Origin of the sequence: Myxococcus sp. AB025B, from assembly GCF_006518215.1 — a bacterium.
Classification (GTDB): domain Bacteria; phylum Myxococcota; class Myxococcia; order Myxococcales; family Myxococcaceae; genus Myxococcus; species Myxococcus fulvus.
Window position 1 is genome coordinate 1 of sequence record NZ_SRLW01000012.1, and the last position, 57671, is coordinate 57671.

A 57671-nucleotide genomic window follows, 5' to 3' on the forward strand; every position below is an offset into this window, starting at 1 on the left:
TGCCAGGGGCACCCACCGCACCGAAGGTCTGCGTCGAACCCTGAGCCCCCACGCCGGAGGCCTGCGTCATTCCGGGAGCGCCGACTGCGCCGAAGGTCTGCGTCGTCCCCTGCACGCCCGAGGCACCCGCGACCTGCGCACCGCCAGCGCCTTCCGACGCCTTGCCGGAGCCGAAGATCTGCGTGCGCATCAAGCTGGGATTGCCACCGGGCGCCGTACCCCACGAGCCACTCGGCGTCTTGGGGCCAGCGCCCTCCGCGGCGACGGGGCGCGGAGTCTGCGCCTGCGGCGAGGCCAGGAAGACATGGCCGCAGCGCGTACACTGGACCGACGCCCCTCCCGGCGGAAGCAGGCGGGGATCCAAGGCATACTGCATCGAGCACTGAGGGCAGGCGATCTGCACGCCGCGTGCTTACCACACGGGCCCGGCATCCGGAGGCGAGCCCAACACCGTGGCCGCCTGGAGGGTCTTCAACCGGGCTTCTCCCACCCCGGGGACCTCGTCCACCGCCTCCCAGCTCCGGAACCCGCCCGCCGCGTCCCGAGCCTCCACCAGCGCCCGCGCCAGCGAAGCCCCCACACCCGGCAACAACGCCAGCTCCTCCGCCGTGGCGACGTTCAGGTCCAGCCTGCGCCCCAACGCCAGCGCCGCCGCCCCCGTGGGCTCCTCACCCTCACCACACGTCGCCACCCCGTCCGCCCGGATCCGCACCGCCTCCGGAGGACAATCCAACGCTGACCGGGAATCCGGCCAGCGCCAGCGGGCCACCGCCCCGACGCCCATCACCGCCAACGCGACGACGGCGAGCGCGGCCGTCCGGCCCGCCACCGGCTCAGACCTTCTCGCCCTTGAGCGCCGCCGTCTCCGACACCGTCGTCGCGCCCTCGGGCGGCAGCGGCTGATCCAACCCGAACGCCGTATGCAGCGCCCGCACCGCCAGCTCCGTGTACTTGGAGTGGACCACGCACGACACCTTGATCTCCGAGGTGGAGATCATCTGGATGTTGATGCCCTCGGCCGACAGCGCCGTGAACATCCGCGCCGCCACGCCCGAGTGGTTGCGCATGCCCACGCCGACGATGGACACCTTGGCCACGTTGTCGTCCGTCTCGATGCCGGAGACCGGAATGTCCTTCACCGCCTCGCGCACCACCTCCTGCGCCTTGAGGAAGTCCGACTTGCCCACCGTGAAGGTCAGGTCCGTGCGCCCCTCGCGGGACTGGTTCTGGACGATGAGGTCCACCACGATGTGCTTCTCGTCGAGCGGGCCGAAGATCTTCGCCGCCACGCCCGGCACGTCCGGCACGCCGCAGATGGTGATCTTCGCCTCGTTGCGGTCATACGCCACGCCGCGGACCAGCACGTCCTCCATGGACTTGTCCTCCTCACACACGAGTGTGCCCGGATCCTGGGTGAACGACGACTTCACCCAGAGCGGCACCTTGTACTTCATGGCGAATTCGACGGAGCGGATCTGCAACACCTTCGCGCCCACGCTCGCCAGCTCCAGCATCTCCTCGTAGGCGATGCGCTCCAGCTTGCGCGCGGCGGGGACCATGTTCGGGTCCGTGGTGTAGACGCCGTCGACGTCCGTATAGATTTCACACGCATCCGCGCTCAGCGCCGCGGCCACCGCCACCGCCGTGGTGTCCGAGCCTCCGCGCCCCAGCGTCGTGACGCTCCCCTCCTCGTCCACGCCCTGGAAGCCCGCCACCACCACGATGTGCCCCTTGGACAGGGCCTGTCGGATGGGCTGCGCGTCGATGCTCTTGATGCGCGCTTTCGAGAAGGTGCTGTCGGTGACGATGCGCACCTGGTGCCCCAGGAAGCTCGTCGCCTTGCCCCCCTGGGCCTGGATGGCCATCGCCACCAATCCGATGGAGACCTGCTCCCCGGTGGCCACGACGACGTCCTGCTCACGCTCGTCCGGCCGGTCGGTGATCTGCGCCACCAGCTTGAGCAGCCGGTTCGTCTCACCCGACATCGCCGAGACCACCACCACCACGTCATGGCCCGCCTGTTGGGCGGCCAGACAGCGGCGGGCGACGTTCTTCATCCGCTCGGTGTCACCAACGGAGGTACCGCCGTACTTCTGGACGATCAGCGCCACGGGGACCGTGACCTCCCTCTTCAGTCGCGCGGACCTATACGAGCCCCACTCCCCGGTGTAAAGCCCCGCTGCCGGCTGTCTCGCATCCCACCACCCCTTGGAGCCCCCAATGTCGCGCCCCCGTATCCTCATCGACGGTGACACCCTGACGCTGGAGCAGATCCTCCAGGTCGCCCGCAACGAGGTGACCGTGGAGCTGGCCCCCGAGGCCGCCGCCCGGGTCCGCGCCTCGCGAGCCCTGGTGGACCGGGTCGCCGCGGGAGACGCCCCCTCCTACGGCATCAACACCGGCTTCGGCACCCTGGCCGAGGTCCGCATCGACAAGAAGGACCTGCGCGACCTGCAGCGCAACCTCATCCTCTCCCACGCCTGTGGTGTCGGCACGCCCCTGCCCCACGGTGAAGCGCGCGCGCTGCTGCTCTTGCGTTGCAACGTGCTCGCCAAGGGCTACTCGGGCATCCGCCCGGAGACGCTGACGCTGGCGCTGGACATGCTCAACCGCGACGTCGTCCCCGTCGTCCCCGAGCGCGGCAGCGTGGGCGCCTCCGGCGACCTGGCCCCCCTGGCGCACCTGGCGCTGGTCTTCATCGGCGAGGGCGAGGCGTTCCACCAGGGCCAGCGGCTGCCGGCGCGCAAGGCGCTGGAGATGGCGGGCCTGCAGCCGGTCATCCTCGAGGCCAAGGAGGGCCTGGCGCTGGTCAACGGCACCCAGGCGATGTGCGCGGTGGGCACCCTGCTCCAGCTTCGCGCCGAGTCCCTGGCGGAGCTGGCCGACGTCGCCGGCGCCATGACGCTGGAAGGTCTGCTGGGCAGCCACAAGCCCTTCATCCCGGAGATCCACGACGTCCGAGCCCATCCGGGCCAGAAGGCGTGCGCGGCGCACCTGCGGCGCATTCTGGTGAACAGCGAGCTGGTGGAGACCCACATCAACTGCAGCAAGGTGCAGGACCCCTACTCGCTGCGCTGCATGCCGCAGGTGCACGGCGCGGCGCGCGAGGGCCTGTCCTTCGCGCGGCGCATCCTGGAGGTGGAGGTCAACAGCGCCACGGACAACCCGCTGGTCTTCACGGAGACCGAGCGCATCGTCTCGGGCGGCAACTTCCACGGCCAGCCCATCTCGCTGGCGATGGACGTGGTGGCGATGGCGCTCACGCAGCTGTCCTCCATCAGCGAGCGGCGGGTGGAGCAGCTGGTGAACCCGGCGCTGTCCGGGCTGCCGGCGTTCCTGGCGAAGAACTCCGGGCTCAACTCGGGCTTCATGATCGCGCAGGTGACGAGCGCGGCGCTGGTGGCCGAGTCGCGCGTGCTCAGCCACCCCGCGTCGGTGGACTCGATTCCGTCGTCCGCGGGCCGTGAGGACCACGTGTCCATGGGCATGACGGCGGCGCTCAAGGGCCGTCAGGTGGGAGACTTCGCCCGCTCGTGTCTGGCCATCGAGATGCTGGTGGCGGCGCAGGCGCTGGACTTCCGACTGCCCGTCAAGCCCGGCAAGGGCGCGCTGGCGGCCTACGAGCTCATCCGCTCCAAGGTGCCGCACATGGAGAAGGACCGCGAGCTGCACAAGGACATCCAGGCGGTGAGCAACCTGGTCGACTCCGGCGAGCTGCTCGCGGCGGTGCGCGCGGCCACGGCCTGAGCCTGTCATTCACAGACACCGCGGCCCGCTCCGGGAGCACTTCCGGGGCGGGCCGTCTTCGTTTCAGCGCGACGGGCTAACGACACGTCCCGTAGTAGGACTCGACGAACGCCGTGGTCCGACCGAAGCTCAACCAGAAGGCACAGTCGCACCCTCGGAAGCCCACGACATTCGTGTACGTGGCATCGCTGTAGTACGTGTGCTCGTAGAACACTCCATTGCAATTGGGGGCGGCATCCTCGCGCGACGTGAGGTCCTGCGCCTCGGCGTCCTCCACCACGGGACCACCGCAGCCCACCAGCATCAACCCCACCGCAAGCAACGCACCGCTGACGAACCTTCCAGCCTGCATTCGTGCCTCCAGGGAACTTCCACGGGTTGTACGACCCTCCCAGGCTACCAGCCTGAGAGGGATTTGCCCATGGACACCCCCTGAGAGGGAATGCCACCAGGCGTCAGGGGCGAGGCAATCCGCTGTCCTCCCGATATGACAGCGAAAAGACGGAGGCGCCCAGCTGGGCCAGGCCAGCGGGGGCATCCAGCGGCGCCAGCCGGACCTCCACGAACACCAGACGTCCCTCCTGCTGGGCACGCACGGCCTCCGCCAGCACCGGCGCCAGCTGCTCGGGCTTCTCGATGAGCAGGGTCAGCGCCTGCCCCGGCGGCCCCAGCGCATCGCAGATGGCCGGGTAGTTCCACTTCGGGATGTCATTGTAGACGGACCGAGGACCGACGATGAGGCGCTCCACGGTGTAGCCCGCGTTGTTGATGAGGAACACCAGCGGCTTGAGCTTCAGGTGCAGCAGCGTGGAGAGCTCCTGCGCCGTCATGAGGAACGAGCCGTCCCCGATGAAGAGCAACTGGCGCCGCTCCGGGGCCGCCAGGCTGGTGCCCAGCACCGCCGGCAGCGTGTAGCCGATGGAGCACCACAGCGGCTGGGCCACCCAGCTCACGCCCCGTGGCAGCTGCGCGGAGGCGAAGCCCACCATGGGGCTGCCCGCCTCGACCACGAGCACATCCTCCGGCTCCAGCAGCGCGGACAGCGCGGGCCACAGTTGCGCGTGCGTCAGGGGCCCCTCGCTCCTCGCCACCGGGGCCACTGGCCTGGAGGCCGCCTGGGACCGGAGTCGCAGCAAGCGAGGCACGAAGTCCTGCCGCTTCCGACTGCCCACCGCCTCGCGCAGGGCCTCCAGCACCTCGCCCAGCACCAGCCCGCTGTACAGCGAGGGCAGCCACGGAGACTCCGCCCGCCCCAACGCCGCCATGGTGGGCTGAAGGTCCACGAACCGCGAGGGCTCCAGCCGCTGGGTGAAGGAGTGCGTGTTGAGGTCCATGAAGCGCGTGGACAGGCCCACCACGCAGTCGGCCCCGTCCACCCACTCCCGCACGTACGGGTCCGACAGCCGCCCCCCGTAGAAGCCCAGGAAGGCCCCGTGGGATTCGTCGAGGAGGCCTCGCCCCGAACCCAGCGACGCGATGGGCATCCCCGCGGACTCCGCCAGCGCCACCACCTGGGGCCCCAGCCCGAAGCGCTGGGCGTCGCTGTCCACCAGCAGCACGCTGCGCCGTGCCCCTCGCAGCCGGGGCACCAGCTCCTCCAGCAGCGCGCGCAGGCTGGCCCTGTCACTGACAGCCGCCTCCGTTTCGAGCGGCGCCACTGGCGCGGGCACCTGCTGGAAGCACACGTCGGTGGGGAGCTGGAGGTACACGGGCCGCCGCTCACGCAGGCACGTGCGCAGCACCCGGTCGATCTCCATCGCCGCGTTGGCCTGTGTCAGCACCGCCCGCGCCGCGGTGAACGGCGCGATGCTGGCGAGCGTATTGCCATACTCACCGTCCCCCAGCGTGTGGTGTATCCAGCTGCGCCGCTGCATATGGGACAACGGGGGTGCCCCGGTGATGGCCACCACCGGCACCCGCTCCGCATATGCGCCCGCCAGCCCGTTGACGGCGCTCAGCTCGCCCACGCCATACGCAGTCGCGAGCGCGGCAATGCCTCTCAGTCGCGCATACCCATCCGCGGCATAGGCGGCGTTGAGCTCGTTGCAGCACCCCACCCAGCTCAACCCGGGCTGTTTCAACAGCTGCTCCAGCATCCCCAGGTTGAAGTCTCCGGGCACTCCGAAGACATGACGGACCCCCAGCTCCTGGAGACGGAGCCACAGATAATCCCCCACGGAAACCGTCTTCTCCTGGACCTTGGCACAAGTAAGGCTCACGGCGACTCCCCGCATGCGGACCTCTCCGGGCGGCGACAACCGCCCCGGGCCGGCACGCAAGCAATTACACCGAATGCCTCACGGCACAATCCAAACACAACCAGCCCCCTCGCCCGTCGGCTTCCCCTCAGTCCGAGCGGCGACTCACGGGAGGTTGTCATGTCTGTCCAAGGTTCGAACAACTCGCGGGCCGCCGGAATCCCCGCAGACGCGTGACGCCTGCGGGGCCCGAAGCCTCCGTCTTGCGGGGCACGTCAGGGATAGCGGGGCACGCTCGGCTCGGGCTCCGGCAGCGGAATGAACTCCGACTCACCGGGGACCTGACCGATGCGCTGGGCCGTCCAGTCCTCCTTCGCCTGCTCGATGCGCTCCTTCGAGCTGGAGACGAAGTTCCACCAGATGTGCCGGGGCCCATCCATCGGCTCGCCGCCGAAGAGCAGCAGCCTGGAGCGCGTGGTCCCGCCGCCCCGCGCCACCACCTCCTTGCCCGGACGCAGCACCAGGAGCTGACCGGGGCCGAAGCTCTCGCCGCCCACCTCCACCTGGCCCTCGGCGACGAAGAGGCCGCGCTCCTCGTGCACCGCGGGCACGGGAAGCCGCGCCCCCGCGTCCAGCTTCACGTCCGCGTAGAAGAGCGCCGACTGCGTCGTCACCGGCGAGCGCGCACCGGCCAGCTCCCCCGCGATGAGCTTGAGCTCAACGCCACCATCCTGCACGACGGGCAGCGCCTCCGATGGCGTGTGGACGAACGACGGCGCGTCCTCCTCGTGCTTGCCGGGCAGCGCCACCCAGAACTGGATGCCGAACATGCGGTTGGACGCGACCCGCAGCTCCGGAGGTGTACGCTCCGAGTGGACGATTCCGCGCCCGGCCACCATCCAGTTCACCGCGCCGGGGCGGATGCGCTGCACCACGCCCAGCGAGTCGCGGTGGAGCACCTCGCCCTCGAACAGATACGTCACCGTGGCCAGACCGATGTGCGGATGGGGCCGCACGTCCAGCCCCTTGCCGGCCTGGAGCACCGCGGGGCCCATCTGGTCCATGAAGATGAACGGACCCACCATCCGCCGCCGCGACGACGGCAGCGCCCGGCGCACCTCGAAGCCGTCTCCCAGATCCCGCGTGCGCGGGACGATGACGGTCTCCAGCAGGGAGTCAGGCTCCGCGTCGACAAAGGGTTCCTCGGGCATCTTCCAGGCCATCCGCTCACACTCCTGTCAAGGTCCAGCGCGTCCACACATGCCATGGGTCGGTCCGGACGCTCCAGTCCCAACCACCGTCCCCCCTTCGCGACTCAACGAATGGCGTCTGTCAAGCGCGGCCCGCCCGCGTGTCAAACCTTCACGCGTCGTGATGTCAGCATTTACGTCACGGTGCGGAACCACGGAAGATTGCCCATTCCCACCCTCCCGTCACTCCCCTGTCGGAGGGAAGGAATCGTCACCCATCCCCTGGAGCGCATCACCGTGAAAGCCTCGTGTGCGGCTGTTCGAGCTGGTGCCGTAAGAAGCGTCGTCGCGCTGTTGTTGGTGGCGGGAGTCGTTGCGGGCCCCCGAGCCCAGGCCTCGTCCTTCACGCTGTTCGAGAGCGGGCAGGTGCGGCCGCTCGCGCTGTCCCCCGATGGCAAGCTGCTCTTCGCCGTCAACACGCCGGACAACCGGCTGGAGATCTTCCGCGTCGCGAACAACGGCCTCACCCACCGGGGCTCGGTGCCCGTGGGCCTGGAGCCCGTGGCGGTGGCCGCGCGGACGAACGACGAGGTCTGGGTCGTCAACCACCTGTCGGACAGCGTGAGCGTGGTGCGCGTGGACGCGGACGGACAGGGGGGCGTGGTGACGCGCACGCTGCTCGTGGGCGACGAGCCCCGGGACCTGGTCTTCGCCGGTCCTGGACGTCGGCGCGCGTTCATCACCGCGGCGCACCGCGGCCAGAACGCGCCGTTCGACCCGAAGCTCACCACGCCGGGCATCGGCCGCGCGGACGTGTGGGTGTTCGACTCGGAGCAGCTGGGGTCCACGCTGGGCGGCACGCCGCTCACCATCGTCTCCCTGTTCGCGGACACGCCCCGGGCGCTGGCGGTGACTCCGGACGGCTCGCGGGTGTACGCGGCGGCCTTCCACTCCGGCAACCGCACCACGGTGATGCATGAGCTGGCGGTGCCGGACGGCGGCGAGGCCGTGGGCGGAGTCCCCGGCCCCAACACCAACTTCGCGGGCGTCCGCGCCCCGGAGGTCGGCGTCCTGCTCAAGCACAACGGTCAGGACTGGGTGGACGTGCTGAACCGCTCGTGGACGTCGTCGGTGCGCTTCTCGCTGCCGGACAAGGACGTCTTCACCCTCAACGCCAACGCCAACCCTCCCGCGCCCATCCACGGCCCCGGGAGCGTGTACTCGGGCGTGGGCACCATCCTGTTCAACATGGCCGTCAACCCGGTCAACGGGAAGGTGTACGTCAGCAACACCGAGGCGCGCAACGACCTGCGCTTCGAAGGGCCGGGCACCTTCGCGGGCAGCTCCCTGCGCGGCCACCTGCACGAGAGCCGCATCACCGTGCTCGGAAACTCGAGCGTGACGCCGCGCCACCTCAACAAGCACATCGACTACGACGTGTGCTGCGCGCCCACGCCCAACGCGGAGAGCGAGAAGAGCCTGGCGCAGCCGCTGGGCATGGCGGTGACGGCGGACGGCTCGACGCTGTTCGTGGCGGCGTTCGGCTCGTCGAAGCTGGGCGTCTACTCCACGGCCGCGCTGGAGAACGGGACGTTCGTGCCGAGCACGGCGAATCAAATCCTCCTCTCCGGCGGCGGGCCCACGGGCATGGTGCTGGACGAGGCCCGGCGGCGCATCTACGTGCTGACGCGCTTCGACAACGCCATCTCCGTCATCAACACGACGACGCGCCAGGAGATCGCCCACCTGCCCATGTACAACCCGGAGCCCGCGAGCGTCGTCGAGGGCCGCCCCTTCCTCTACGACGCGCGGCTGAGCTCCAGCCATGGTGACTCGTCGTGCGGCAGCTGCCACATCTTCGGCGACTTCGACAGCCTGGCGTGGGACCTGGGCAACCCGGACGGCGTGGTGAAGGCCAACCCGAGCCCCATCGTCCCCATCCTCCCGGAGTTCGGCGACGACCCGACGTTCGGCCAGTCCACCGCGTTCCATCCGCTCAAGGGCCCCATGGCGACGCAGAGCCTGCGCGGCATGGCGAACCAGGGCCCCATGCACTGGCGAGGCGACCGCAACGGCGGCTTCGACGCGGCCACCGCGCAACCCAACTCGGGCTCCCATGACGAGGCGGCGGCCTTCAAGCAGTTCAACCCGGCCTTCGTGGACCTGCTGGGCCGCGACACGACGCTCACGCCGGCGCAGATGCAGAAGTTCACCGACTTCGTGCTCCAGGTCGTCTATCCGCCCAACCCCATCCGCCACCTGGACAACTCGCTGACGCCCGCGCAGGCGGCGGGGCGGGACTTCTTCCTGAACACGACGACGTTCTTCCACGGTTCCTGCGGCGCGTGCCATGTCATCGACCCGGAGGCGAACCCGTCCGAGGGTGCGTTCAAGGGCTTCTTCGGCACGGCGGGCCAGTCCTCCTTCGACGTGGAGCCGCAGTTCCCGAAGGTGCCGCACCTGCGCAACGCGTACCAGAAGGTGGGCATGTTCGGCGCGCCGTTCGTCAGCGGCAACTCTCCCATCGACCCCTTCCTGGGAGACCAGGTCCGGGGCTTCGGCTTCCTGAGCGACGGCAGCGTCCCCACGCTGCTCACCTTCAACAGCGGCTTCGACTTCCACCCCATCTTCAACTCCGTGGGCATCCCGAACACGCCCGAGGGCCACACGGCGAAGCTGAACATGGAGCAGTTCATGCTCGCGTTCGACACGAACCTGGCGCCCATCGTCGGGCAGCAGGTGACGCTGACGGCCGCGCGCGCGGCCGTGGTGGGGCCGCGCATCGACCTGCTGCTGGCGCGCGCCAACGCAGGCGAGTGTGACCTGGTGGCCAAGGGCCGGGTGGGCTCGCACGAGGTGGGCCTGCTCTACGTGGGAGGTGGGAAGTTCACGTCGGACCGGCAGGCCCTGCCGGCGGTGACGGATGCGACGGTGCGGACGGCCACCACCGCGAGCGGCGGCGTGTTGACGTACACCTGCGTGCCGCTCGGCTCGGGCACACGCATCGGCATCGACCGGGACCTCGACGGCGTGCGGGACGGGGACGAGCGCGCGGCCGGGACGAATCCGGCGGACCCGACGAGTCACCCGTGAGAACAACGGCCTGAAACACAACTCAGTTTCAGATCCGCCTCACCAGGGCGGGGAGGGCCAGCCAATCTTGCGTCTGTCTGGCCAGGCCTCCTAGATATGTCTCACGCGTGACGCCCTGTCCCATCGGCTGCCGTGTCGCACGCGGCAGCCACCGTCTCTCATCTCCTGGGGGCGACGCGTTGACATGCTCGACGCCCCCTCCTTGTCGACCCTCCCGCAGGATTCCTCTCCAGCCAGCATCGCGGAGGCCTTCGAAGCCCAGGTCGCCCTGCGGCCCCGGGCCCTGGCGCTCACCAGTGACGGCGAGAGCCTGACGTACGCGGAGCTGGAGCGGCGGGCCAACCAGCTCGCGTGGCGGCTGCGCGCGGAGGGTGTCGGACGCGAGAACCCTCGGGTGGGCGTCTGCCTGCCGCGCTCGGCGGAGCTGCTCGTCACGCTCCTGGCCATCCTCAAGGCCGGTGGTGCCTACGTGCCGCTCGACCCGGACTATCCCTCCGAGCGCCTGGCGCTGATGGCCCAGGACGCGGACGTGCGGGTCATCATCACGCGCACGTCGCTGCTGCCACGACTGCCCTCGGAGGGCGTGCGCCTGTGTCTGGATGTCCTCGGCGACGCGCTGGCCGTGCTCCCCCACCATCCTCCCGCGCGAGACGTGTGCCCGGATGATCTGGCGTATGTCGTCTTCACCTCGGGCTCCACGGGCAGGCCCAAGGGCGTCTGCGTGCCGCATCGCGGGGTGCTGCGGTTGGTGTTGGGGACCAATTATGTCGACGTGACGCCCGAGGACGTGCTGCTGCAGCTCGCGCCCGTCGCCTTCGATGCGTCGACGTTCGAAATCTGGGGTTCGCTGCTCAACGGGGCGCGGCTGGCGGTGTTCACCCAGGGCGCCGCGGGCCTGGATGAGCTGGGGCCGTTCCTCGAAGCGCAGGGGGTGACGATGGTCTGGATGACCACGGGCTTGTTCCATCAGCTCGTGGAGCTGGGGTTGCCCGGCACGGCGAAGGTGCGCGAGCTGCTCACCGGAGGCGAGGTCCTCTCCGTGCCCCATGCGCGCAAGGCCCTGGCGCAGCTTCCCCACGTGCGACTGGTCAACTTCTACGGCCCCACGGAGAACACGACCTTCACCAGCTTCCACCCCATGCGGGGCGCGCTGGCGGAGGAGGACTCGACGGCCGTGGCCATTGGCCGGTCCATCTCGGGGACTCGGATGTACGTGCTGGACGAGTCGCTCCGCGCCGTCCCGGATGGAGAGGTGGGCGAGCTGTACACGGGAGGACTGGGGCTCGCGTGGGGCTACTGGCGGCGCGCGGACCTGACGGGTGAGCGATTCCTGCCGGACCCGTGGAGCGACACGCCTGGAGGTCGCATGTACCGCACGGGGGACCTCGCCCGCGTGCGACCCGATGGCGCGGTGGAGTTCATCGGACGGCGCGACCATCAGGTGAAGCTGCGAGGCTTCCGCATCGAGCTGGGTGAAGTGGAGAGCGCGCTGCGCCAGCACGCGCGTGTGACGGAGGCGCTCGCGTTCGTTCGAGAGGACTCGCCCGGAGACCGCCGACTGGTCGCGTATGTCGTCGCGAGGGCTTCGTCGTCGGAGCTGCGGGAGCACGTCCAGCGCCAGCTCCCCGGGCACATGGTCCCGTCCGCCATCGTGGTGATGGAGGCGCTGCCGCTCACCCCCAATGGCAAGGTGGACCGCGCGCGGCTGCCCGCGCCCCAGGCGGCCTCGGAGCTCGTCGCGCCGGAGACAGGGCTCGAGCAGACCGTCGCGCGCATCTGGGCGGAGGTGCTGGGGATGGACGCGGTGAGCGCCACCGCGAACTTCTTCGACCTGGGAGGCCACTCACTGCTCGCGACCCAGGCGGTCACCCGCATGCGCGAGGCGACGCGGCGGCACATCCCCCTGCGTGCCCTCTTCGACCAGCCCGTCCTGCGCGAGCTGTGCGCGGGCCTCGAGGAGGCTCCGTCGGACAACGAGGATGAAGGCCTCATCCCACGTGCCGTGGGTGCCGAGCGTCGAGTCCCTTCGTTCGCCCAGCAGCGACTGTGGTTCCTCGACCGATGGATGCCGGGCAGCGCGGTCTACTCGCTCCCGATGGCGTTCCAGGTGGACGGGCCACTCGAGGCCTCCCTGCTGGAGCAGAGCCTGCGGGCCCTGGTGGCCCGGCACGAATCCCTGCGCACGTGCTTCCCCGGCGAAGGAGCGCCCGAGCAAGCGGTCCTGGAGTCGTGGTCCATCCCACTGGAGCGGCGGTCCGCTGCGTCCCTGGAGGAGGCGCGAGGACGGGTGCAGGCGGAGGCGGAACGCCCCTTCGACCTGGCCCGGGGTCCGCTCTTTCGAGCGCTGCTCGTGACGTGGGCCGAGCAGCGACACCTGTTGTTGCTCAACCTGCACCACATCATCTCCGACGGTTGGTCCTTCGGAGTGCTCTTCCGGGAGCTGTCCACCGAGTACGCCGCGCGAGTCGAGGGCACGGCCCCGGTCCTGCCTCCGCTCTCCATCCAGTACGCCGACTACTCATCGTGGCAGCGGGTGCGGCTCGCGGGTGAGGCCCTCGCGACGCGGCAGACGTTCTGGAAGCGACTGCTGGACGGTGTTCCTCACGTCCTCGCGCTGCCCACCGATTTCCCTCGCCCGCCACGTCAACGCATCGAGGGCGCGCTCCACCGCTTCTCGCTTCCGCTGCCGCTGGTCGAGGCCCTCGAAGGACTCGCACAGAATGAAGGCGCCACGCTCTTCATGGCCTTGCTGGCCACCTTCCAGGTTCTCCTCTCCCGCTACTCCGGCCAGCTCGAGTTCCTCGTCGGCTCTCCCATCGCCAATCGCACGCGGCCCCAGCTCGAATCGCTCATCGGCTTCTTCGTCAACACCCTTCCCCTCCCCGCCCGTCTCTCCGGCAACCCGTCCTTCCGCGACGTCCTCCATCGCACCCGTGACGCGTGCCTCGGCGCCTACGCACATCAGGAGCATCCCTTCGAGCGGCTCGTCGACGAGCTCCAAGTCGAACGGGAGCCGGGACGCAGCCCGCTGGTCCAGGTGCTGTTCGCGCTCCAGAACGCACCGGGGGGACAGCTTCGCCTTCCAGGTGTCCAGGTCGCGCCGCTGGAGGTGGACACGGGCACGGCGCGCTTCGAGCTCTTCCTCTCGGTGGAGCCCTCGTCCAACGGATGGCGAGGCACCCTCGAGTACTCCACCGCGTTGTTCTCCGAGCCCACCGTCGCGCGGATGGCGGAGCACTTCGTCCGGCTCGCCGAGACCTTCGTCCGTGCGCCGGAACGTGCCTGCGCCCGGGCTTCGTTGCTCTCCGAGGATGAGCAGCAACGGTGGTTGGTCGAGTGGAACGACACGACGCGCGCGTACCCGTCGCAGACACCGCTCGGAGCGCTCTTCGACGCGCAGGTGGCGCGCAATCCCGACGCCGTGGCCGTGCGGCACGGAGTGTCCGAGCTGACATATGCCCAGCTCGATGCCCGCGCCAATGCGCTCGCCCGGGTGCTGCGCGCGCGAGGCGTCGACCGTCGGAGTCCGCAGGTCGGCGTGTGCCTGCCCCGGTCCGCGGACCTCATCGTCGCGTTCCTCGCGACCATCAAGGCGGGCGGGGCCTACGTCCCGCTCGACCCGGAGCACCCCACCGAACGGCTGGCCTTCATGGCCCACGACGCACGCCTCACGGCCCTCGTCTCCCAGGGCGCGTTGAGTGAGCGGCTGCCCGAGGGTCCGTGGCGCACGGTGAAGCTCGACACGTTGGAGCGCACCGACGCCACGCCGCTGCCGAGCGACAGCACCGTGGAGGACCTGGCCCACATCATCTACACCTCGGGCTCCACGGGGCGCCCCAAGGGCGTCTGCATTCCACATCGAGGCGTCGTGCGCATGGCGCTGGACCCGGACCAGGTCCGCCTGGGGCCCGACGACCGGGTGGCCCAGGTCACCACCGTGACGTTCGACCTCTCCACGTTGGAGATCTGGGGCGCGCTGCTCAACGGGGCCACGCTGGTCGTCTTCGACAAGGACGAGCTCCTCCAGCCCTCGGTCTTCGCTCGCCGGTTGAGGGAGGAGCGCATCTCCGCGCTCGTCGTGGCCACCGCCATCTTCCACCACACGGCGCGCGTGCACCCGGATGCGTTCTCCGGCCTGCGCTGGGTCATCTTCGGTGGCGAGGCCGCGGATGCCACGTGTCTCCAGAGCGTGCTGACGCATGGCGCTCCTGGCGCGCTCGTGAACGGGTATGGCCCCACCGAGAACAGCACCTACAGCACGTGGTATCGGGCGCGGCCGTCCTCGGAGCGCTCGGTGCCCATCGGCCGCCCTGTGTCCAACAGCACGGCCTATGTCCTGGACGCCCACGGGCAACCCGTCCCCGTCGGTGTCACCGGTGAGCTGCATGTCGGTGGTGACGGCCTCGCGTGGGGTTACTGGGATAGGCCCGACCTCACCGCGGAGCGCTTCGTTCCCCATCCGAGCTCCTCGGTGCCAGGGGCTCGGCTCTATCGCACGGGAGACCTCGTCCGACTCCGCCAGGATGGAGAGCTGGAGTTCATCGGCCGCGCCGACAACCAGGTGAAGCTGCGCGGCTTCCGCATCGAGCTGGGCGAGATTGAAGCCGCGCTGCGTGCGCATCCCGAGGTCCGTGACGCCGCCGTCCTCGTCCGGGAGGACACTCCGGGGGACAGACGCCTCGTGGCCTATGCCGTGACGCAGGTGGAGGGGACCCGGCTTCGCGAGGAGCTGGGACGCCGACTCCCCAGCTACATGGTCCCCTCGACGGTCGTCGTCCTCGACTCGCTTCCGCTGACGCCCAACGGGAAGGTGGACCGACGCGCGCTTCCGACTCCGAGCCTCGGCCTGCTCGACGCCGAGGACTTCGTCGCGCCTCGCACGGAGCTGGAGTCGCGACTCGTCGACATCTGGAGCACGGTGCTGTCCTTGGAGCGCGTCAGTGTCACCGCGAGCTTCTTCGACCTCGGTGGGCATTCACTGCTCGCGACCCAGGTCGTCTCCCGCCTCCAGGACACGCTCGGTGTCCACGTCCCCGTCCGAGCCCTCTTCGAGTCACCCACCATCGAGTCCCTGGCGCGCGTGCTGGAGCAGCTCCTCGGCGAACCCCAGCCCACCGGGTCCACGCACATTCCCACGGTGAGCCGGGACTCGGCGCTGCCCCTGTCGTTCGCTCAAGAGCGACTCTGGTTCTTCAGCCAGCTCCATGACCAGAAGGGCGTCTACAACATGCCCTTCGGGCTGAGACTCGAAGGTGAGCTCGATGTCCCCGCGCTTCGTGAGCGTCTTCGAGCCGTCGTCATTCGTCACGAGTCTCTGCGCACGCGCTTTCCTGGGGGCGGAACTCCCACGCAGGTCATCTCCGAGGACATGGACCTCGACTGGCGGGTCGTCGACCTGACCTCGTCTCCAGACGACCTCCAGGAGGTCCTCCAGCGCGAGGCCGCGGCGCCGTTCGACCTCGAGAAGGGTCCGCTCTTCCGCGCTCGCCTCTTCCGCCTGGCTCCCCACCGCCACGTCCTCCTCCTCAACCTCCACCACATCATCTCCGACGGCTGGTCCTTCGGCGTCCTCTACCGCGAGCTCTCCTCCCCCTCGCTGCCTCCCCTCTCCCTCCAGTACGCCGACTTCTCCTCCTGGCAGCGCTCCCACCTCTCCGGCGACCTCCTCTCTTCCCAGCTCTCCTTCTGGACTCGCCTCCTCGACGGCGTCCCCCACCTCCTCTCGCTGCCCACCGACTTCCCTCGCCCCTCCCTCCAGCGCTTCGACGGCGCCCTCCACCGCTTCTCCCTCCCCCTCTCCCTCCGCTCCTCTCTCGACTCCCTCGCTCGTCACCACGGCGCCTCCCTCTTCATGGCGCTCCTCTCCTCCTTCCAGCTCCTCCTCTCCCGCTACTCCGGCCAGCTCGACTTCCTCGTCGGCTCTCCCATCGCCAATCGCACTCGCCCCCAGCTCGAATCCCTCATCGGATTCTTCGTCAACACACTCCCCCTCCCCGCTCGCCTCTCCGGCAACCCCTCCTTCCTCGACGTCCTCCTCCGCACCCGCGACGTCTGCCTCTCCGCCTACTCACACCAGGAGCTTCCCTTCGAGAAGCTCGTCGATGAGCTCCGCGTCGAGCGCTCCCTCTCTCATGGCCCTCTCCTCCAGGTCATGTTCGCTCTCCAGAACGCGCCCGGTGTCCCGCCCACCTTGCCGGGCGTCACGGTCGAGCATCTCGATTTGCATCCCGGGACGTCGAAGTTCGACCTCACGCTCTTCATCGAGGAGACGCCGCACGGACTGAACGGCGTCTTCGAGTACGCCACGACCCTGTTCTCGCCGGACACCGTGGCGCGGATGGCCGAGCATCTCCGGAACCTGATGGAGCAGGTCGCGCGAAACCCTCACGCGCCCATCCACTCTCTCGACGTGCTCTCCGCGAAGGAGCGCACTCGGTGGCTCGTCGAGTGGAATGACACGGCCCGCGCCTTCCCGGCCGGTGCGTCCATCATCGACCTGTTCGCGGAGCAGGTGTCCCTGCGTCCCCACGCCATCGCCGTGCGGCACGGGTCGACGAGCCTCACCTATGGAGAACTCGACGCTCGCGCCAATCGTCTCGCGCGACGCCTGCGTGGACAGGGGGTGAGCCGTGCGCGTCCCCAGGTCGGCGTCTGCCTGCCTCGCACTCCTGAACTGGTCGTCACGCTGCTCGCCATCCTCAAGGCCGGTGGCGCCTACGTGCCGCTCGACCCGGACTATCCCTCCGAGCGACTCGACTTCATGGTCCGAGACGCTCGGGTCGTCGCCATCGTGAGCCTCGACGCGCTCCGCTCGACGTTCTCCTCGGACATCCCGGTGCTGAGTCTCGAGTCACCTGCCGAGGAACCGACGAGGTCCGATGCGAGCGCGCTTCCTCGTGAGAGCACGTCGGAGGACCTGGCGCACATCATCTACACCTCGGGCTCCACGGGCCTTCCCAAGGGTGTCTGCATTCCCCATCGCGGCGTGGTGCGCATGGTTCGCGAGGCCGACCACATCCGGCTCGGCCCTGACGACCGCGTTGGACAGGCCGCGACCATCGCCTTCGATGCCTCCACCTTCGAGCTGTGGGCTCCGCTGCTCAACGGCTCGACGCTCGTCATCCTGGACAAGGACGAGGTCCTCGACCCGGTGCTGCTCAACCGCCGCATCCAGGACGAGCGAATCACCACCCTCTTCCTCACCACCGCGCTGTTCAACCTCGTCGCGCGCTCCCAGCCGGAAGTCTTCAAGGGTCTGCGATGGCTGGGGTTCGGCGGAGAGGCCGCGGACCCGTCCTGTGTGAACGACGTGCTCACCCATGGCGCCCCCGGGCAGCTCGCGAACTTCTACGGCCCGACGGAGAACAGCACCTACAGCAGCTGGTATCCGGTGCGTCAGCGACAGGAGCACTCGGTTCCCATCGGTCGCCCCGTGTCCAACAGCACGGCCTACGTCCTGGATGCCCACGGGCAACCCGTTCCCCTCGGAGTCACCGGCGAGCTGCATGTCGGTGGCGAGGGCCTCGCGTGGGGCTATTGGAACAGACCCGACCTCACCGCCGAGCGCTTCGTTCCGCATCCGGACTCTTCGGTTCCAGGGGCTCGGCTCTATCGAACCGGGGACCTCGTCCGGCTCCGCCAGGACGGTGAGCTGGAGTTCATCGGTCGCGCCGACAACCAGGTGAAGCTGCGCGGCTTCCGCATCGAGCTGGGCGAGATTGAAGCCGCGCTGCGTGCACATCCCGAGGTCCGCGACGCCATCGCCCTCGTCCGCGAGGACTCTCCCGGAGACAGACGCCTGGTGGCCTACGCCGCGACCTCCACGACCGCGACGACACTTCGTGAGCACCTGCGGAGCCAGCTCCCGGCACACATGGTGCCGTCGGCATTCGTCGTGCTCGATGCGCTGCCCCTGACACCGAACGGCAAGGTCGACCGACGCGCACTCCCCGCCCCGGAGGGAGGCGCCGTCGAGGACTTCGTGGCGCCTCGCACCGGGCTGGAAGTGGCGTTGGCGGACATCTGGTCCTCGGTCCTCCAGCTCGAACAGCTCAGTGTCACGGCGAACTTCTTCGAGCTGGGCGGGCACTCGCTGCTCGCCACACAGGTCGTCTCCCGTGCGCGAGAATCGCTCGGTGTCACCGTTCCCGTGAAGCTGCTCTTCGAGGCGCCGACGCTCGAACGCTTCGCGCGTGCCGTGGAGAAGCTCCTCGGAACCTCGCCCTCGATACAAGACTCCGGGCTCATTCCCCGGAGGACTCGGGACACGGCGCCTCCGCTCTCCTTCGCGCAGGAGCGACTCTGGTTCCTTAACCAGCTCCACGAGCAACAGGGCGTCTACAACATGCCCTTCGCGCTCCGACTGGACGGCGAGCTCGATGCCGAGGCGCTCCGCGCGCGCCTCCAGCGCCTCGTGGACCGACACGAGTCTCTTCGCACGACCTTCCCAGGCCACGGTGCTCCCATCCAGCACATCCAGGACTCAGCACAGCTGTCCTGGGAGCGATTCGACCTCTCCGCCCTGGAGTCACCCGATGAGGAGGCCACGCGACGCGTGCAACTCGAAGCAGTGGCGCCGTTCGACCTCGAGAAGGGTCCGCTCTTCCGCGCTCGCCTCTTCCGCCTGGCTCCCCAGCGCCACGTCCTCCTCCTCAACCTCCACCACATCATCTCCGACGGCTGGTCCTTCGGCGTCCTCTACCGCGAGCTCTCCTCCCCCTCGCTGCCTCCCCTCTCCCTCCAGTACGCCGACTTCTCCTCCTGGCAGCGCTCCCACCTCTCCGGCGACCTCCTCTCTTCCCAGCTCTCCTTCTGGACTCGCCTCCTCGACGGCGTCCCCCACCTCCTCTCGCTGCCCACCGACTTCCCTCGCCCCTCCCTCCAGCGCTTCGACGGCGCCCTCCACCGCTTCTCCCTCCCCCTCTCCCTCCGCTCCTCTCTCGACTCCCTCGCTCGTCACCACGGCGCCTCCCTCTTCATGGCGCTCCTCTCCTCCTTCCAGCTCCTCCTCTCCCGCTACTCCGGCCAGCTCGACTTCCTCGTCGGCTCTCCCATCGCCAATCGCACTCGCCCCCAGCTCGAGTCCCTCATCGGCTTCTTCGTCAACACACTCCCCCTCCCCGCTCGCCTCTCCGGCAACCCCTCCTTCCTCGACGTCCTCCTCCGCACCCGCGACGTCTGCCTCTCCGCCTACTCACACCAGGAACTTCCCTTCGAGAAGCTCGTCGATGAGCTCCGCGTCGAGCGCTCCCTCTCTCATGGCCCTCTCCTCCAGGTCATGTTCGCTCTCCAGAACGCGCCCACCGGTCAGCTTCAACTCCCGGGTCTCACGGTGGACGCGGTGGAGCTGCATCCCGGGACGTCGAAGTTCGACCTCACGCTCTCCCTGGAGGAGTCCGCGGATGGACTCGTGGGCGTCTTCGAGTACGCCACGGCCCTGTTCTCACCCGCGACCATCGAGCGCATGGCGCGGCATCTCCGCGCGCTGATGGAGCATGTGGTCCGGCATCCCCATGCCTCCATCCACGCGTTCGACCTGCTTTCCGCACGAGAGAGACAGCAATGGCTCGTCGAGTGGAACGACACCGCTCGCGACTACCCGGCTGAGCGTTCCATCGTCGACCTGTTCGAGGCCCAGGCCACCCGACGGCCCGAGGCCATCGCCCTCCAGCATGGCACCACGGTGCTCACGTACGCGGCGCTGGAACGACAGGCCAACCAGCTCGCGCACCTGCTTCGTGCCCAGGGCGTGAGCCGTGCACTGCCTCGGGTCGGCGTGTGCCTGCCCCGCTCGCCTCGGCTGGTGGTCACGCTGCTCGCCATCCTCAAGGCCGGTGGTGCCTACGTGCCGCTCGACCCGGACTACCCCTCCGAACGGCTGGAGTTGATGGCCCGGGACGCGCAGGTCCAGTGCATCGTCACGCAGACCTCACTCGTGTCCCGCGTGCCGAAGGGCCTCGCAGCACCGCTGTGCATCGACGCCCTCGCCCTCACCGACGACGAAGCGACGGACCGACCCACACGCGACACCGGACCGGACGACCTGGCCTACGTCACGTACACCTCGGGCTCCACGGGCCGGCCCAAAGGAGTCTGCATCCCCCACCGCGCCGTCCTCCGGCTCGTCCTGGGCTCCGACTACGTCCAGCTCGGACCGGACGACCGCGTCGGCCAGGCCGCCACCATCGCCTTCGACGCCTCCACCTTCGAGCTCTGGGGCGCGCTGCTCAACGGCGCGACGCTCGTCATCCTGGACAAGGACGACGTCATCGACCCGGCCATGCTCTCTCGCCGGCTGCGCGAGGAGCGCATCACCGCGCTGTTCCTCACCACCGCGCTCTTCAACCTCGTCGCACGCACGGAGCCTTCGGCCTTCTCCGCGCTGCGCTTCCTCCTCTTCGGCGGGGAGAACGCCGACCTCGCGTGCGTCAACCGGGTCCTCTCCGCCGGCGCGCCTCAAAGGCTCCTCCACGTCTACGGTCCCACGGAGAACACCACATTCAGTTGCTGGCACCCCGTGAGCACGCCGCAGGAGCACTCCGTCCCCATCGGGCGGCCCATCGCCAACAGCACCGCCTACGTCCTCGATGCCCACCTGAGGCCCGTGCCCACGGGCGTCACGGGCGAGCTGTATGTCGGCGGCGACGGGCTCGCGTGGGGCTATTGGGACAGAGCCGACCTCACCGCCGAGCGCTTCGTCCCGCATCCGTTCTCGACGACGCCCGGCGCGCGGCTGTACCGCACCGGAGACCTCGTCCGGCTTCGCCATGACGGCGCGCTGGACTTCATCGGCCGGACCGACAACCAGGTGAAGCTGCGCGGCTTCCGCATCGAGCTGGGCGAAGTCGAGACCGCGCTGCGCGCCCATCCCGAAGTCCGTGACGCCATCGCCCTCGTCCGCGAGGACATCCCCGGCGACCGGCGCCTCGTCGGCTACGTCGCGAGTGAACCGGAGCTGGCGCCTCGCGCGCTCCGCGACTTCCTCCAGGGCTGCTTGCCACCGCACATGGTCCCCTCGGACTTCGTGGTGCTGCCCGCGCTGCCGCTCACCGCCAATGGCAAGGTCGACCATCGCGCCCTGCCTCGGCCCACCGCGTCCGCCGACGACTCGACGCGCGTGGCGCCGCGCACACCCCTCGAGGAAGAGCTCACTGCGCTGTGGGCTCAGGTGCTGGGCCGCGAGGTCCGCGACGTGACGGCGAGCTTCTTCGACCTGGGGGGGCACTCATTGCTCGCCGCACAGCTCGTCGCGAAGCTGTCCGAGCGCTTCGGCTTCAAGGTCCCGCTGCAGGTCCTCTTCCAGAGCCCCACGGTGGCGGCGCTCGCCGCGTGGCTCGAGGAGCAACGCGCGCCCGTGGCCTCCACCACGAAGGCGCCGTCCCTGCCCGACGGCGTCGTCCTGCTCCAACGAGGACGTGACGACCGCCTGCCGCCGCTGCTGTGCATGCACCCGATTGGCGGCACGGTGTTCTGCTATCAGGAGCTGGTCCGGGCCCTCGGTCCCGAGCGCTCCGTCTACGGCTTCCAGGCGCCCGGCGTGAACGGAGAATGCGAGCCCCTCCAGACCGTCGAGCAGCTGGCCTCCGTCCACCTGAATGCGCTGCTCCAGCTGCGCCCCGAGCCGCCCTACTACCTGGTGGGCCTCTCCATGGGCGGCACCATCGTCTACGAGATGGCGCAGCGGCTGCGGCAGCTCGGCGTCCCTCCCGAGCTGCTCGTCTTCCTCGACACGCCGGGCCCGGGTCAGCTCCCCACGCGCTTCGAGGATGACGCGGAGCTGCTCGCGGCCATCTTCGGGGACTCGTCACCCGAGCTCATCACCTTGCTGCGCGGACTGGAGCCGCGGGCACAGATGCTCGAGGTGCTGCGTCGCGCGCGCGATGGCGCCACGGTGCCGGAGTCGTTCTCCCTGGTGGACCTGCAGGTCTTCCTCTCCGTCTGGAAGGCGCACATGCGCGCGCTGTTCAGCTACGAGCCCGGCCCCACCGAGGGCCGCGCCATCTATCTGCGCGCCCAGGAGTACACCCCGCCCCATCCGCTCCATCCCGAGCGCCCCTGGCAGGAGCTGGTGCGCGGCGGGCTGGAGCTCATCGGCGTCCCCGGAAACCACCAGACGATGATCGAACCACCGCACGTCACGACGATGGCGCGACACCTGAATGACTTCATGCGCCGCCTCGAACAGCGCGAGGAGTCCAGACAAACAGGGAGCTGACTCCCGACGCATTGACGTCCTCCAGGCTCCGGGCGAGAACTCCTTCATGGCTGATCCTGATTGGAAGCGACTTCAGAAGCTCAATGGCGGTGACGCCATCTGGTACTCGGACCCGCAGCTCGATGTGAAGGATGAGATCTGGCTCTACTCGGAGGGCGGTGAGCTGCGCGTCTCGAGCGCCGGGAGGCTCTACAAGCGGGATCCGAAGGCGGAGAAGTTCTCCGCGCCCGTGACGGCGCGGCACGTGTTGTATCGGGGAGGCTGGCTCCTCTACGTCGATATCTCGGTGCGCGGGGACAAGGCCCAGGTTCGCCGTGGCACGTTGAACGGGCACCACCACGTCGCGCTCGTCGACGCCTCCGAGGTCGAGGACCTGCTGGCTCGCTACCGCAACCTGGGCTTCCGTGATGGCAACGCCTGGAACCCGAACTCGAAGAAGGTGCTCGAGCGCCAGTACCTCAAGGGTGGGAAGAAGTACTGGTCCATCCAGGTCGATGGGAACCACACCCTCGAGGATCGCCAGGAGAAGGCGCACGCGAGCTGGGAGGCGGCCGTCGCCTACGCGGAGAAGCGCGTCCGCGCGAAGGAGAAGGACGGCTTCGTGCAGTACAACCAGGAGCTCTGGAAAGCGAAGTATCCCAATCCGGAGCCCAAGCCCGTGAAGGGCGCGCCCAGGAAGCCCTCGCGGCCCAAGGGCACGAAGTTCCCGAAGCCCCAGGACGCCTTCGAGGCCGTGGACCTCGCCGTGGCGATGCTCAAGGACCTCCATGAGCGAATCCCCTCGGGGCACTTCATCGCGGAGCTGGTCGACGCGAAGAAGGACAAGAAGCGCATCGCGTCCGCCGAGGAACATGTGTCGTTCTTCGTGCGCTTCCACAAGCCGCGCATCGGGCAGTGGCTGAAGGCCCGGCCGCTCAAGCCCAGGAAGAAGGAGTCGAGCTGGGAGTACTTCCTGCGCGTCTACGGCTCCATCACGTGGATCATCTCCGCGAACGCCGACGAGGACCTGCCGTGCTTCCACGCCGGCAACGTCACCGGTGGTGGCTGGAGCTGCATGGAGATCGCCGACGACGTCTACGACATCAACGACCTGGTGGAGGCCTCGGGCAACGAGGCGCTGGAGGACCTCCAGCCCTTCCATGGCGGCTGGCATGTCGACCGGTCCTTCGCCTTCGACAACCGCTCCGTGAACGCCGCCGGGGAGCGGGCCATCGTCGCGTTCGACGAGAGCATCACCGACCTGCCGAAGAAGACGCCCGTTGGCCGCATCCAGCCGTTCGGGTCGTGGCTGCACAAGCGCGTCTCCCTGCTGACGAGCATCGCGGAGAGCAACCTGAGCGAGCTGCTGTAGGGACAGTCCGGTTCGGCGGAGCCTCGCTCCGCCCACCGCTCAGCCCGCGCGTTTCCGGGCCGCCACCTTCTTCGGCGCGCGCTTCTGGCTCGCCGGAGCTGGCGTCTTCGACGCGCTCGTCCTGCTCGCGGGTGCCGCCTTCTTCGCCGAGGGCTTCTCACGCGCCGGGGCGGGCTTCTTCTTCCCGGCCGCGGCCTCCATCTTCTTGCGCGCCTCGGTCTTCTCGCCCTTGCGCAGCGCGAGGACCGCGGCGATCCACTCCGGCGCGTAGCTGGACGTGCAGCCCTTCGGGATGGGCCTCGGGTCCCAGCGCCCCAACCGCTCACCGATGGCGATGGCCTCGGCGCGGTGCTCCGGCAGATGGATGCCGATCCACACGAGGCAATGGTTGAGGCCCTCCTTCACGCGGTACGGCGCCCCCGGCAGCTCGCTCTCGATGCGAGCGAGCGTCGCCCCGACATCGAGGTCCTTCGCGAGTCCCGCCGCAATCCGTCCGGCGAGGAGCTTCCAGCCGGCGCGGCGCGGCAGTTCCTGATCGCCGTCCCTCCAGCGCTTCTCCAGGGCCTCGGCGACCGGCGCCTTCACGAGCACCCGGCCCACCAGCTCGTCCACCAGGAGCGGCAGGGTGAGCGGCTCGACCAGCTCGCGGGCCGCCTTCTCCGTGAGGGCCTCCGGGTCCAGCAGCATGCAGGCGAGGAGGCGGGCCTCGTGGTTCCCCGTGGCCCAGAGCTCCAGGCCCAGCGCGTGGTCCTGTCCCACCTGGCCGGCGAGCGCGCGAACCTTCCCCATCAAGACGCCGAACACGTTCTCCCCGGCGCCGTCGCGCACATAGCGCTCTCGCACCCTCGGGTCGCCGGCCGCCTCGAGCGCCTTCATCACCTGGGACCGCGTCATCTGGCTCGGCACCTGTGTCTCTCCTTCGGGGGAACCCCTGCTCACCACGAACTCCACCACAACGCCGCGGCGGATCCATCGGGTGGCCGGTTCGTGGGCGTGTCCCCACCGCCGCCCCCCGGATTCCCGAGCAGGCGCACGGCTGCTCCCCGGGTATCCGGACACCCAAATCGCCTGGAAAGTCGGGAAGTTGAGGGACCGGGCAAGCGCGTGTTACGACCGCTCCCGGCCATTCTCCCCTCATCATCCCTGGCCCCCGGAGCCGGCCTTTCATGAGCGAGCGCAACGACATCCCGCGACCCCCTGTCACGGCCGCCCCTCCTCCGACCGCCGTCGTGTCTGGCAAGACGGGCCCCTCCGCCACGGAAGTGCTCACGCAGTCCGTCCAGGCCGCGCCCCAGGCGGCGCCCACGCCCAGCATGGAGGACGAGGCCCGCGAGCGCATCGCCTCGCTCGAGCGCGAGGCCCGGACGCTCAGCGCGACGGACGCCACCACCGCCGCGCAGCTCTTCCACGAGGTCGGCCTGCTCTGGGAGGAGCCGCTCAAGAATCCGCGCAACGCGGCCGTCGCGTTCCAGAACGCGTACAAGCTCGCGCCGCGCTACCTGGTCAACATCCGCGCCGCGCGCCGGCTCTTCGCGGACGTGGGCAACTGGCAGATGGTCATCCAGCTGCTCGACGCGGAGCTGGCCGCCACCGACGACGCGCGCCACCAGGCCGCGCTCCTGTTCGAGAAGGGCATCGTCCTGCAGGAGCGGCTGTCCCGCGACGAGGAGTCCGCCGCGTGCCTGCGCCAGTGCCTGGAGCGCCGCCCCACCGACGTGGTGGTCCTCACGCAGCTCGAGTCCGTCTACGCCGCGCGCAATGACGCCGCGGCGCTGGTGGAGGTCTACCGGCTGCTGGCCGCCACCATGCAGCAGCCGTCGCTGCGCGCGCACTATCTGACGTCCGCGGGCCTGCTGCTCGAGGAGCGCCTCAAGCAGCGCGAGCCCGCCGCGTCGCTGCTGCGCGAGGCCTTCGCCCTGGACCGCGCGGACCCGCTGCTGCTCGCCGCGCTCAAGCGGGCCGCCGAGCGAGAGGGACACACCGAGGAGCTGCTGGAGGCGCTCACGGCGGAGGCCACGCTGCTGGGGGCCCAGGCCGCGCCGGCCTATCTGCAGATCGCCAAGGTCCACGAGCGCATGGGTCAGAAGGGCGAGGCCCTGGCGGCGCTCCTGGACGGACGCCACGCGGCGCCCAATGACCCGCTCATCCTCAGCGAGCTGGCCGGCATCTACGAGACGCAGGGCCGCTTCGAGGAGCTGGCGGACGTGCTGCTCGCGCGCGTGGGCTCGCTCAACGACGAGAGCGAGCTGGTCGCCACCAACCTGCGGCTGGCCGCGCTGTACGAGGAGGTCCTCAAGCGCGAGGCCGACGCGGCGGCGCGCTATCAGGCCATCGTCGCGCGCATCCCCGGCCACGCCGCGGCGCTCGCGGGCCTGGGCAAGCTCTACTACCGGATGCAGAACTGGGAGGGGCTGGTCTCCGTCTTCGACGCGGAGGTCGCCGCCGCCGAGGACGCCAAGCAGAAGGCCGCGCGCATGTACAAGGCCGCGGAGATTCTCGAGGAGCGGCTGGGACGGCAGGAGGACGCCATCTCCCGCTACAACTCCTGCCTGCAGCTTCAACCCGGCTACCTGCCCGCGCAGAAGGCCCTCACCCGCCTCTACGAGCGCCAGGGCCGCTTCGCGGAGCTGGTGGCGATGTTCGAGCAGGACCTGCTCCAGACGTCGGACCGGGATCAGCTCATCACCACGCTCAACAAGATGGCCGGGGTGTACGAGGACCGGCTGGGAGACCTGGACCACGCCATCGAGTGCATGAAGCGCATCCTCGACCTGGCGTCGGACCACCTGCCCACCATCCGAAACCTGGCGCGGCTGTACGAGCGCGCGCAGCGCTTCCGGGAGCTGCTGGAGACGCACGACCTGGAGGCGTCGCTCGCGGGCGACACCAAGCAGGTGCTGTCGCTGCTGCACCGCAACGCCGAGATCCTCGACGAGAACCTGAAGGACCGCGCGGGCGCCATCACCGCGTACGAGCGCGTGCTGGCGCTGTCCCCGTCGTACCTCCCCGCGCTCAAGGCCCTGGGCCGGCTGTACGCGCAGGACGGCCGCTGGGAGAAGCTGGTGGACATGTACCGGGCGGAGTCGGAGAGCTCCCAGTCCACCGAGCAGGCCGCCGCGCTCATCTACAAGATTGGTGAGCTGTACGAGCAGCGCCTGTCCCGCGAGGACGATGCCATCGCCTCGTACCAGGAGGCGCTGATGCTGGCGCCCAGCTACTTCCCCGCGCTGCGCGCGCTGGCCCGCATCTACCGCGCCCAGGGCGCGTGGGAGAGCCTGGTCGCGATGCTGCGAGAGGAGGCCGCCAACCGCACGGACCCGCTGGAGCGCGCCAACGCGCTGTTCCAGGCCGCGGTCATCTGGGAGGACGCGCTGCGCCGCCCGGACCTGGCCATCGAGACCTACCAGGAGGTGCTGCGGCTGACGCCGGGACACGCCGCCACGCTGCGCGCGCTGGAGCGGCTGTTCCTGGCGCAGGACAACGTGAAGGAGCTGGTCGCCATCCTGGACCGCGAGACGCAGGTGGGGAACACGCCCGCGGCCAAGGTGACGGCGTACCTGAAGCTGGCGCGGCTGTACCTGGACCGCTTCCAGGAGCCCTCGCGCGCGGCGCTGTGCTGCGAGGCCGTGCTGGGCCTGGACGCGGGCAACCTCACCGCCCTCACCCTGCTGGAGCGCATCCGCGCTTCGGACCGGCCGCGCCGCGCGGAGTTGCGTCAGCGCATCGCCGAGCGGGTGAATGATCCGCGCCTGGCCACCGCGCTGCGGCTGTCCGCCGTGGTGGACCTGGACAAGGGCCCCGCGGAGGGCACGCTGGAGGCGTACAAGCGCGCCTTCGAGGCGGACCCGGGTGACGCGCGGCTCGCGTTCGCGCTGGAGCGCTCGCTCAAGCTGGCGGGAGACGTGTCGGGCCTGGCCCGGCTGTACACGCTGCGGCTGGCGCACGCGCGCGACGCGGACGAGGCGCTGGAGATGCTGCTGCGCACCGCCGAGCTCGCGGAGACGCGCTTCGGGGACCTGGAGCGCGCGGCGGCGCTCTACAAGCAGGCGCTGGAGCTGCAGCCGCAGTGCATCCCGGCGCTGCAGGGGACGCGGCGCGTGGCGATGCGGCGCGGAGACGCGGCCGAGGCGCGCTCGGCGCTGGAGGCCGAGGCGCGGCTGAGCAAGGACCCGCGCGGCGCCATCGACGCGTTCATCGGCGCGGCGCGGCTGGCGTCGCTCATCCAGAAGGACACGGACGGCGCGGCGGCGCTCTACAAGCAGGCGCTGGAGAGAGACCCGCTGCACCCGGCGGCGCAGGCGGGACTGGAGGAGCTGCTGGCGCACCGGGGCGGCTCGGCGGACCTGGCCGCGCTGCACGAGCGGCGCGCCGAGGCGAAGCTGGCGCAGAAGGACCACGTCGCCGCGGCCACGGGCTTCGTGAGCGCGGCGCGGCTTCACCACGGGGCGCTGGGAGACAAGCCGCGCGCGGTGGCGCTGCTGGAGAAGGCGCTGTCGGCGCAGCCGGGGCACATCGAGGCGCTGGAGCTGCGCGCCGCCCTGCTGCTGGAGGCCCAGCAGTACGCGGAGGCCGCGGCCATGCTGACCCAGCGCGTGCAGCTGGGCGGAGACGTGCGCACGCTCGCGCCCTTCCACCTCACGCTGGGCACGCTGTACCAGACGCACCTGAACGACGCGACGCGCGCCATCGCGTATCTGATGACGGTGCTCGCCTCGCAGCCCCGGCACCAGGAGGCGCTGGAGCGGCTGGCCACGCTGCACACGCAGGCGCGCAACTACGCGGGCGCGGTGGACTGCCTGCACAAGCTGTTGCAGCAGGAGCTGCCTGCGGACGCCCGCGCGCGCTTCACGCTGGAGCTGGCGCGCACGTACGACGAGGGCCTGGGTGACGCGGCCGCGGCCACGCCGCTGTACCGCCGCGCGCTGGAGCTGTCGCCCGGCGACACCACGCTCATCGACAAGCTGGTGACGCTGTACGAGCGCGCGAGGAACCTGCCGGAGCTGGCGCAGCTCCTGGAGGCCCAGGCCTCGGCGGCCACGGACCCACGCCGCGCGAGCGCCCTGCGCATCCGCGTGGCGGAGCTGTACGCGGGCCCCCTGTCCGAGCCCGCCCGCGCCACCGGGCTGTACCGCCAGGTGGTGGACGCGGACGGCACGAACCTCACGGCCCGCTTCGCGCTGGCCGGCCTGTACGCGCGCGACACGTCGTCCGTGCCGATGGCCATCGAGGAGCACAAGCAGATCCTCCGCCAGGACCCGACGCGGGTGGACAGCCTGCACGCGCTGTTCAAGCTGTGGGAGGGCCTCAAGCAGCTCGACAAGGCGTTCTGCGTGGCGTCGGTGCTCCAGTTCCTGCGCTCGACGAACGAGGTGGAGCTGGCCTTCTACACGGAGGGCCGCGCGAGGCTGGCGCAGGAGGCTCGCGAGGCGCTGACGTCGACGGACGTGGACACGGTGCTGCTGCACCCGGGCGTCCGCGGCCCGCTGCTGGAGGTGCTGCGGGCGATGGGTGACCAGTTGGAGAAGGTCTACCCGCCGAGCTTCGACATCGTCGGCGTCAACCCGAAGACGGACAAGCTCAAGCCGGACAGCGCGGTGTACAAGGCCGTGCGCGCGGTGGCGCAGGTGTTCGGCGTCGAGGAGTTCGACGCGTACCAGGCGCGGCGCGGGCTCACGGTGCTGGAGACGACCGAGCCCATGTCGGTGTGCATCGGTCAGGACGTGGTGCGCCGCTTCAACGCGCGCGAGCAGAAGTTCCTGCTGGGCCGCGCGGCGCTGGGCCTGCTCAACAAGGCGGCCGTGCTGGAGAAGCTGTCGCAGGGCGAGACGGCGGACCTGTTCGGCAACGCCATCCGCATCCACGCGCAGAACTTCTCCGCGCTGGGCCGGCGCAACGACGAGGCGGTGAAGCAGCTGCGCAAGGCGTTCTCCCGCAAGGCCATCAAGGCGCTGGAGGGCCCCGCGATGTCGCTGGGCGACGTGCAGAAGCTGGAGCTGGCGCCGTGGCTGGACGCGCTGGACTACTCGGCGGACCGCGCGGGCCTGCTGATGGCGGGCGACGTGTCCGTGGGCCTGGGCATGGTGCTGCGCGAGGACCCGAACTTCGCGGGCGCGAAGCTGGACTCGGCCGAGCCGGTCATCCAGGCCGTGCGCGAGGGTGAGCGGCTGCGCACCCTGGTGTCCTGGTCCTTCACCGACGACTTCTTCCGGCTGCGCCAGCGGCTGGGGCTGTCGCTGTAGTCGCCGGGCGCGGCGGGAGGCGTCGTCACTCCCGCCGCAGCACCGCGCCGTCGGGCAGGCCGCCGATGATGCGCGCGACGGCCTCCTCCACCGGGCCTCGCTCGCCGGCCTCGACGGTGATCTTCACCCGGTAGTCCTTGGCCGGGTCGAACTCCGGATACGAGCCGATGGCCACGTGCGGCATGTTCAGCGCCACGCTGTCCAACACGGCGGCGATTTCACTCTCGCCCAGCCGCAGGAACAGGTTCTGGAGCACCACGGGGCTGCCGCTCAGGCGCGCGAGCACCGTCTCCAGCTGCATCCGGAAGAGCTGCGGCACGCCGGGCAGCAGGTAGACGTCCCCGACGGTGAGCACCGGGTACCACGTGCCCGCCTGGGGCAGCAGCACGGCGCCCTCGGGTGCGTCGGCCAGGCGCATGCCCTCCGGTGTCACCTTGCCCTCGGGCGCGCGCGCCTCGATGAGCGACACCATCTCCGGCAGGCGCACCACGGACCTGCCCAGCGCCATCGCCACCGCGCGCACCGTGACGTCGTCGTGGGTGGGGCCGATGCCGCCGCTGGTGAACACGTAGCGCGCGCGCTGCCGCGCCCGGTTCATCGCGTCGACGATGGCGTCCACGTCGTCGAGGATGGTCTCCACCGAACGCAGGGGGATGCCCACCTCGCGCAGCCTCTTGATGAGGTGCGGACCGTTCTGGTCCTGGACCTTCGCCGTCAGGACCTCGTTGCCGATGATGATCGCCGCCGCGCCCGTGCGCTCCATGGAGCGGCGGACTCTACCGCAACGGCTCGGATTTCCGTGGCGCGAGTCGGGGGGACTGTCCGCGATGTCCGAATTCCAAGGGCTCGGCCCCCGCCCCTCGGGGCTGGGGCGCACCCGACCACGGGGGGCTTCAGGCCCCCTTTAGCGCTTGCGGCCGAGCAGCCTGCGAATCTGGACCAGCGAGGCCCGCGTCACCGCCTCGATGCCCTGCTCACCGTCGATGTGGACGATGCGCTCCTTCTTCGCGCGGCGGCGGATGGCGGCCAGGTACTGCTTCGCGATGCGCCGCTGCGCCTCGTCCGCCTCGAACAGCTCCGCCGCCCCACCCCGCGCCGCCCGTCGCTTCGCGGCGACTTCCGGCGCCACGCCCACGAACAGCGTCAGGTCCGGCGACACGGCGTAATCGTTCACCTGCTCCACCCAGCGCATGGGCAGGGACGCCCCCTGGTAGGCCAGCGAGGACAGCACGTACCTGTCACACAGGACGAGCTTTCCCTCCTCCAGCGCCGGCAACACGCGCGCCGCCAGGTGGTCCGTGCGGTCCGCCGCGAAGAGCAGCGCCAGCGTCTGGGGCGTCAGGGGCCCCGCGCCCTGGGGCAGGCCCAGGCGGCCCGTGAGGGCCTGGCGAATCAGCGTCCCCACCGGCCCGTCCGAGGGCTCACGCGTGGTGAGCACCCCATGCCCCTCCGCCCGCAGCGCGGCCGCCAGCCGCTCCGCCTGCGTGGTGGTGCCGGCGCCGTCCAGTCCCTCCAGGACGATGAACCGGCCCCGACGGGAGAGCTTGCGCGCCCCGCTCACTGGGGCAGCAGCGCCGAGGGCTCGTCCAGCCGGAGCTGGCTGCGCAGCTCCAGCATCGTCTGGTAGCGCTGGAGCTCGTCCGCCAGCACCCGGCGTCCCAGCACGTAGCGGCGGAAGGCATACCCCAGCAGCACCACGGCCAGCAGGGCCACGCCCCAGGCCAGCAGCGGGGTGCGCAGGGAGTCGTAGAACAGCTTGCCCGCCGCCCCACCGAACATGAGGGCCACCATGGTGGCGACCCCGGTGTGGGCGAAGTGGGTGGTGCTCTGGCGGACGGACAGGCTCTCCTGGAGCTGGTCGAGCCGCGTCCTCAAGTCCTGGGTGTTGGCGCTCATCTCGGAACCGGGCATCCTACAGCAGCCCGTCCCACGCGTCGAGTCATCGTCCCTGGGGACTCCAACCTTCCAGGTCGCACACGATTCCGCCCACACCGAAACGGGCAGTCGGAGGAGCGCCCCTGGAGGACCTACTCCGGCCCATCATCCGGGCGCACGCCGGGAGGCGGGTTGGCTTGCCAGCCCCGGACCTAGACGCTACATGCGCCTGCACATGCAGACCCGCGAGCGGACCGAAGCCACCATGAGCCACGACGCCAAGCTCTCCTCCATCGAGGATGCCATCCAGGACATCCGCGACGGCAAGTTCGTCATCGTCGCGGACGACGAGGACCGCGAGAACGAGGGCGACCTCATCATGGCGGCGGAGAAGGTGACGCCCGAGCACCTGGCCTTCATGGTGCGCCACACCAGCGGCATCGTCTGCATGCCCATGCTGGCGGACCGGCTGGACGCGCTGCGGCTGCCGCAGATGGTGTCGGACAACACCGAGTCCCACCGCACGGCCTTCACGGTGTCCGTGGACTACCGGCACGGGACGACCACGGGCGTGTCCGCGGTGGACCGCGCGAAGACCATCCTGGCGCTGGCGGACCCGGAGAGCCAGGCGAACGACTTCCTGCGCCCCGGGCACATCTTCCCGCTGCGCTACCGCGAGGGCGGCGTGCTGCGCCGAGCGGGCCACACCGAGGCCACCGTGGACCTGTCCCGGCTGGCGGGCCTGGGCCCCTCCGGCATCCTGTGCGAGCTGGTGAAGGACGACGGCACCATGATGCGGATGCCGGACCTCCAGGCCTTCGCGCTGGAGCACAAGCTGCGCGTCATCACCATCGCGGACCTCATCGAGTACCGCCGCCGCAAGGACCGGCTGGTGCGCCGCGAGCCGGGCCAGCACACCGTCACCACCCGCTACGGCGACTTCACGGCGCTCACGTACACGTGGCTGCCGGACGGCGCCAAGTCGCTGGTGCTGGTGAAGGGAGACCCCGCCGCCCGCCCGAGCGCCCTGGTGCGCCTGCACGCGGCCTGCACGATGGGCGACGTGTTCGGCTCGCCCACGTGCAACTGCAACGCGCTGCTGGACCAGTCGCTCGCCCGCATCGCGCGCGAGGGCACCGGCGTCCTGGTGTACCTGCCCGGCATGCACGGGGACGACTTCGGCATCCACCACAAGCGCAACGCGGACGGCAGCGCCGACCTGCGCAGCGGCCCGCATGAGACGCGCGACCTGGGCATGGGCTGTCAGATCCTCAATGACCTGAACGTGCGCACGCTGCAGGTGATGACCAACACGGACATCACCTACCGGGGCCTCGCGGGCTTCGGGCTCACCATCGACAAGCGCGTCCCGCTGCTCGCGGACTGACGCGCGCCTCGATATCTCCGGGGGCGGGGGCTCCCCTCGAGGTGAGCCCCGCCCTTCCCTCGCGACGTCAGCCCAGGTCCGACAGGGCCGAGCGCACCGCGTCGAGGTTCGCGGGCAGCTGCACCGGGGGATTCGCGTGGCGGCTGGTGACGTCCGCCAGCGTGCCCCGGTGGTAGCCCACCTTGAAGTCGGCGAACTTCAGCCCGTGCGCGGTGGACACCACCGCCACGCGCGAGCCCTTCTCGATGACGCCCTGGGCGACGAGCTTCTCCAGCGCCGCGAGCGCCACGCCCGTCTGGGGACAGGTGAACGTCCCCTCGCGGTCCGCGCGCGCGGCGGCGTTGGCCAGCTCCGACTCCGTCGCCTCCTCCACCACGCCGTCGAAGGCCTTGAGGATTCGCACCGCGCGGCGGAAGGACACCGGGTTGCCAATCTGGATGGCGGACGCCAGCGTGCTCTCGGCCTGCATGGGCCGCAGCTCCTGGAAGCCACCCCGGAAGGCGCGGGCCAGGGGGTTGGCGCGCTGGGCCTGCGCCACGGCGATGCGCGGCCTGCGGGTGATGAGTCCCAGCTCCAGCATCAGCTCGAAGCCCTTGCCCAGGGCGCTGGCGTTGCCCAGGTTGCCGCCCGGAATCACCACCCAGTCCGGTGGCTCCCAGCCCAGGTCCTGGCACAGCTCCACGGCGACCATCTTCTGGCCCTCGATGCGCAGCGAGTTCATCGAGTTGGCCAGGTACAGGCCCGTGTCCGCCGTCACCGCCTGCACCAGGCGCATGCAGCCGTCGAAGTCCGTGTCGAGCGACAGCACACGCGCGCCATTGGCGATGGGCTGCACCAGCTGCGCGAGGGAGACCTTGTCGCGCGGCAGGAAGACCACCGCGGGAATCCCCGCCGCCGCGCAGTAGGCGGACAGCGCCGCGGAGGTGTCTCCCGTGGACGCGCACGCCACGGCGCGCAGGGGCACGCCCCGGGCCCGCATGTGCTTCACGGCGGACACGAGCACCGTCATGCCCCAGTCCTTGAAGCTGCCCGTGGGCGAGACGCCGCACTCCTTCAGGTCCAACGCGGACAGCCCCAGCTCGGACGCCATGCGCGGCAGGGGCTTGAGCGGGACGCGGCCCTCGCCCAGCGAGACGATGTCCTCCACGGGGAGCTGTGGGTAGGCCCACTCGCGCTTGCCCCACACGCCGGAGCCATCCGGCAGGCGCGATGAACCGAAGCGCGACTCGAAGCGCCGCTTCCACTCCGCCGCGGGCACCGCTCGCAGGGCGTCCACGTCGTGACGCACCTCCAGCAGGCCTTCGCAGCGCGGGCAGCGATAGACGACATCCAGGAGCGAGGCCCGGAAGTCGCAGCCCTCGCTGCACGCATACTCCGCCTTGAAGCCGGACTCAGAGGCGCTCATGTCTGCTCCACCAGCCGCGTGCCACACTCGGAGCAGGCCCGACCCGGGCGGCCCCGGGTGTGGCACGAGGGGCAGGCCATCCAGTCGTTGTCCTCGCCCGGCTTCCCGGCCACCACGACAGGCGCCACGCGGGCGCGAGGCAGCCGCATGCCGCAGTTGTCGCAGAGCAGCCCCTGCGCCTGCACGTTGCGGCAGTAGCGGCAGACCACGGCGCCCAGCGGGGCCGCGGTGCGCACGCCGTCATCCGGCGCGCGGCCCGTGTCCAGCTCGGGGAGCACCGCCACCGGCAGGTCCCCCGTGGGCGCCGAGCGCGTGAGCTCCAGGTCCTGCACCACCTGCGGCGGCAGGTCCGGCCCGCTGCGCAGGCGCGTGATGTCCAGCTCCGGCAATGGCTGCGCGTTCACCGCGTCGCGGCCCCCGGCGTGCGGCGTCAGCTCCAGCTCCGGCAGCGGGGCCACCGGGGGCGTCGCGCCCGCGGCGTCCACCGGGAAGCGCTTCCCGCAGACATCGCACTCGGTGCCCTCGGGCTGTACGTGGTCGCAGACCGGACAGATGATCATGATGCCGGGACGTTAGCGGGCGGCCACGTTCGGGGGCAACGCGACTTCTCGGCCCGTGGTGGCTTCCAGGCATCCGGGCGGACCGCTCCCCTCTCGGGTCCGTCAGGGCCGGGGGACTCCCGTCGGCCCCGTCAAGGGGACGAAGCGCACGGGCAAGAGCGTCTCCACCCGGGGGAGCTGCCCCACCTCCTTGGCCCGATGGATGAGCAGAAGCTGCTGGGCGCCCTCCAGCGGTCCGACGGGGACCACCATCCGGCCCCCACGCCGGAGCTGGGCGAGCAGCATGGAGGGCACCTCGACCGGCGCGGCGGTGACCATGATGGCGTCGAACGGCGCCTGCTCCGGCCAGCCCTCCGCGCCGTCGCCCTGGCGGAAGTACACGTTCTCGAAGCCCAGCCGGTGGAGCCGCTCGCGCGCCGAGCGGGCGAGCTCCGGGATGATCTCCACCGTGAACACCTCGCGGCACAAGAGCGACAGCAGCGCCGTCTGGTAGCCGGAGCCCGTGCCGATCTCCAGCACCCGCTCATGCCCCTCCAGGCGCAGGGCCTGCGTCATGAACGCCACGACATAGGGCTGGCTGATGGTCTGCCCATGCCCGATGGGGAGCGGCGCGTCGACGCCCGCCTCCGAGCGCGAGTGCTCCGCCACGAACTCCGCCCGGCTCAAGCGGCCGATGCCCTCCAGCACCCGAGGGTCATGGATGCCCTGTCGGGACAGATACTCGGCGCGATCCAGATCTCCCATGCCCGAAGCCTATACACGCGAGGCACTCGCAGCAGCGGGCGGGTCCGACAACCCTCGCGGGAATTTCCCCGGCGGCACGCTATCCAAGACAAGGCCCCCCACCCTACGCTCGCGCGATGGCCGAGCCGGCGTTCATCTTCGGGCGGGTCGAATCCCCGGGCGGCATCCAACCTCCGCCCACGCGTCTCCCGTTCGTCCAGGGAAGCATCCCGCTGCTGCTGGCGCTCGTCGGCGGGTATCAGCTCCTCGGCCTCCGGACGACCACGCTCGAGCCGGTCAGCCTCCAGGGAGCGTTGCTCGTGGGGACGTTGGTGTGTGGCGTCTGGGGCGTGGTCCGCATGCGGCGCTCGCTGCGGCTGGGCGAGGAGGTCTCTGGGGAGCTCGAGCGTTTGGGACATCACCGAGCAGGCCAAGACCTTGGAAGTGAATTTCCGCCTCCCGGTGTACGTCACGGCCGCCACCCGCCTCTGACGCGGACGCCCTCCATGCTGACACCCCTGCTCCTGCTGCTCACGGCCGCGCCCCCGGACGCCGCTGCCCTCCGTGCCCAGGCCCAGAAGGCCTATGACGCGAAGCAGTTCGCCAAGGCCTGTCCCCTGTTCGAGAAGCTCACCCAGCTGTCACCCCAGGACGGCGCCGCGTGGGCGGACCTGTCCTTGTGCCTGTTCCGCGCGAAGAAGAAGTCCGCGGCCCTCGACGCCGCGCGCCACGCCGTGCGCTGGGGCGATGAGAGGACCCGCAAGAGCACCTACTTCAACCTGGACAAGTTCGGCGGGGAGGATGGGGTGTTCACCCGCGATGGGGACGACGCCCCCTGCAAGAAGGCCCACCTGCCGGCGTGCGCCGAGACCGCCTGGCTCTGCGCCGACCCGTATTCGGACCTCTATCGAACGTCCGGGGAGACCTCGGGCGGCTCCTACAGCGCGGTCTTCCTGTGCTCCGAACCCCAGTCCTCGGAGGGTGGGGGCTGTACGACCATCGACCTGGGTGGAAGCCAGGACACCTTCGCCGGGACCTCGGACGACAGCCCCGGCATCTACTCGTTCAAGGGCTGCACGGTCGTCGCGGTGGACCCATGCGAGCGGAGGTTGGGCCTTGCCTGCACCGAGGGCGAGGGCGTCCTCGCCGGACCGGATGGGAGGACGGCCACGCGCAAGCGTGCCTGGGTGGAGGAGCGCGGCTACGAGCCGCTCCCGAAGCCCGCGAGCCCCGACGAGGGGCCCTGACGCGCGCTACCCCACCCGCGCGAGCGCGAGCCGGCCTTCCCACCGCTCCTCGAGCGCCTTCACCAGTCCCTGGTGCTCGGGGGACTTCATGTCCGGGTCCCTGGCGAGGATGCGCCGGGCCTCGGCCTGCGCCATGGAGAGCAGGTCTCCGTCCCGCGCGAGGTTCGCCACCGCCAGCTCCGGCAGGCCGCTCTGCCGCGTGCCGAGGAACTCGCCCGGCCCGCGAATCTCCAGGTCCTTCTCCGCGATGACGAAGCCGTCGCTGCTGGCCTCCATCACCGACAGCCGCTCGGTGGACTCCCACGAGCGCGCGCTGCTCGCCACCAGGTAGCAGTAGCTGGCCGCGGCGCCACGTCCCACGCGCCCACGGAGCTGGTGGAGCTGGGACAGGCCGAAGCGCTCCGCCGCCTCCACCACCATCACCGAGGCGTTGGGCACGTCCACGCCCACCTCCACCACGGTGGTGCACACGAGGACGTCCAGCCGCTTCTCGCGGAAGTCCTCCATCACCGCGTCCTTCTCCTCCGCCTTCATCCGCCCGTGCAGGAGGCCCACCTTCGCCTGGGGGAAGGCCACCCGCAGCTTCTCCACGCCGCGCGTCGCGTCCTCCAGGTCCAGCTTCTCCGACTCCTCCACCAGCGGATACACGACGTAGGCCTGGTGGCCCTTGGCGAGCTCCGAGGCGATGGACTCGTAGACGCGCGCGCGCTGCTTGTCGTTGAACACGCGCGTGTTGATGGGCGTGCGGCCGGGCGGGAGCTGGTCGATGATGGAGAGGTCCAGGTCTCCATACAGCGTCATGGCCAGCGTGCGCGGGATGGGCGTGGCCGTCATCACCAGCACGTCCGGCTTGGGGCCCTTGCTCATCAGGGAGTGACGCTGGAGCACGCCGAAGCGGTGCTGCTCGTCGATGACCACCAGCCCCAGCTTGTCGAAGGACATGTCCTGCTGGATGAGCGCGTGCGTGCCCACGGCCAGGTGGATGTCTCCCCGGGCGACGGCGTCGCGCACCTGGCGCTTGGCCTTCGCCGTGCCGGACGCGCTCACCAGCCCCACCTGGAAGCCGAGCGGACCGAGCACCTTGCGGAAGTTGCGCTCGTGCTGCTCCGCCAGGATTTCGGTGGGAGCCATCACCGCGACCTGGTAGCCGGCCTGCAGCGCCACCATCGCGGCGACCATGGCCACCGCCGTCTTGCCGCTGCCCACGTCGCCCTGCACCAGCCGGTTCATCGGCTCCTCGCGAGCCATGTCCCGGGCGAGCTCCTCCACCACGCGCGCCTGGGCCCCCGTGAGCTGGAAGGGCAGCGCCGCGCGCGCCTTGTCCATCCGCATGGGGGACACGTCGAACGCGATGCCCAGCTCCGCCTTGACGCCCTGGCGCTTGAGCGCCATGCCGAGCTGGAGGAAGAACAGCTCGTCGAACGCGAGCCGACGGTGCGCCGGGCTCTGGTGGACGTCGAGCGCCTCCAGGTCGGCCGAGTCCGGCGGGAAGTGGATGAAGCGCAGCGCCTCCGGCAGCGGCATCAGCTCCAGGCGACGGCGCAGCTCCGGGGGCAGCGGGTCCTCGAGCTCGTGCGCGTACTGCTCACCGACGCGCGAGGCCAGCTCGCGGAACGAGCGCTGCTCGCCGCGCTCGAAGCCCGGGTACACGGGGACGATGCGGTTGAAGTGCACGGAGCCGGCGGAGTCCAGGTCCTCGGCGGGCTCGATCTCCGGGTGCGCCATCTCGCGCCCGCTCATCGTCGCGCGCACCTCGCCGGAGAGGACGATGCGCTTGCCCACGGTGAAGCGGCTCTTGAGCCACGGGCCCGCGTTGAAATACGTGGCGGCGATGCTGCCCGAGCGGTCCCCCACCACCGCGCGGAACATCCGCCGCCCCTGCTTGCCGGGCACGAAGTCGGCGACCTTGACGATGCCCACCGTGACGCCGCGCGCGCCTGGCTCCAGCTCGGCGATGGTGAGCAGCCGCCTGCGGTCCTCGTAGCAGCGAGGCAGGAGGAAGAGGATGTCGCCCATCCGCCTGAGGCCCTTCTTGTCCAACGCGGAGATGAGCCGGGGCCCCAGCCGCTTGCCCAGCGTCTTCAGGGGCGAGGACAACGGCCCCGAGCGCGGCGCGATGGACAAGAGCTTCGCCTCGGAGCGGGAGGCCTCCGCCGCCACGGCGCGCTTCTTCTTGCGCTGCTCCTTCTCCTTGCGCGCCTTGGCCGGGGACGTGCTCGCGGGGCCCGTGTCGAGGGAGGTCTGTCGGCCCGGACGTCCGTCGGCGCGCGGGGCTGGGGGCGTACCAGGACGCGCGAGTCCCGCCTGCGCGCCGTATGAAGCGCGGGGCGCGTTCCCCAGCTCCGCGCCCCCGGTGCGGGGCGCCGCGGTCTTCGCCCGGGCAGAGGTCGGCACGGGCTCGTTCGACCTCCAGGGTGGAATCTGGACGTAGCCCGGAGGCGGCCCGCCCTGTCCGCCGTCCGCCGAGGCGCGTCCGCTCGCACCCCGGACCACCGGGCCCAACTGGCCCTCCTGGACCCGTCCCGCGTTCGGATTGGGGCGAGGCGTCCGCGCCGTGTCGGCCCCTCCGTGCGTCCAGTCTCCCGACGCCGGAGGACGTGCTCCCGACGCGGCCTGGCGAAGCTCCCGCTCCGACATGCCTCGCGGAGGGTTCGGTTCGCCCGAAGGTGTACGCCGCGCGCCCGACGCCTCACCGCGAGGCTCTGATGCAGGTCCCCCTCGCGGAGAGCTCGAATCCCCTGATGGAGTACGCCGCGCGCCCGACGCCTCACCGCGCGGCTCCGATGCAGGCCCCCCTCGCGGAGAGCTCGAATCCCCTGATGGAGTTCGCCGCGCGCCTGACGCCTCACCGCGAGGCTCCGATGCAGGCCCTCCTCGCGGAGGGTTCGGCTCGCCCGAAGGTGTACGCCGCGCGCTGGCCGCATGACCGCGAGGCTCCGACTCCGACGTCCCTCGCGGAGGGTTCGGCTCGCCCGAAGGAGCGCGCCGCGCGCCTGACGCCTCACCGCGAGGCTCCGATGCCAGCGTCCCTCGCGACTCGTGCACCGCGTCCGCGGCGCCCTCCCCGCTCGCGAGCCCCTCCAGCTCCGCTGGCAGCACCACGCCGCTGAGCTTCAGACCCGCGACGACCCGCCGCAGCGCGGCCTTGCGGCGCTCGGGCGTGGGGTGGTCCACGTACGGCAGCGCCGCGCGCAGGTGTCCCAGCGCCTCGGCGCTCACGCCGCTGGCTCCGGCCAGCGCGCGCTCCAGGACGGGCGTCAGCCCCTTCACCGTCGCGAGCATGGCGAAGTCGCGCTGACACGCGTAGCGCAGGGGCCCTACAAGACTGGCGAGCGGATGGTTCACGCGTGAGTCACGTCCATCCATCCTACGGAACGGGGGTGACGTCTCCCAGAAAACGCGACCGGGGAAGCGAGCCAAGGCCCGCTCCCCCGCCGACTGTCCTCAACTGTTCCCGTCGGACGGCGGACTCAGCCCTCGCCAGCCGGGGCTTCGTCCTGGGGATCCTCGAAGCGGATCTCCTGGATCTCCAGCTCGCGCGTGCCACCGGGGCTCTGCACCGTGGCGATGTCGCCCACGCGCTTGCCGATGAGCGCCCGCGCCACCGGCGACGTCACGGCGAGCCAGCGCTTCTTCAGGTCCGCCTCCATCTCCCCGACGATGCGGTAGGTGACGGGCTTGTCCGTCTCCGTGTCCAGCAGGTCCACCGTCGCCCCGAAGATGACCTTGTCACCGCCCAGCTTGCTGGGGTCGATGACCTCCGCGCGCGCAATCCAGTCATTGAGGGTCAGGATGCGGCCCTCGATGTGGGACTGCTTCTCCTTCGCCGCGTGGTACTCCGCGTTCTCGCGCAGGTCCCCGTGGGCGCGGGCGACCTCGATCTCCCGCGAGATCTTGCCTCGCTCGACGGACTGCAGGTGCTTGAGCTCCGACTTGAGCTTGCGCAGCCCGGAGGGGGTCATCGGGATGTTGTCGCTCCCGCTAGCCATCGACACAGCTCCTTCCACCACTCCCAGGTTCACGAAAAAGTCGAGGGCCGGCGCTCCTCCCGGAGCCCGGCCCCCTCCATGAAGCTCCCAATGTAGGGAACCCGTGACATGCAGGTCAATGAAAGCCGTACAGGGACCCTCGCGGACGCTGGGCGCACGCGGGGTGAGCCGCTAGGCTGCCTTCCGTGCTGTCCGTCCAGGAATTGCGCGCGCTCGCCGCGTCACTGCCCGCCAGGGATTTCGAGCGCCAGCTGGGGCCCTTCGCCCTCATCCAGCGTCCACCCTCGGAGGCCTCGGCCGCCGTGCTCGCGCCCACCCGCATGGCCGCGCCCGAGGACATCAGCCTGGGCATGATGACCCTCCTGTTCGAATTCGAACATCTGCGCGTCGCCACGCTCCCGCCGCTGCACGCCACGGACCGGCTGCGCATCGGCCGGCGCATGGACTGCGACGTGGTCATCGACGACGCGTCCGTCTCCAAGCTGCACGCCGAGCTGCGCTGGAACGAATCCCAGCACCGCTGCACGGTGCAGGACCTGGGCTCCACCAACGGCACGTTCCTCAACGCGGGCACCCTGGGCCTGCGCGAGGCGACGCTGCGCGACGGCGACATCCTCAGCTTCGGCAACGTGCAGTTCTGGTACCTGGAGGCCCGCACGCTGCACGAGCGCCTGAAGGCAGGCGAAGCCACGGGCCTGGGCTCGCGCAGCGGCTGAAGGCCCCACAGGGTGACAGTGTCCTCGACAGGAGCAACGCCCCATGACGCAGCCCGCGCGCGACGAGCGCGACTACTTCGAGCGCATCTACACCGTCGTCCAGGCCGTCCCCTCCGGCAAGGTGGCCACCTACGGCGACATCGCGACCATCGTCGGTGACGGCTGCGACGCGAGGGTGGTCGGCCATGCGTTGGGCGCGCTGGGCGCACGCTCGGCCACGGTGCCCTGGCAGCGCATCATCAACCGCACGGGCGGCATCAGCCTGACGGGCCACGGACAGAAGGAGCTGCTCGAGGCCGAGGGCGTCGGGTTCGACGAGCGAGGCCAGGCGCGCATGGACCTGCACCACTGGTCCGGCCCGAGCGTGGACTGGGCGCGCGCCCGCGGCTTCCAGCCATTGCCCGCACCGACGGCCAAGCCCGCCGCCGCGCAGCTCTCGTTGTTCTGACGACGCGAAACCGTCCGTCGAGGGCTCGGCTCCCCGGCTGCTTGCCTGCGGGAATGGACGCGCGAAAGTCAGGCCCCCCCCCCGGGCCGGATTCCGCCATGTCGCTCGCGCTATTCCGCTGGAGTGCCGTTCTCCTCGTGTGCCTCTTCACGACCGCCGTCCTCGCGGCCGAGGCCCGTCCTCGTCGCAAGGCGAAGGCCGCGAAGCTGGTCCACATCGATGGCGGCCACCGTCTCCACCGCGACGCGGCCTCCGCGCTCCAACGCATGACGCTGGACGCGGCGAAGCACGACATCGCCCTCCGGGTCACCAGCGGCTACCGCTCCCTGCCCGAGCAACGCCTCCTGTACGAGCAGTACCGCCGGGGTCGGGGCAACAAGGCGGCGCGGCCCGGACGCTCCAACCATCAGCGCGGGCTCGCGGTGGACCTGGTCATCGGCAAGCGCACGTCGAAGCGCTATCAATGGCTCCAGGCCAATGCCTGTCGCTTCGGCTTCCGCCGCACCGTGCCCTCCGAGCCGTGGCATTGGGAGTACCGCCCCAGCAGCACCTTCCCGCCCGTGGTCGGACACGACTGCACGGGCAAGGAGGTGAAGCGCCCCAAGCCCACGCCCGAGCCCGTCGCCCGTCAGGACGCGAGCTGACCCTGGGTCGCGCAGGCCGCACCTCCCCAGCGAAAAGGCTTCCACGCTAGGCTGGCCGACAGGTCCCGACACATGGCGCCCCGGTGACACCCGGACGTCACGAAGACGTCACGGGACCGGGCTGTCACGTGCGCCCGGCAGCGTTTCATCAAGGGGCGAACCCACCGTGGGAGGGCGCAATGATGGACCCCTTGAACCTGTCGGGCCCGGATTTCCTCGCGCTGTATGTCCTGCTGGCCATGGGCGCCGTGGCGCTCGGACTGCTGCTGCGCTGGATGCTGCGCACACCGGGAGGCGGCCCGGACGGTTTGCCGCAGAAGCTGGACCCGTACGAGCTCGCGATGCTCTCCGGCCCCAAGGCCGTGGCCCACACGGCCCTGGCGAGGCTGCTCCACGACAAGGCCCTGGTCATGGACGGCACGACCCTGACCACGACGGGCAAGCGGTCCGACTTCGCGTCCCCTTTCGAGCGGCTCGTCTACGCCGCGGTCCATGAGTCGAAGAAGAGCAACGCGGAGCTGGTCGCCAGCATCGAGCCCGCCATCGAGCGGCTCAAGCAGCCCCTGCAACAGCGCGGCTGGTTGGTCGACGAAGGCCAGGCCACGCGGGCCCGGTGGCTGCCGATGCTGCCGCTGCTCGGCGTCCTCCTGCTGGGGCTCGCCAAGGTCAACGTGGGCCTGGAGCGCGAGAGGCCCGTGGCCTTCCTGGTCATCCTCTGCTTCGCCACGGCGGTCACCCTCTTCTTCCTCGCGAGGCCCGTGTGGACCAGCCGCCGGGGCTCGGCGCTGCTCCACGCGCTGCGCTGGAATCAGCAGCCGCTGAAGACGTCCATCATGAGCACGGAGAACTCCCAGGTGATGAACAGTCAGGACCTGGGGGTGGCGGTGGCCCTCTTCGGCCTGGGCGCGGTGGCGATGAGCGACTTCGAGCTGATGCGCAGGCACATCGACCCCTCGGGCTCATCCTTCGGCGGCGTGAGCGGCTCGAGCGGCTGCAGCGGCTCCAGCAGTTGCAGCAGCGGCGGCGACGGTGGCGGCGGTGGTGGTTGCGGCGGCTGCGGTGGAGGTGGCGATTGACGGTGCCCGGTCTTCGGGGAGTCGGCATCGGGTGGCGACGCGAGCTGGCGCTCTTCATCGACCGGCGCCCGGGGCTCGGCTTCGTGGAGGTGCTCGCCGAGCACCTCTCGCCGAAGGGCCCCATCCCCGAGCCGCTCTCACGGCTGCGCGAGCGCGGTGTCCCCGTGGTGCTGCACGCGGTCTCGCTGGGATTGGGCTCCGCGGAGCCGCCCGACCCGCGGAGGCTGGCGTGGCTGGCGGGACTGGCGGAGCGACTGGGCGCGGTGTGTGTCAGCGAGCACCTCGCGTTCGTCCGCGCGGGAGGGCTCGAGTCGGGGCACCTGCTGCCGGTGCAGCGCTCCGAGGAGGCGCTGGAGGTGTTGACCGAGAACATCCGGATGGCCGAGGCCGCGCTGCCCGTGCCGCTCGCGCTGGAGAACGTGGCCTCGCTGTTCGAGTGGCCCGACGCGGCCTTCTCGGAAGCGGACCTGCTGCGCGGCGTGCTGGAGCGGACCGGGGCCTCGCTGCTCCTGGACGTGGCCAACCTCCACGCCCACGTGCTGAATCACGGCACGGATGCGGACGCGGTGCTCGCGGCCGTGCCTCGTGAGCGATTGGCGTACGTACACGTGGCCGGCGGCGTCCAGCGCGGCGGGCTGTATCACGACACGCATGCGCATCCGCTCCCCCCGGGACCGCTCACCTTGCTGGAGCGACTGGCCGCGCGACTGGGGCCCGTTCCGGTGATGCTCGAGCGCGATGACCGCTTCCCCCCCGAGGCGGAGCTCACCGCGGAGCTGTCCGCGATGAAGCAGGCGCTCCTGCGTGGCACGGAGCGACCTGGCCGGGAGACCCACCAGTGCACACCCGAGCGAGCTGTCCCCCGCGGGGTCCATGAGCAGCGGGATACGCGGAGTGCCACGCATGAGCGCGGCGCCACCGACGCAAATCGGGAGGGAGTGCCATGAGCGCCCGTGAGCGACAGGCCCGCGCCCAGGCGGAGCTCGTGCGCGCGCTCGGAGTCGGCGCGCCTGTTCCACCAGGGTTCGACGAGGCCCGCGTGCTCGCGGCGGCGCAGTCCCTGATGAGCAAGCGCCGCCGGGGCGTGGAGCGTGCGTGGCCCTTGCTGGCCTCCGCGCTCGGTCCCGACTTCGCGCCGCGCTTCGAGCAATGGGCCCGGTCCAACCCCATGTCCATGGAGCCCGACGCGCGCGTGGAGGGACGACGCTTCGCCCAGGCCCTGCGCGACGAGGGCCGACTGCCGGGCTCCTTGTCCAGGGACCTGCTCGACTTCGACGCGAGCTGGCGCGTGACAGCCTCGGGCGAGCTGGTGCGACGTTGGGGACTCGTGCTCATCGCCCGGCGTCACGACACGACGCGGCGGCGCCAGTGGGCCCTGCGACTGCCCGGTGGACGCGTGCTGCGGTGGGCCCCGGAAGAGGACCCCACGGCCCCACCCGGGGTCGACGCCCCCAGGGGGACATGATTCCGAAACCCATCTCGACTACCCTTGCGCCCTCACCTGAGCCGAGGGGGCGCATGCTCGTCGTGCCATCCATGTTGGATGCGGTCACCGTTCACGCGGAGGGGGCGCTCTGCACGCGCATCGCCACCCTCCAGCTGGTGGAGGACCGCGTCCCCAATGAAATCCAGCTCAACGGACTTCCCCTCTCGCTGCGAACCGGGACGCTCCGGGCCGCGGTGCGACAGGGCCCGCCCGGCCTCACCATCCGCGCCATCCGCCCCACCTTCGACGTCCAGCTCCCTCCCGAGGTCGACGTCCCCCAGGAGCACCGCGCCCTGGAGGAGGCCCTCTCGCGCGTCTCGGACGTGACGGCGCGCCTGGAGGTCACCCGGCGCGAGCTGCAGGCCGTGGGCAAGCTCAAGCCCACCTTCCCGCCGCAGAAGAAGGCCCGCTACACGCCCCACCAGACGCCCCTCGACTCACTGCTGGCGCTCACGTCCTTCGTGGACACGGAGCTGGCCACGCTGAACGCGCGGCAGCTCGACCTGGAGCGGGAGCTGCGCGACGCGGAGAGCGACGTCCGCCTGCGACGCCAGCACCTGCACGAGGCCTCCTCCTCCGTCCGGGGCGAGCGCGCCCGCGTGTTCCGCGCCGCGGTGCTCACGCTGTCCGGCAACCCCTGGCCCCGCGAGACGCCCGCGCTCATCGCGCTGGAGTACGCGGTGCCCGGCGCGCTCTGGGTGCCCACCTACGATTTGCGGCTGCCTCGCACGCTGGAGGAAGGCTCGCTGCGCATGAGGGCCACCGTCAGCCAGAACACGGGCGAGGACTGGACCGGCGTGAAGCTGTCCGTGTCCACCGCCGCCCTGGACCGCCGGGCCGAGGTCCCCGAGCTCAAGGCACTGCGCATCGGTCGTCGCCAGCCGCCACCGCCGCGCTCGGGCTGGCGTGAGCCACCGCCGGGGCTCGACGAGCTGTTCGCGGGGTATGACGCCCGCCGCGCTCCGGCGCTCACCAAGCCGAGGCCACCGCCGATGGAGCCACCTCCTCCCCCCGCGCCCGCGCCGTACGTCGCGGACCACGAGAGCACCGGCTCGGGAATGGAGAAGCTCCGCGCCGCACCTGGTGGCGCCGTGGGCTCCGCACCACCGTCGGCGAAGGCCAAGCGTCTCGCCGCTCCGTCCATACCGCCCCGTCCCTCCATGGCGCCCCAGCGGGAGCTGTCGCGCTCGCGAGGCGGCTTCGCCAGGAACCAGGCGCCCTTGGAGGAAGAGGTCCTGGCCGAAGCGCCGGGCGACGCCGACGACCTGCCGATGGCGTCGATGGACCTCGCCGACGTTGACGGGGCCATGGGAGGAGGCGGCGCCAGCGTGGACCGCCTCTCCGCCGCGCCGCGCCTGGAGCCCTCCGACAGCCTGCTGGACTACGACCGGCTCACGCTGGCCGGCGCCGATGACCTGGAGGGCCGGGGCCGACTGCGCTCGCGTCCCACCCACGTCACGCGGGAGCTGATCGCCCTGCAGGCCATGCAGATCCAGGTGAACGTCCTCTCGTTCATCGCCGTGAGCGAGCAGCAGGTGTCGAGCCTCCGCCAGCTGCCCCTGCCGACGTGGTCCGCGTCACCGCGCGAGTCGGCGATGCACTTCGACGCGAAGTTCGACCTGGAGTCCCGGGTCGACGTCCCCTCGGACTCGGCCTGGCACACGTTGCCGGTGTTGTCGGTGCCGGTGGGCCTGTCCGCCGAGTACGTCATCGTCCCCTCCGTGGAGCCGAGGGCCTTCCGCACCGTGCGCGTGGAGAACCGGACGCCCTACCCGCTGCTCGCCGGCCCCGTGGACGTCACGCTCGGCGACGAGTTCCTGATGACCTCCCCGCTGCCCACCATGCCCCCGGGAGCCACGCAGCGCCTGGGCCTGGGCGTGGAGGAGTCCATCAAGGTCGCGCGCAACACGCGGTTCGACGAGGCCACCGGCGGCATCTTCGGTGGCGCGACGATGCTCACGCACCACGTGTCGGTGGAGCTGGCCAACCGGCTCTCCAACCGCATCCTCGTGGAGGTCTGCGAGCGCGTGCCCGCCGTCCCCACCGGCTACGAGAAGGACATCAAGGTGGAGGAGATGGAGACCGCGCCCCCCTGGCAGAAGCGCACGCCGCTCCCGGGCGAGACACCCGTGGAGGGCGAGCGTGCCTGGCGCGTGGTGCTGCAGCCCGGTGAGGCGCAGACCCTGAAGGCGACGTGGACCGTGAAGATTCCCGCCAGCAAGATGCTGGGCGGCGGAAACCGGAGGACCTGATGAGCACGCCCCTCACCCTGCCGGTGGTCAAGGTCACCGTCCTGGAAGATCGCGCGCTCGTCGAGCGCCGAGGAGAAGTCCCGTTGGTCCCCGGAGCGCAGCGGCTGGTCATCGCCGGCCTGTCGCCGCTGGCGGTGGACCGCTCGCTCCAGGCGAAGCTCGCCGGAGGCACCGTGTCCCAGGCCCGCGTGCGCCGCGTAACACGCGCCCAGCCTCCGGAGGCGCTGCGCGAGCACGCCACGGAGCTGAGCCGCCGTGTCGCGGACCTGGAGCGACTGGAGCGTCAGGCCCGCGCGGACCGGGAGCGGCTGAACACGCGCCACGGCCTGCTCACCGCGGCCCACGCGGACGTGTATCGCGCCATCTCCGAGCAGTCCGGCGGAGGCGTCGCGCAGCCCGACACGTGGAAGCAGCAGCTCGACAGCGTTCGCGAGGCGATGGAGGCCGTGGACTCGGCCCGGCGGCTGGCGGCCGTGGAGGAGCAGCGCCTGCAACAGCAGCTCGCGCAGGCGCGCGGCGCGCTGTCGAACACGCAGAAGCCCGAGGTGAAGCTGGACGTGCACGCCGAGCTCGAGGTGGGCCATCCCGCGGGCGGCACGGCGCTGCTGTCCATCACCTACCTGGTGCCCTGCGCGGCGTGGCGCCCCGCGTACCGCGCGACGCTGGAGCAGGCCCAGGGTACCCAGGGCCCGACGACGGTGCGCCTGGAGTGCGAGGCCGTGGTGTGGCAGCGCACCGAGGAGGAATGGAAGGACGTGGAGCTGGCGCTGTCCACGGCGCGCCCCACGCTGGGCGCGGCGCCGCCCCGGCTGGAGTCGGACTGGCTCTTCCTGCGCGACAAGACGGAGCGCGAGAAGCAGGTGGTGGACGTCTCGGTGCGCGAGGAGGTCATCCAGAACACGGGCGAGGGCGCCGGTGCCCGACGCGACGAGGGCCTTCCCGGCATGGATGACGGCGGCGAGGCGCTGTCCCTCACCGCGCCCCACCGCGCCCACATCCCCGCGGACGGAGAGCCGCACCGCATCCCCTTGTTCCACTTCACCGCGCCCGCCGCGTCGGAGCTGGTGGTGTGCCCGGAGCTGTCGCCGCTGGTGCACCGCGTGGCGAGGTTCGACAACGTGGGCCCGTCCGTGTTGCTGGCGGGGCCGGTGGACCTGGTGCGGACCAGCGGCTACGTGGGGCGCTCGCAGCTGCGCTTCACCGGCAAGGGCGAGCGCGTGCGCCTGGGCTTCGGCAGCGAGGACTCGCTGCGCGTCGCCCGGATGACGGACATCCAGGAGGAGACGAGCCGGCTGTCGGGGCGCAAGCAGAAGACGCACCACGTGAAGATGTTCCTCTCCAACATGAGCGCCCAGCCCGCGGCGGTGGCGCTGGAGGAGCGCATCCCCGTCTCGGAGGTGGAGTCGGTGGAGGTGACGCTCCAGAAGGACACCACCCGCCCGGCGCCCACGAAGGTGAGCGCGGAGGGCATCGCCCGCTTCGAGCTGACGGCGCCGCCGCGCTCTCAGCAGGAGTTGACGTTGGTCTACACGGTGAGCAGCGCCGCGAAGGTGGCGGGGCTCTAGAGGTCCATCATGCGCGCGTCCCTGTATGCACTCGGGTTGCTCATGGCGTGGGGGCCGGTGTCTCCGGCCTTCGCCGACACGCCGCCTCCTCCACCGGAGCCCGAGCAGGAGCGGCGCATCCCCCAGGTCGCCGTGGACGTGGGCGGCGGCTGGGGGCGGATGCAGCACCCGAGCACGGACATCCCCGGACTGAGGAACCAGGTGCGCACCGTGGGCGCCCGGGCCAACGCGGTGCGGCTGGCGGGAGGCATCCACTTCAACATGGTGCGCGGCTCCGGCCGGACGGACTGGTGGTGGACCAATGGCGTGGACTGGTACCTGCTGGGTGACGACGTCCAGGTCCTGGCGCTGCGGCCGGGCCTGGAGAAGCGCTTGTCGCTCACGGACTCGCTGAGCCTGGGCGTGAGCCTGTTCGGCGTCGCGTCGGAGGTGTCGCTCGCCACCGGCCGCATCTCCGCGAACATCCCGGGGACGGGCGGCGGAGATCCGGTCATCGACGGCCGGTACTTCCAGGCGCGCTCGCGCAAGTGGATCTTCGGCGGAGGCGCGGGCGCGGCGCTGCAGTACCAGCTCAACCGCTGGTTCCACACACGGATGCAGGTCGGCTACACGCAGTTCGTGTCGCAGGCGAAGAACTTCCAGGTGAGCCCGGTGAAGGGCCCGGACAGCTTCTCCGTCTCGCTCAGCGGCCCGTGGGCCGCGGCCTACGTGGGCGTGGGACTCTGACGCACGCCCGTGTCCGTCAGTGCTGGACGACGGACACGTAGGCGCCGTAGCGCGTCTGGATTTCGGAGACGTACTTCACGGGCTCCGAGCCCCGGCAGTAGCCGTGCCGCGCGCGGCGGTAGTGCTTGGGCTTCTCCAGGAGGAGCATGGCCTTCTCCACGTTGCCGAACCAGCGGTTGGGGTCCAGGCCCTGCTCCTGCGCGAGCCGGCGCGCGTCCAGCACGTGGCCCAGGCCCGCGTTGTAGGAGGCCAGGGCGAAGCGCAGGCGCTGCTTGAAGGGAATCTCCGGGGCGATGCGGCCGAGGAGCTGGTGCATGTACTTCACGCCCGCGTGGATGCCCTGCTCAGGGTCCTCGAGCTTGCGGAAGCCCAGCTCGCGGCCCGTGGCGGGCATGACCTGGAAGAGGCCCTGCGCGCCCACCCAGCTGCGCGCCGTGGGGTCGAAGCGGCTCTCCTGGAACATCTGCGCCACCATCAATCGCCAGTCCATGCCGTAGCGCGAGGAGTACGAGCGCACCAGTAGGTCGTAGGGGGAGATGGTGCCCGCGGCCACGGCCGCCTCGGTGGTCGCCGGGGCCTCGGCGCGGCGTCCCTCGAAGTAGCGGCGGCGGGCCAGGTTGTATTCGGTCCCGCGGTAGGTCTTCTGCACGAAGCCGTCGAGGAAGGCGCGCAGCTTCACGCTCCCCGAGCGCACGGCGAAGGCGATGCCGTGATGTCCATCCTTGCCCGCGGGAGTGCCCTGCCCCGGCACCGTCAGCGCGGCCTCCACGTCGTCGCGATAGACGCGCTCGGCGGCGAGGATGTGGCTGTCCGTGACGGTGAAGGGAATCTCGCCGCGCGCCACGCGGTCGATGAGTGTCTCGGTGTCCTGGTCCTCGGGCTCCTCGACGACGGTGAACCCGTGCTGGGTCGCGAGGGTGCTCAGGTGGGCGAAGTGGCTGGACGTGCGACGCACGTGGAGGGACTGGCCCTTCAGGTCCGCGAGGGACGCGGGACGCGGCGAGCCGACCCGCTGCACGAGGACCTCCTCCACGAAGAGATACGGGCGACTGAAGGTGACCTCGCGCTGGCGCTCGGGCGTGACGGTGAGCGCGGCGGCGATGACGTCGCCACGGCCCTCCTTGAGCCACGTGAGCAGCTCCTCGTACGTGTCCGGGACGACGACCTCCAGGCGCACCTTGAGCGCGTCCGCGGCGAGCTTCGCCATCTGGTAGTCGAAGCCCGCCTGTTCGCCGCGATGGAGGAAGTACGTGACGGGGCTGTTGCGCGTGAGGACGCGGAGCACGCCGCGCTTGCGGATGCCGTCGAGGTCTCCGGTGAAGCGCTGCTCGCGGTGGTCGGTGAGGGCGCGCTCGACGAGGAAGGCGTCCAGCGCGGTGCGCAGCAGGGGGTTCTCCAGCCGCACGGCCCAGGCGAGGGCGCGCTTCTCCGCGACGGGGAAGAGCGCCTCGACGTCCGGGTTGTAGGTCTGGATGGCCGCGAGCAGGTGGCTGTCGACCACGGTGAGGGGCAGCTCTCCGCGGGAGACCTTCCACACGAGCTCCTCGGAGTCGAGGCTCTCGGGCTCGGGATGGACGGTGAGGCCCGGGGCCTGGGCCTGCGCGAGCGCGGCGAGGGACGCGGCGAAGGTGGAGCTGGCGCGCACGTGCACGGCGCGGCCCGCGAGGTCCTGGGGCTTGCGCGGCAGGTCCGTGGCGCCCTTCTTCCCGACGAGCACCTCGTTCACCAGGGCGATGGGACGGGTGAAGGCCAGCTCGCGGGAGCGCTCCGGGGTGACGGTGAGGTCGGCGGCGATGATGTCCCCGCGTCCCTCTTTCAGCAGGGGGATGAGCTGGTCGAAGCGCTCCACGGCGATGAGCTCGACGGCCAGGCCGTGCTTCTCGGCGAAGCGCTCCAGCAGCTCGCGGTCCTGCGAGCGGGGCGTGCCCTGGCGAGGCAGGGAGCTCTCGTCGGTGGTCTCCACGAGGATGCGCAGCACGCCGCGCTTGCGCAGGGCCGGGAGGTCACCGGTGAACGGGGGCTCGGGAGGCTTCGCGGGCTCGGCGTCGGGCGGCGTGGCTTCTGCGACGAGCGGCAGGGGTGTCTCGGGGAACGGCAGGTCTTCGGGCTCCGTGACGACGGGCGCGGCCACGGGCGCCGGCGGGGGCGCGGGAGGCTCCTGCTTGCAGGCGACGACACACACGAGCAGCGCGGCGACGAACCAACGAGACGACTCCATGGGTGCTTCCCCCTCCTCGGAGCCATGTCCGGATGCGTGGACACGCTCCCCTCGCCTCCCCTCTACCCGAGGTGACGGGGTGAACGCACGTGGGCCCAGCGAAGACGCACGCGGAGGGTTCCCGGACCTGGGACGGTGACCCACGCGGAGTACGGACGCGGGCCGGTGTACCGTGGAGGGCGACATGAAGACGAAGAGCTCGCCGCCCGTGGCCCTGTTGCGAGGACGCAAGACGCTCCCGCTCATCGAGACGTACTTCGAGCTGAACCACTTGAAGCAGCTCTTCCGGCAGGGCTGGCTGCGGGTGGGGATTCCGGCCGAACGCTGCGAGAGCGTGGCGGAGCACTCGCTCTTCGTGGCGCTGCTGTGCCTGTTCATCGCGGACAGCCACTTCCCGGAGGCGGACGCGAGCCGCGCGGTGCGCATCGCACTGCTGCATGACCTGGGTGAGGCGTACGTGGGAGACCTGACGCCACATGACGGCGTGGGGCGCGAGGACAAGCACGCGCTGGAGCGGCGGGCCATGGAGCAGCTCGTGGGGAAGCTGCCGCGCGGCGCGGAGTACCTGGCGCTCTGGGACGAGTACGAGCAGGGCACGTCGTTCGAGGCGCGGCTCGTGCGACAGGTGGACCGGCTGGAGATGGGGCTGCAGGCTTGCGTCTATGAGCACCAAGGCGCGGGAGACCTGTCCGAGTTCTTCGCGTCGGTGGAGAAGGCGCTGGAGGCGCCTGAGCTGCGAGCGGTGCTCGCGGAGCTGGAGGCACTGCGGCCGGACTGAGCTGTTCAGCGCGACAGCCGGGCGCTCAACCGAACCAGCGGCCCGACTCGGGCGCGAAGATGCGGACGCGCTCCGCGAGGGTGGGCGGCAACCGCTCACGAACGAGGGCGTGCACATCCTGCGGGCCAAGCGCCTGGCTGAAGTGCATGAGCACGAGGGCCTCGTTGCGGAAGCGGTCAGCCTGGGCGAGGAGCTCGTCGAGGTGGAGGTGCGCGCGATCTCGCGCGTCCTGCACGGAGCGCTTCGGGTCGACGAAGGTGCACTCGATGACGAGCACGCGCGAGTCGAACAAGGTCGGCTCGGTCTCCAGGATGCGCGAGAGCGTGTCCGTCGCGTAGGCGAGCTCCAGGTGGTCCACCTGGGTGAAGAGGTCCTCACCAGCCTTTCGACGTTGGGCGATCTCCTGCGGCGGCAGCGCGAGGAACTCGGGCCGCAGCTTCGTCGCGCGGCGGAAGAACTGATAGCCGAGCGAGGGCACGGGATGATGCGTACGGAAGGCGCGCACGTGGAGCCCCTGCCCCAGGGGCTGCACATCTCCGTGCCGCATGGGGACGGTGGTCACCTCCATCGACGTGTGATGGAGCCGGGAGAGGACCTGGAGTGCCTCGTGGACGGGCGCCTCGATTTCGGCGGGGATGAAGAGCTGTGGAGCGCCCTTCCCCATCAACCGGCGGATGCCGAGCAGCGCCCCGAGCGCGCTGGCGTGGTCCGGGTGCGCGTGGCTGAGAAAGATGCGATCGCACCCGGCGAACGAGCGGATGGGGATGCCGACGTCGAGCACCACGTCCAGCTCGGGCACCTGGAGGGAGGTGTAGACACCGCCGACGGAGATGCCTCGGACGGTATAGGGACCTGCCTGGACCTCGGTGATCATCGCCGTCGCTTATCGCGCGACTCGTGTCACGTCGCAACCCGGGGCGCGGTGGGCCCCGGGCGTGACGCGAGTGCTCAGGTGTCGAAGCGGAAGGTCGTCTCGACGCACGAGGCGCGCTGGCCGAAGCGCTGACAGAACGCGGTGAGCGCCGCGTAGGGGGTGGTGTCCAGCACCTCGCGGAACGACAGGTGCATCACGAGGCAATACAGGGAGACCTCGAGGAAGCTCACACTTCGCTCCGAGGAGAGCTCGGCGAGCGCGGCGTCCACGTTCTGCTCCAGCCACGCCATCATGTTGAGCAGGCTCGTGCGCAGCTTGTCGTGGTGAGCCCCGGACTGGGCCCCGCCCCCCACCTTGGACATGACGATCGTCACCTCCGTGGCCATGGTCTGGAGGACCAGCTCCTGCATGTTGGCGGACAGGGACTCGGTCAGGTCCTCGGGCCACAGCACGCGGGCCTTGTGGGTGGCGTGGCGCCGCAGCTCGCGACAGACATTGAGCGTACCGAACCACGAGCCTCGGGCCGTGCGCAGCACGGGAATCTTGAGCGCGGGATTGCCGCCGTAGTCCTGGAGATTGGGCGACATGATGTCGCGCAGGATGTGGAAGTCGTAGGCGACGCCCAGCTCCGCCGCGAAGATGCGCGCGATGCGGGTGAAGTGAGAGCTCGAGCGGCCAATCAGGATGGGCCGGGTGAGGTCTTCGTTCGCGACAGTCATCGGTGTTCCCCCGTCAGGGTTTGACGGAGGCCACCGTAGGCGCTCCCCTCTCCGGGTACAACGCGCGGAGGGCTCGACTTCGCGCTGTACCGCTGCGGGCCCATCGAAGCTGTGCTCCTCGACGAGCCTCCCAGGGCCTCACTCGGCGTCGGAGGGAATCCGGAGCGCGGACCGCACCTCGGCGGTGGAGCGCCCGGCCCAGTGGCGACGATGGTTCTCCCCCGTCGTGAAGCTGCGAGTGGCCATCCGGTCGACGTAGAGCGTGCCGTCGAGGTGGTCCAGCTCGTGCTGGAGGATGCGGGCGTACCAGCCCGTCGCGCGAATCGTCACGGGGCGGCCCTGCTCATCCAGCGCGTCCACGCGCACGCCGCGCGCTCGGGCCACGAGCGCCGCGAAGCCGTTCACGCTAAGGCAGCCCTCATGGAACTCGGCGGGGGTCGAGTCCTCCACCGTCAGCTTCGGGTTGATGAGCACATGGAAGGGCACCGGCTGGCGCTCACGCGCCGCGAGGTCCGCGGGCGCCACGCCGGCCTGGTACTCCGCGCGGTCCTCGATGACGACCAGGCGAAGGCCCACGCCGACCTGGGGCGCAGCGAGCCCCACGCCCGGGGCGTCTCGCATCGTGTCGCGCATCAACACGATGAGCCGCTGAATCTCCGGACTGCCAATCTCCTCGGGCGTCAGGTCTCGCGCCTGTTGACGCAGTACCGGCTCTCCCGCCTGGACGATCTTGAGCACCATGCGGCGAGCGTAGCAGGCGAACGGGAGTCCCCTGCCGCCGAAAGACGGCGGCCCGCGATTCGTCTGTCAGGCCACGCTGTTCGCCCCCCATTGGCCTGGCTTGTGAGCAGAGGTTAGGCTGCGGTCCCATGGCTCGTCGCAAGAAGGCCGATGAGATCGCCGCGCGTGTCCGCAACCTGATTGCGATGGACGCGGCTGGAATCATGCGCCGGTTGGAAGCAAGGCGTGACGAGATGTTCGCGCTCTTCTCGCGTTTGCGCAGCCGGGAGCCGCTGCTGGAGACCATCGCCTCGCGGTACGCGGAGGGGGCCTTCGAGCAGCTCATCCACCTGCCCGAGCAGGAGCAGGCGGTGGTGGACCGGTACTACACGCACCTGGACGAGCTGCGCTGGTACTTCACGTACACCGAGGACATGCCCGGCACGGCGCAGGTGAACTTCATCAAGCTGCACAAGCGGCTGGAGGAGTCCTATCGGGTGCTCGTGGTGACGCTCGGGCCGCCGGTCTCCGCCGATGGCGCGCGGGTGGTGGACGCGGAGGTCCTGCGCCGAGAGGACAACGGTGGCACGGCGGAGAAGACGCTGACGCGGGCCATGCCGCCCCGCCAGCGTCGCGCGTCGCCGAGCTGAGCCCTGGAGTCAGGCCACGTGAGCCTGGAGTGACTCGGGGGCGACGGGAGCGGTCTCCGCGCTCTCGCGCGGGGTGAGCTTGCGCATGGAGCGCTTGCCCACGACGACATCCACCATCTTCCGGACGCGGGTCCAGACGCTCTCCTGGACATAGGGGATGCCGTACTTCTGGCAGAGCGCGAGGACCTTGGGCTGGGCCTCGCGGTACTTGAGCATCGGCAGGTCGGGCCAGATGTGGTGTTCGATCTGGTAGTTCAGCCAGAGGTGGGCGAAGTCGTTGAGGTCTCCGCCGGTGCGGTAGTTGGCGCTACCGATGACCTGCTGGACGTAGCGCTCGCCCTTGTTCGCGGGGGACGTGTCGAAGCGATACAGGTCCTCGCCGGTGTGGTTGGGGCCGACGACGAGGAACGTGTGGACGCTGGTGAGCACGTCCGCCATCAGCGAGTTGCAGAACGCGCTGAACGCCGCCCAGGGACCGATGATGAGGAACAGGGCCGGGAAGAGGACGAACTGGACGGCGGCGTACGGGAAGTAGCAGCGAAGCAGCAGCTCCTTCCACTCGGCGCCGGAGAGCGAGCCGCCATCACGACGGCCCTTGCGGCGCAGGGCGCTGAGCGTCTCGGGGGCGTAGTACGAGGCGCGCCAGGTGAGGGCCAGGAGGGTGAGCTGGACGTAGCGCAGGAACAGGGGCCGGGCCGGGTTGCGCAGCGTGCCCTCCGCGTTGCGCTCGAGGAGGTCGGGGTCCGACTCCTCACCGGTGTACGAGTGGTGGAGGACGTTGTGCTCGAACACCCAGGCATCCGGGAGCATCCAGTCGAGCCAATCGAGGTAGCGGCGTGCGCCCTTGGCGAAGCCCTTGCCGGTGCGGGATGCGGGGAGCCCTGGGACACGGTCATAGCCGCGGTGCCCCACGTGATGCATGAGGAGCCAGCGCGTCGAGCGGCCCACACTGAGCGCGGCGGCGCTGAACGGGTTCGGGGCGATCCAACAGGTGGCGATGCCCAGCAGCGTGCCGATGCGGCCCCAGCGCTCGATCTTGCGGAGGTGCTTCGCATCCGCCTCGCCCAGATTGGCGTCGAGTTCCGCGCGCAGTGCCTTCAGGTCCCGGTGGAAGCCCTCCACGTCCACGGAGGCGATGTTGAACGCGGGGGGCAGAGACGACGACATGCGTGAAGCTCCTCGGGGGAGGATGTAGGTCCAGGGGCGGAAGCAGCGCGTCAAGGGTAGCCGCCCAAGCGTGGGACGGGAAGCGCTTCCGTCCGGCGACGAAGGCAGAGCACACCGCGAGCGAACCCAATGCCTGATGCAATACCACCACGGTAGTAGGGTCAATGCGTGACACAGGGTCTGCCTTGACCTTGCTCAAACAGCCGGCACCGAGAGGTGTTTGAGTGATTCGCGCCATGCGTTAGCGTGTAAGGGATGCGGCGGTGCGCCGTGCACGACGTGGGGGAACGACATGGGCCTTGGCGAAGATTTGCGACTGCTGTCCGAGCAGGTTCGTAAGCGGCAGGCGTTCATCAAGGGAGAGGAGGCCACGAAGCAGGCTCTCATCCTCCCGTTCATCCAAGCGCTGGGTTA

At 70.4% G+C, this 57671-nt stretch carries 38 protein-coding genes and 1 pseudogene (1 of these 39 running past the window's edge); 19 read left to right on the forward strand and 20 right to left on the reverse strand.

What is annotated here, in order from left to right; all coding sequences use genetic code 11:
• The 3 genes and pseudogenes from FL311_RS03410 to FL311_RS03420 form a co-directional block, all read right to left on the reverse strand.
• Positions 1-364: pseudogene (locus FL311_RS03410) on the reverse strand (zinc-ribbon domain-containing protein); the annotation flags it as partial.
• Positions 365-412: 48 nt separating this feature from the next.
• Positions 413-829 carry a helix-hairpin-helix domain-containing protein gene (locus FL311_RS03415; RefSeq protein WP_141323426.1) on the reverse strand — a complete coding sequence of 139 codons (417 nt, stop codon included), beginning with the start codon at positions 827-829 and terminating at the stop codon, positions 413-415.
• Between the two features lie 4 nt (positions 830-833).
• Positions 834-2111, reverse strand: a complete 1278-nt coding sequence (locus tag FL311_RS03420) for an aspartate kinase (protein WP_141323427.1) — start codon at positions 2109-2111, stop codon at positions 834-836.
• 109 nt (positions 2112-2220) lie between these two features.
• Here FL311_RS03420 and hutH point away from each other — a divergent pair, with 109 nt between their 5' ends.
• On the forward strand, positions 2221-3747 hold the full coding sequence (gene hutH / locus FL311_RS03425) for a histidine ammonia-lyase (RefSeq protein WP_141323428.1): 1527 nt from the start codon (positions 2221-2223) through the stop codon (positions 3745-3747).
• A gap of 76 nt (positions 3748-3823) precedes the next feature.
• Here hutH and FL311_RS03430 read toward each other — a convergent pair whose 3' ends face one another.
• From FL311_RS03430 to FL311_RS03440, 3 genes are all read right to left on the reverse strand, one after another.
• Positions 3824-4099: a hypothetical protein gene (locus FL311_RS03430; RefSeq protein WP_141323429.1), complete on the reverse strand. Its 276-nt coding sequence runs from the start codon at positions 4097-4099 to the stop codon at positions 3824-3826.
• A gap of 103 nt (positions 4100-4202) precedes the next feature.
• Positions 4203-5966, reverse strand: a complete 1764-nt coding sequence (locus FL311_RS03435; protein ID WP_194869039.1) for an alpha-keto acid decarboxylase family protein — start codon at positions 5964-5966, stop codon at positions 4203-4205.
• Between the two features lie 254 nt (positions 5967-6220).
• A complete protein-coding gene (locus tag FL311_RS03440) occupies positions 6221-7168 on the reverse strand; it encodes a pirin family protein (RefSeq protein ID WP_228556650.1) in 948 nt (315 codons plus the stop codon).
• Between the two features lie 264 nt (positions 7169-7432).
• On the opposite strand from FL311_RS03440, the gene FL311_RS03445 reads away from it, so the two are divergent.
• The 3 genes from FL311_RS03445 to FL311_RS44900 all read left to right on the forward strand — a co-directional run bounded on the left by FL311_RS03445 (position 7433) and on the right by FL311_RS44900 (position 23793).
• Positions 7433-10228, forward strand: a complete 2796-nt coding sequence (locus tag FL311_RS03445; RefSeq protein ID WP_141323431.1) for a hypothetical protein — start codon at positions 7433-7435, stop codon at positions 10226-10228.
• A gap of 202 nt (positions 10229-10430) precedes the next feature.
• Positions 10431-22442 (forward strand): non-ribosomal peptide synthetase, encoded by a 12012-nt coding sequence (locus tag FL311_RS03450; protein ID WP_194869040.1) that lies wholly within the window; start codon positions 10431-10433, stop codon positions 22440-22442.
• 46 nt (positions 22443-22488) lie between these two features.
• Entirely contained in the window at positions 22489-23793 is a 1305-nt protein-coding gene (locus FL311_RS44900) for a hypothetical protein (protein WP_228556651.1), read from the forward strand.
• A 39-nt stretch (positions 23794-23832) separates the two neighbouring features.
• Here FL311_RS44900 and FL311_RS03465 read toward each other — a convergent pair whose 3' ends face one another.
• Positions 23833-24687 carry a DNA alkylation repair protein gene (locus tag FL311_RS03465; RefSeq protein WP_141323433.1) on the reverse strand — a complete coding sequence of 285 codons (855 nt, stop codon included), beginning with the start codon at positions 24685-24687 and terminating at the stop codon, positions 23833-23835.
• A 272-nt stretch (positions 24688-24959) separates the two neighbouring features.
• On the opposite strand from FL311_RS03465, the gene FL311_RS03470 reads away from it, so the two are divergent.
• Positions 24960-30032 carry a tetratricopeptide repeat protein gene (locus FL311_RS03470; RefSeq protein WP_141323434.1) on the forward strand — a complete coding sequence of 1691 codons (5073 nt, stop codon included), beginning with the start codon at positions 24960-24962 and terminating at the stop codon, positions 30030-30032.
• Positions 30033-30057: 25 nt separating this feature from the next.
• Here the strand turns inward: FL311_RS03470 and FL311_RS03475 are convergent, their stop codons facing one another.
• From FL311_RS03475 to FL311_RS03485, 3 genes are all read right to left on the reverse strand, one after another.
• Positions 30058-30795: a molybdopterin-binding protein gene (locus FL311_RS03475; RefSeq protein ID WP_141323435.1), complete on the reverse strand. Its 738-nt coding sequence runs from the start codon at positions 30793-30795 to the stop codon at positions 30058-30060.
• A 141-nt stretch (positions 30796-30936) separates the two neighbouring features.
• Positions 30937-31593, reverse strand: a complete 657-nt coding sequence (gene tmk / locus FL311_RS03480; RefSeq protein WP_141323436.1) for a dTMP kinase — start codon at positions 31591-31593, stop codon at positions 30937-30939.
• Positions 31590-31928: a hypothetical protein gene (locus FL311_RS03485; RefSeq protein WP_223747354.1), complete on the reverse strand. Its 339-nt coding sequence runs from the start codon at positions 31926-31928 to the stop codon at positions 31590-31592. The genes tmk and FL311_RS03485 overlap by 4 nt, the downstream gene beginning before the upstream one ends.
• A gap of 244 nt (positions 31929-32172) precedes the next feature.
• On the opposite strand from FL311_RS03485, the gene ribB reads away from it, so the two are divergent.
• Positions 32173-33294, forward strand: a complete 1122-nt coding sequence (gene ribB / locus FL311_RS03490) for a 3,4-dihydroxy-2-butanone-4-phosphate synthase (RefSeq protein WP_228556652.1) — start codon at positions 32173-32175, stop codon at positions 33292-33294.
• 67 nt (positions 33295-33361) lie between these two features.
• Here the strand turns inward: ribB and thrC are convergent, their stop codons facing one another.
• The 3 genes from thrC to FL311_RS03505 all read right to left on the reverse strand — a co-directional run bounded on the left by thrC (position 33362) and on the right by FL311_RS03505 (position 36003).
• Positions 33362-34699, reverse strand: coding sequence for a threonine synthase (thrC, locus tag FL311_RS03495; RefSeq protein WP_141323438.1), 1338 nt, complete (start codon positions 34697-34699; stop codon positions 33362-33364).
• Positions 34696-35259 (reverse strand): hypothetical protein, encoded by a 564-nt coding sequence (locus FL311_RS03500; protein WP_141323439.1) that lies wholly within the window; start codon positions 35257-35259, stop codon positions 34696-34698. Before FL311_RS03500 ends, thrC begins: the two co-directional genes overlap by 4 nt.
• Positions 35260-35361: 102 nt before the next feature.
• On the reverse strand, positions 35362-36003 hold the full coding sequence (locus FL311_RS03505) for a protein-L-isoaspartate(D-aspartate) O-methyltransferase (RefSeq protein WP_141323440.1): 642 nt from the start codon (positions 36001-36003) through the stop codon (positions 35362-35364).
• 485 nt (positions 36004-36488) lie between these two features.
• Between FL311_RS03505 and FL311_RS03510 the strand changes: the two genes are divergently transcribed.
• A complete protein-coding gene (locus tag FL311_RS03510; protein ID WP_141323441.1) occupies positions 36489-37229 on the forward strand; it encodes a M48 family metallopeptidase in 741 nt (246 codons plus the stop codon).
• Between the two features lie 6 nt (positions 37230-37235).
• Here FL311_RS03510 and recG read toward each other — a convergent pair whose 3' ends face one another.
• Both recG and greA read right to left on the reverse strand, forming a co-directional pair.
• Positions 37236-40574, reverse strand: a complete 3339-nt coding sequence (gene recG / locus FL311_RS03515; protein WP_228556653.1) for an ATP-dependent DNA helicase RecG — start codon at positions 40572-40574, stop codon at positions 37236-37238.
• 125 nt (positions 40575-40699) lie between these two features.
• The gene (gene greA, locus FL311_RS03525) at positions 40700-41218 is read right to left on the reverse strand and encodes a transcription elongation factor GreA (protein ID WP_141323442.1); all 519 of its coding nucleotides are present in this window, start codon (positions 41216-41218) and stop codon (positions 40700-40702) included.
• A 185-nt stretch (positions 41219-41403) separates the two neighbouring features.
• On the opposite strand from greA, the gene FL311_RS03530 reads away from it, so the two are divergent.
• The 9 genes from FL311_RS03530 (at position 41404) to FL311_RS03570 (ending at position 50131) form a co-directional block, all read left to right on the forward strand.
• Entirely contained in the window at positions 41404-41934 is a 531-nt protein-coding gene (locus FL311_RS03530) for an FHA domain-containing protein (RefSeq protein WP_141323443.1), read from the forward strand.
• Between the two features lie 43 nt (positions 41935-41977).
• Positions 41978-42382 carry an MGMT family protein gene (locus FL311_RS03535; RefSeq protein WP_141323444.1) on the forward strand — a complete coding sequence of 135 codons (405 nt, stop codon included), beginning with the start codon at positions 41978-41980 and terminating at the stop codon, positions 42380-42382.
• Between the two features lie 137 nt (positions 42383-42519).
• On the forward strand, positions 42520-43026 hold the full coding sequence (locus tag FL311_RS03540; RefSeq protein WP_223783694.1) for a D-alanyl-D-alanine carboxypeptidase family protein: 507 nt from the start codon (positions 42520-42522) through the stop codon (positions 43024-43026).
• Between the two features lie 179 nt (positions 43027-43205).
• Positions 43206-44102, forward strand: coding sequence for a TIGR04222 domain-containing membrane protein (locus FL311_RS03545; RefSeq protein ID WP_141323446.1), 897 nt, complete (start codon positions 43206-43208; stop codon positions 44100-44102).
• A 2-nt stretch (positions 44103-44104) separates the two neighbouring features.
• The gene (locus FL311_RS03550) at positions 44105-45049 is read left to right on the forward strand and encodes a DUF692 family multinuclear iron-containing protein (RefSeq protein WP_228556654.1); all 945 of its coding nucleotides are present in this window, start codon (positions 44105-44107) and stop codon (positions 45047-45049) included.
• Positions 45046-45567, forward strand: coding sequence for a hypothetical protein (locus FL311_RS03555; RefSeq protein ID WP_141323447.1), 522 nt, complete (start codon positions 45046-45048; stop codon positions 45565-45567). Before FL311_RS03550 ends, FL311_RS03555 begins: the two co-directional genes overlap by 4 nt.
• Before the next feature lie 53 nt (positions 45568-45620).
• Positions 45621-47840 carry a DUF4139 domain-containing protein gene (locus FL311_RS03560; RefSeq protein WP_141323448.1) on the forward strand — a complete coding sequence of 740 codons (2220 nt, stop codon included), beginning with the start codon at positions 45621-45623 and terminating at the stop codon, positions 47838-47840.
• Complete coding sequence (locus FL311_RS03565) at positions 47840-49405, forward strand: DUF4139 domain-containing protein (RefSeq protein WP_141323449.1); 1566 nt, start codon at positions 47840-47842, stop codon at positions 49403-49405. The genes FL311_RS03560 and FL311_RS03565 overlap by 1 nt, the downstream gene beginning before the upstream one ends.
• 9 nt (positions 49406-49414) lie before the next feature.
• The gene (locus FL311_RS03570; RefSeq protein WP_141323450.1) at positions 49415-50131 is read left to right on the forward strand and encodes a hypothetical protein; all 717 of its coding nucleotides are present in this window, start codon (positions 49415-49417) and stop codon (positions 50129-50131) included.
• Positions 50132-50147: 16 nt separating this feature from the next.
• Here the strand turns inward: FL311_RS03570 and FL311_RS03575 are convergent, their stop codons facing one another.
• Positions 50148-52349, reverse strand: coding sequence for a transporter substrate-binding domain-containing protein (locus tag FL311_RS03575; protein WP_141323451.1), 2202 nt, complete (start codon positions 52347-52349; stop codon positions 50148-50150).
• A gap of 184 nt (positions 52350-52533) precedes the next feature.
• Between FL311_RS03575 and FL311_RS03580 the strand changes: the two genes are divergently transcribed.
• A complete protein-coding gene (locus FL311_RS03580; RefSeq protein ID WP_141323452.1) occupies positions 52534-53127 on the forward strand; it encodes an HD family hydrolase in 594 nt (197 codons plus the stop codon).
• 25 nt (positions 53128-53152) lie between these two features.
• Here the strand turns inward: FL311_RS03580 and FL311_RS03585 are convergent, their stop codons facing one another.
• From FL311_RS03585 to def, 3 genes are all read right to left on the reverse strand, one after another.
• Positions 53153-54001, reverse strand: a complete 849-nt coding sequence (locus tag FL311_RS03585; RefSeq protein ID WP_141323453.1) for an MBL fold metallo-hydrolase — start codon at positions 53999-54001, stop codon at positions 53153-53155.
• A gap of 74 nt (positions 54002-54075) precedes the next feature.
• Positions 54076-54720 carry a glutathione S-transferase family protein gene (locus FL311_RS03590; RefSeq protein ID WP_141323454.1) on the reverse strand — a complete coding sequence of 215 codons (645 nt, stop codon included), beginning with the start codon at positions 54718-54720 and terminating at the stop codon, positions 54076-54078.
• Between the two features lie 138 nt (positions 54721-54858).
• Positions 54859-55461, reverse strand: coding sequence for a peptide deformylase (def, locus tag FL311_RS03595; RefSeq protein ID WP_141323455.1), 603 nt, complete (start codon positions 55459-55461; stop codon positions 54859-54861).
• 128 nt (positions 55462-55589) lie between these two features.
• Here def and FL311_RS03600 point away from each other — a divergent pair, with 128 nt between their 5' ends.
• The gene (locus FL311_RS03600) at positions 55590-56090 is read left to right on the forward strand and encodes a hypothetical protein (RefSeq protein WP_141323456.1); all 501 of its coding nucleotides are present in this window, start codon (positions 55590-55592) and stop codon (positions 56088-56090) included.
• 9 nt (positions 56091-56099) lie between these two features.
• On the opposite strand, the gene FL311_RS03605 is transcribed toward FL311_RS03600, so the two are convergent.
• Positions 56100-57257, reverse strand: a complete 1158-nt coding sequence (locus tag FL311_RS03605) for a fatty acid desaturase (RefSeq protein ID WP_141323457.1) — start codon at positions 57255-57257, stop codon at positions 56100-56102.
• Between the two features lie 292 nt (positions 57258-57549).
• Between FL311_RS03605 and FL311_RS03610 the strand changes: the two genes are divergently transcribed.
• On the forward strand, positions 57550-57671 hold the 5' end (the start) of the coding sequence (locus tag FL311_RS03610; RefSeq protein ID WP_141323458.1) for a type I restriction enzyme HsdR N-terminal domain-containing protein. It continues 1087 nt past the right edge of the window; only the first 122 of its 1209 coding nucleotides appear in the window; it begins with the start codon at positions 57550-57552; the stop codon falls past the right edge of the window.

Bases quoted from the DNA above. Each gene is read 5' to 3' on its own strand.
- FL311_RS03600 (WP_141323456.1), top strand. From the start codon at position 55,590: ATGGCTCGTCGCAAGAAGGCCGATGAGATCGCCGCGCGTGTCCGCAAC.
- FL311_RS03560 (WP_141323448.1), top strand. From the start codon at position 45,621: ATGCTCGTCGTGCCATCCATGTTGGATGCGGTCACCGTTCACGCGGAG.
- thrC (WP_141323438.1), bottom strand. From the start codon at position 34,699: ATGAGCGCCTCTGAGTCCGGCTTCAAGGCGGAGTATGCGTGCAGCGAG.
- FL311_RS03555 (WP_141323447.1), top strand. From the start codon at position 45,046: ATGAGCGCCCGTGAGCGACAGGCCCGCGCCCAGGCGGAGCTCGTGCGC.
- FL311_RS03475 (WP_141323435.1), bottom strand. From the start codon at position 30,795: ATGGAGCGCACGGGCGCGGCGGCGATCATCATCGGCAACGAGGTCCTG.
- FL311_RS03580 (WP_141323452.1), top strand. From the start codon at position 52,534: ATGAAGACGAAGAGCTCGCCGCCCGTGGCCCTGTTGCGAGGACGCAAG.
- FL311_RS03590 (WP_141323454.1), bottom strand. From the start codon at position 54,720: ATGACTGTCGCGAACGAAGACCTCACCCGGCCCATCCTGATTGGCCGC.
- greA (WP_141323442.1), bottom strand. From the start codon at position 41,218: ATGGCTAGCGGGAGCGACAACATCCCGATGACCCCCTCCGGGCTGCGC.
- FL311_RS03565 (WP_141323449.1), top strand. From the start codon at position 47,840: ATGAGCACGCCCCTCACCCTGCCGGTGGTCAAGGTCACCGTCCTGGAA.
- hutH (WP_141323428.1), top strand. From the start codon at position 2,221: ATGTCGCGCCCCCGTATCCTCATCGACGGTGACACCCTGACGCTGGAG.
- FL311_RS03575 (WP_141323451.1), bottom strand. From the start codon at position 52,349: ATGGAGTCGTCTCGTTGGTTCGTCGCCGCGCTGCTCGTGTGTGTCGTC.
- FL311_RS03500 (WP_141323439.1), bottom strand. From the start codon at position 35,259: ATGATCATCTGTCCGGTCTGCGACCACGTACAGCCCGAGGGCACCGAG.
- FL311_RS44900 (WP_228556651.1), top strand. From the start codon at position 22,489: ATGGCTGATCCTGATTGGAAGCGACTTCAGAAGCTCAATGGCGGTGAC.
- FL311_RS03440 (WP_228556650.1), bottom strand. From the start codon at position 7,168: ATGGCCTGGAAGATGCCCGAGGAACCCTTTGTCGACGCGGAGCCTGAC.
- FL311_RS03505 (WP_141323440.1), bottom strand. From the start codon at position 36,003: ATGGGAGATCTGGATCGCGCCGAGTATCTGTCCCGACAGGGCATCCAT.
- FL311_RS03485 (WP_223747354.1), bottom strand. From the start codon at position 31,928: ATGAGCGCCAACACCCAGGACTTGAGGACGCGGCTCGACCAGCTCCAG.
- FL311_RS03585 (WP_141323453.1), bottom strand. From the start codon at position 54,001: ATGATCACCGAGGTCCAGGCAGGTCCCTATACCGTCCGAGGCATCTCC.
- FL311_RS03465 (WP_141323433.1), bottom strand. From the start codon at position 24,687: ATGACGCGGTCCCAGGTGATGAAGGCGCTCGAGGCGGCCGGCGACCCG.
- def (WP_141323455.1), bottom strand. From the start codon at position 55,461: ATGGTGCTCAAGATCGTCCAGGCGGGAGAGCCGGTACTGCGTCAACAG.
- FL311_RS03470 (WP_141323434.1), top strand. From the start codon at position 24,960: ATGAGCGAGCGCAACGACATCCCGCGACCCCCTGTCACGGCCGCCCCT.
- FL311_RS03605 (WP_141323457.1), bottom strand. From the start codon at position 57,257: ATGTCGTCGTCTCTGCCCCCCGCGTTCAACATCGCCTCCGTGGACGTG.
- ribB (WP_228556652.1), top strand. From the start codon at position 32,173: ATGAGCCACGACGCCAAGCTCTCCTCCATCGAGGATGCCATCCAGGAC.
- FL311_RS03510 (WP_141323441.1), top strand. From the start codon at position 36,489: ATGCTGACACCCCTGCTCCTGCTGCTCACGGCCGCGCCCCCGGACGCC.
- FL311_RS03430 (WP_141323429.1), bottom strand. From the start codon at position 4,099: ATGCAGGCTGGAAGGTTCGTCAGCGGTGCGTTGCTTGCGGTGGGGTTG.
- FL311_RS03545 (WP_141323446.1), top strand. From the start codon at position 43,206: ATGATGGACCCCTTGAACCTGTCGGGCCCGGATTTCCTCGCGCTGTAT.
- FL311_RS03570 (WP_141323450.1), top strand. From the start codon at position 49,415: ATGCGCGCGTCCCTGTATGCACTCGGGTTGCTCATGGCGTGGGGGCCG.
- FL311_RS03535 (WP_141323444.1), top strand. From the start codon at position 41,978: ATGACGCAGCCCGCGCGCGACGAGCGCGACTACTTCGAGCGCATCTAC.